The sequence below is a fragment of the Pseudomonas sp. UYIF39 genome, from assembly GCF_029963765.1.
Taxonomy (GTDB): domain Bacteria; phylum Pseudomonadota; class Gammaproteobacteria; order Pseudomonadales; family Pseudomonadaceae; genus Aquipseudomonas.
In genome coordinates, this window is the sequence record NZ_JALBYU010000029.1 from 1 (window position 1) to 57,671 (window position 57,671).

The 57,671-nt window shown below is 55.9% G+C and carries 32 protein-coding genes; 17 read left to right on the plus strand and 15 right to left on the minus strand.

Features of this window, described 5'->3' with window-relative positions; translation table 11 throughout:
• Positions 1 to 236 precede the first annotated feature (236 nt).
• The 7 genes from MO767_RS26830 to MO767_RS26865 form a co-directional block, all read right to left on the minus strand.
• A complete protein-coding gene (locus MO767_RS26830; protein WP_282483000.1) occupies positions 237 to 770 on the minus strand; it encodes a Bro-N domain-containing protein in 534 nt (177 codons plus the stop codon).
• A gap of 1,572 nt (positions 771 to 2,342) precedes the next feature.
• Positions 2,343 to 4,871 carry a TniQ family protein gene (locus MO767_RS26840; RefSeq protein WP_282483001.1) on the minus strand — a complete coding sequence of 843 codons (2,529 nt, stop codon included), beginning with the start codon at positions 4,869 to 4,871 and terminating at the stop codon, positions 2,343 to 2,345.
• Entirely contained in the window at positions 4,868 to 5,839 is a 972-nt protein-coding gene (locus tag MO767_RS26845; RefSeq protein WP_219095421.1) for an ATP-binding protein, read from the minus strand. Before MO767_RS26845 ends, MO767_RS26840 begins: the two co-directional genes overlap by 4 nt.
• 1 nt (position 5,840) lies before the next feature.
• Entirely contained in the window at positions 5,841 to 7,736 is a 1,896-nt protein-coding gene (locus MO767_RS26850) for a transposase (RefSeq protein ID WP_282483002.1), read from the minus strand.
• 1 nt (position 7,737) lies between these two features.
• Complete coding sequence (locus tag MO767_RS26855; RefSeq protein WP_219095419.1) at positions 7,738 to 8,388, minus strand: hypothetical protein; 651 nt, start codon at positions 8,386 to 8,388, stop codon at positions 7,738 to 7,740.
• Between the two features lie 128 nt (positions 8,389 to 8,516).
• On the minus strand, positions 8,517 to 9,290 hold the full coding sequence (locus tag MO767_RS26860; RefSeq protein WP_282483003.1) for a hypothetical protein: 774 nt from the start codon (positions 9,288 to 9,290) through the stop codon (positions 8,517 to 8,519).
• Positions 9,291 to 9,306: 16 nt separating this feature from the next.
• Complete coding sequence (locus MO767_RS26865) at positions 9,307 to 10,278, minus strand: hypothetical protein (protein ID WP_282483004.1); 972 nt, start codon at positions 10,276 to 10,278, stop codon at positions 9,307 to 9,309.
• Positions 10,279 to 10,592: 314 nt separating this feature from the next.
• Between MO767_RS26865 and MO767_RS26870 the strand changes: the two genes are divergently transcribed.
• Positions 10,593 to 11,663, plus strand: a complete 1,071-nt coding sequence (locus MO767_RS26870; RefSeq protein ID WP_219095417.1) for a hypothetical protein — start codon at positions 10,593 to 10,595, stop codon at positions 11,661 to 11,663.
• A gap of 231 nt (positions 11,664 to 11,894) precedes the next feature.
• Here the strand turns inward: MO767_RS26870 and MO767_RS26875 are convergent, their stop codons facing one another.
• A complete protein-coding gene (locus MO767_RS26875) occupies positions 11,895 to 12,836 on the minus strand; it encodes a DNA-binding protein (protein WP_219095416.1) in 942 nt (313 codons plus the stop codon).
• A 135-nt stretch (positions 12,837 to 12,971) separates the two neighbouring features.
• Between MO767_RS26875 and MO767_RS26880 the strand changes: the two genes are divergently transcribed.
• From MO767_RS26880 to MO767_RS26895, 4 genes are all read left to right on the plus strand, one after another.
• Complete coding sequence (locus MO767_RS26880; RefSeq protein ID WP_219095415.1) at positions 12,972 to 13,898, plus strand: site-specific integrase; 927 nt, start codon at positions 12,972 to 12,974, stop codon at positions 13,896 to 13,898.
• 319 nt (positions 13,899 to 14,217) lie between these two features.
• The gene (locus tag MO767_RS26885) at positions 14,218 to 14,598 is read left to right on the plus strand and encodes an XRE family transcriptional regulator (protein ID WP_282483005.1); all 381 of its coding nucleotides are present in this window, start codon (positions 14,218 to 14,220) and stop codon (positions 14,596 to 14,598) included.
• A gap of 362 nt (positions 14,599 to 14,960) precedes the next feature.
• Positions 14,961 to 15,551 carry a metallophosphoesterase gene (locus MO767_RS26890; protein WP_282483006.1) on the plus strand — a complete coding sequence of 197 codons (591 nt, stop codon included), beginning with the start codon at positions 14,961 to 14,963 and terminating at the stop codon, positions 15,549 to 15,551.
• A gap of 344 nt (positions 15,552 to 15,895) precedes the next feature.
• Positions 15,896 to 16,534: a hypothetical protein gene (locus MO767_RS26895; protein WP_282483007.1), complete on the plus strand. Its 639-nt coding sequence runs from the start codon at positions 15,896 to 15,898 to the stop codon at positions 16,532 to 16,534.
• A gap of 421 nt (positions 16,535 to 16,955) precedes the next feature.
• Here the strand turns inward: MO767_RS26895 and MO767_RS26900 are convergent, their stop codons facing one another.
• Entirely contained in the window at positions 16,956 to 17,444 is a 489-nt protein-coding gene (locus MO767_RS26900) for a nuclear transport factor 2 family protein (protein ID WP_282483008.1), read from the minus strand.
• Between the two features lie 651 nt (positions 17,445 to 18,095).
• Between MO767_RS26900 and MO767_RS26905 the strand changes: the two genes are divergently transcribed.
• The 5 genes from MO767_RS26905 to MO767_RS26925 all read left to right on the plus strand — a co-directional run bounded on the left by MO767_RS26905 (position 18,096) and on the right by MO767_RS26925 (position 23,511).
• Positions 18,096 to 19,022: an alpha/beta hydrolase gene (locus tag MO767_RS26905; protein ID WP_219095410.1), complete on the plus strand. Its 927-nt coding sequence runs from the start codon at positions 18,096 to 18,098 to the stop codon at positions 19,020 to 19,022.
• Between the two features lie 594 nt (positions 19,023 to 19,616).
• A complete protein-coding gene (locus MO767_RS26910) occupies positions 19,617 to 20,627 on the plus strand; it encodes an ABC transporter permease subunit (protein ID WP_131063110.1) in 1,011 nt (336 codons plus the stop codon).
• Between the two features lie 10 nt (positions 20,628 to 20,637).
• On the plus strand, positions 20,638 to 21,561 hold the full coding sequence (locus tag MO767_RS26915) for an ABC transporter permease subunit (protein WP_282483009.1): 924 nt from the start codon (positions 20,638 to 20,640) through the stop codon (positions 21,559 to 21,561).
• A gap of 10 nt (positions 21,562 to 21,571) precedes the next feature.
• The gene (locus MO767_RS26920; protein WP_282483010.1) at positions 21,572 to 22,540 is read left to right on the plus strand and encodes an ABC transporter ATP-binding protein; all 969 of its coding nucleotides are present in this window, start codon (positions 21,572 to 21,574) and stop codon (positions 22,538 to 22,540) included.
• Positions 22,540 to 23,511 carry a peptide ABC transporter ATP-binding protein gene (locus MO767_RS26925; RefSeq protein WP_282483011.1) on the plus strand — a complete coding sequence of 324 codons (972 nt, stop codon included), beginning with the start codon at positions 22,540 to 22,542 and terminating at the stop codon, positions 23,509 to 23,511. Before MO767_RS26920 ends, MO767_RS26925 begins: the two co-directional genes overlap by 1 nt.
• A 589-nt stretch (positions 23,512 to 24,100) precedes the next feature.
• Here MO767_RS26925 and MO767_RS26930 read toward each other — a convergent pair.
• Complete coding sequence (locus MO767_RS26930; protein WP_219097524.1) at positions 24,101 to 25,036, minus strand: LysR family transcriptional regulator; 936 nt, start codon at positions 25,034 to 25,036, stop codon at positions 24,101 to 24,103.
• 101 nt (positions 25,037 to 25,137) lie between these two features.
• On the opposite strand from MO767_RS26930, the gene MO767_RS26935 reads away from it, so the two are divergent.
• Positions 25,138 to 25,866, plus strand: coding sequence for an SDR family oxidoreductase (locus MO767_RS26935; protein ID WP_219097525.1), 729 nt, complete (start codon positions 25,138 to 25,140; stop codon positions 25,864 to 25,866).
• Positions 25,867 to 26,357: 491 nt separating this feature from the next.
• Here MO767_RS26935 and MO767_RS26940 read toward each other — a convergent pair whose 3' ends face one another.
• Positions 26,358 to 27,320 carry an MBL fold metallo-hydrolase gene (locus MO767_RS26940; RefSeq protein ID WP_219097526.1) on the minus strand — a complete coding sequence of 321 codons (963 nt, stop codon included), beginning with the start codon at positions 27,318 to 27,320 and terminating at the stop codon, positions 26,358 to 26,360.
• Between the two features lie 541 nt (positions 27,321 to 27,861).
• Positions 27,862 to 28,797 carry a LysR family transcriptional regulator gene (locus tag MO767_RS26945; RefSeq protein ID WP_219097527.1) on the minus strand — a complete coding sequence of 312 codons (936 nt, stop codon included), beginning with the start codon at positions 28,795 to 28,797 and terminating at the stop codon, positions 27,862 to 27,864.
• A 997-nt stretch (positions 28,798 to 29,794) separates the two neighbouring features.
• Between MO767_RS26945 and MO767_RS26950 the strand changes: the two genes are divergently transcribed.
• The 5 genes from MO767_RS26950 (at position 29,795) to MO767_RS26970 (ending at position 53,933) form a co-directional block, all read left to right on the plus strand.
• The gene (locus MO767_RS26950; RefSeq protein WP_282483012.1) at positions 29,795 to 39,508 is read left to right on the plus strand and encodes a non-ribosomal peptide synthetase; all 9,714 of its coding nucleotides are present in this window, start codon (positions 29,795 to 29,797) and stop codon (positions 39,506 to 39,508) included.
• A complete protein-coding gene (locus MO767_RS26955; RefSeq protein WP_282483013.1) occupies positions 39,505 to 43,617 on the plus strand; it encodes an amino acid adenylation domain-containing protein in 4,113 nt (1,370 codons plus the stop codon). The genes MO767_RS26950 and MO767_RS26955 overlap by 4 nt, the downstream gene beginning before the upstream one ends.
• A complete protein-coding gene (locus MO767_RS26960; protein WP_282483014.1) occupies positions 43,617 to 52,724 on the plus strand; it encodes a non-ribosomal peptide synthetase in 9,108 nt (3,035 codons plus the stop codon). The genes MO767_RS26955 and MO767_RS26960 overlap by 1 nt, the downstream gene beginning before the upstream one ends.
• Complete coding sequence (locus MO767_RS26965; RefSeq protein ID WP_219097530.1) at positions 52,717 to 52,917, plus strand: MbtH family NRPS accessory protein; 201 nt, start codon at positions 52,717 to 52,719, stop codon at positions 52,915 to 52,917. The genes MO767_RS26960 and MO767_RS26965 overlap by 8 nt, the downstream gene beginning before the upstream one ends.
• Before the next feature lie 146 nt (positions 52,918 to 53,063).
• Complete coding sequence (locus MO767_RS26970) at positions 53,064 to 53,933, plus strand: TauD/TfdA family dioxygenase (protein ID WP_219097531.1); 870 nt, start codon at positions 53,064 to 53,066, stop codon at positions 53,931 to 53,933.
• Positions 53,934 to 53,988: 55 nt separating this feature from the next.
• Here the strand turns inward: MO767_RS26970 and MO767_RS26975 are convergent, their stop codons facing one another.
• The 3 genes from MO767_RS26975 to MO767_RS26985 form a co-directional block, all read right to left on the minus strand.
• The gene (locus tag MO767_RS26975; protein ID WP_219097532.1) at positions 53,989 to 55,227 is read right to left on the minus strand and encodes an MFS transporter; all 1,239 of its coding nucleotides are present in this window, start codon (positions 55,225 to 55,227) and stop codon (positions 53,989 to 53,991) included.
• The gene (locus MO767_RS26980) at positions 55,227 to 55,742 is read right to left on the minus strand and encodes a GNAT family N-acetyltransferase (protein ID WP_219097533.1); all 516 of its coding nucleotides are present in this window, start codon (positions 55,740 to 55,742) and stop codon (positions 55,227 to 55,229) included. Before MO767_RS26980 ends, MO767_RS26975 begins: the two co-directional genes overlap by 1 nt.
• A gap of 309 nt (positions 55,743 to 56,051) precedes the next feature.
• A complete protein-coding gene (locus MO767_RS26985) occupies positions 56,052 to 56,945 on the minus strand; it encodes a LysR family transcriptional regulator (RefSeq protein WP_282483015.1) in 894 nt (297 codons plus the stop codon).
• A 325-nt stretch (positions 56,946 to 57,270) separates the two neighbouring features.
• Here MO767_RS26985 and MO767_RS26990 point away from each other — a divergent pair, with 325 nt between their 5' ends.
• Positions 57,271 to 57,648, plus strand: coding sequence for a nuclear transport factor 2 family protein (locus tag MO767_RS26990; protein ID WP_282483016.1), 378 nt, complete (start codon positions 57,271 to 57,273; stop codon positions 57,646 to 57,648).
• Positions 57,649 to 57,671 lie beyond the last annotated feature (23 nt).

Genomic DNA, 57,671 nt, shown 5'->3' on the forward strand with positions numbered 1-57,671 from the left:
CAGCTCGGGCCGAAGAAAAATTTAACGTCGTGTCCGGGATTAGTTGACCACTACACATCGACCGCAGCCTGAATCTCCACGTCACTCCAATCGCTGTTGCTCTTTTCAGTGTCCATACAATCGCCGAGGGTTGAAAACCCTCGGACGATACTGAGTGGCCATTACGACTGTCTACGAAAATTCCTACAGAAAAGACCGATGCGTCGCTCAATCGGTCCTACAAAGACACCTCCGCACTAACCCACCGATTGCTTCGAAGACTGAAACACCTCCACAACCTTCCGCCACCAAGGCTTAACTACCGGCACCCGTCGCCGTGTGCGATTGAGCAACAGATAAGGCATGTCCCGCAGCCGAATCCAGCCTTCATCCTGCCAATGCAGCAGACTCAACGACATCTCCGGCCAATCCAACAAGCTCAACATTGGCCGATCCGCGTTCTTCGACTGCCCCGCATCGCGCAAGGCTGGTACTACTTGATGGGTCAACCACTCACGCAACAACCGATTCCCCGGCGCGTAGTGATACACCAGCAACGCATACGCACCGGACTCGCTGATCATCAACCGTTTTTCTGGTTGGCCGTGGTACTCAATCAACAACGTATGTCTCTGATCCTCGTCCAGTTTGCTGACCACACGATCATTCAGATGGAAACCCATCAAACGACCCAGATCGCGGGCGCAGAACCATGGTTGGTTTTCTAGGAGGAGGGCATGGAGGGCAAGGTTGTGGCGAGTGAAGACTGTTACAGAGAAGGGATCAGTCATGACTGATCTCCAGAATGGCGAGAGTGCGGGGTAAATCGTGTTCAGGCATATCCAGTACCTCTACGTGTAGATTTAGGAGGGCCTGACCCCAACGTAGAGTGGACTTAAAAAATCCCAACGCGCAAAGCCTTCGCACATCCGAACGACAATCACCAAGGGGTGAATTGCGTGTCTGTGTGTTTGACCAAGCTTCTACGTTGGGCGTTTCTTAGGCACCTGCAATGGAGCTTAGAGGTGCTTTGAAAGTGCATCAATGCAGAAGCAGCTGTAAGTGCTGTAGGAGTTTTAGCGTCGTAGCGTAGGGGTGGAAAAAAGGATTTTCATTCCCCAATAAAAAAGCCCCGATCAGATCGGGGCTCTTGCTTTTTCGATTTGACGATTCAGATCGCAATCGTCAAATCGCGGCGAGCTCGGCCTTTTTTTTCGCTGACATCGGAACTGGTGACGTTGATTTTTAAAAAAAAATTCAACCGATATGAGACGTTTTTTTCAAAAAAGCTGGACCAGAACCCGTTGTGTCAAAAACGGCTGGACCAGGTTTCTCCGGGCTGATCATCTATCGGACTCTCGTTTGTGAGAGATTATACAATTTGGCGGTCTCGAAGGACCATTTGTGAGGGCTTGGTGGATAGCTGCCTCTCCCAAACGGCCGAGCTCTCGATCTAGCTTACGCAAACTGCATTTTCCTTTTAGGCAGCATTGATCATAAAGATTTTCTTGAGCTACCAAACAAAATCTTCATTTCTGATGATTTTTCCAACTTTTTCTTCATTTTGAGGGTGGCACGCAGATCAATTATTCCATTTTTAATGGTATGGCAGGCTTTATACGGTTGTTGAAAAGTTTGAAGGAGCGCGAAATGTGAGCGATCGAAAACCATTCCATAGCCCCCGTAAATATGGGCTGAGTTTCCATTCTTGTTACGCGACAGTAATTAAGGCAGTCGACGCGCGGTACGACATTCGCGGCTACATGCTGGCTGAGCTGGTCAAGCTGTGCCTGAAAAACCGAGCTAGGGTCCTAGACGGCCGACGTACCTTTTACGAATGCCATGTCCAGCTGGAAGCCCTCACGTACCTAGAATGCTTCACAGCCAATCTCCTATTTGGTCCGGGCGGCAGACTGTGCCCACATGAGTATCACTATGTAGCCAGCGATGAATCTCTTTTAAGAGAAAAGACCTGAGTGACTTTTCGGCGGATCTTGACCTGTAGCGCTGGGTCCGGAAACAACCCTTTGTTGTTCTTCGCGAAAGGCAAAAAGTGGCCTTTCTCTTCTGATCATGGTTGCAACGCGTGTTGGTCAAATCCGATGCAATCGCTGGTCAGGCCCAATGTAAACGGGTTGTCAAATAGAGCGCAATTTCGCAGTGCGGGTTGAATGGCCGAAGGGGGGGTAAAGCCTGTCGATGATGATCAGTCAGCAAAGGCGCTCGAAGTTTTCGTTATTTACGCCTGGGAGTCTTACTCGCATAAATGGCCATATCCGATTTCGACCAATCTTTCGTGTTCTGATCAAATCCCATCCGAAGGGCAGAGTAAATGCAAACCTGTGGTCAATGGGGCTGAGACTTCATCTTTGGGAAGCCTCGCAGGTTACCCGACGTGGAAGAGAGCCCAAGAACTCTTTCATTGATCGTCTGGTAATTAATATTTGCCCGCTCAACTCCTTTGGAAGATTACGTGCTTGGCGTAATTTTCCTTGCTTACAGAGTGCCCGAGCATACCCACGAGTATTGAGCATCTTGTCAATCATCGAAGGTGTATAGTTTTGATCAAGAATTTTTGAGACTTTTTTTGCATCGAAGGCACTGAGGTATTTCTCTGTGCCAATAGAGATCGGTGCCATAAAGCCGGTGTTGACGAATATTTTAGTAATTCCAAGCTTGGAGATATTATATTTTTTCAATATTGTTGTGAACGGGATAAGTTCGCGGAGCTGCGCAGCGATTATTTCTTGATTTCGAGTGACTTTGGAGAACGTGGGGCGGTCGGTGTGGTTCGGGACTTTCACGTCATGACCAATAAGGTCTGCCAGCCTATATAAAGTTTCAGGGCTGCCATTGATGACCGGGCCGCAGACAGGAATAATTCCAATTTTTTTTAACGAAGATTGCAGAGTCCTCATCGGGATGTTGCACAATTGCGAGACGGTAACGGAATTGGCATGAGTGGAGTAGAAATTTTTTACCTTCTCCGTGCTCGCAAATAATATTGGTTTAGCATCGTTGTCGACGGCAAGGTCGCCTATTTTGATTAAGTGTCTAACGGTAATGTCTGATAAGCCAAGTGCACATCGCGCTTCTCGTATTGGTAGTGTCGTTTTTTCCTCCGCTTTATGACCGGTTATACGCTCTTCGACTTCTTTTCGTAGAAACAGAGGCGAATGACAGCGGTTGAAACGCCATTCAGCTATAGGGCACAAACCAAATTCTATTAAGGTTTGGGTAGCCATGCATCGTGACACGCCGAGTAAGCCGGCATATTCCTCGGCGGAGATATAACTTTCGTGAAAGGTGTCAATCTCAGTATTGGGTATGAGAATGCTTTTATTGCAGCGTTTAATCGAAAAAACACCAGCCTTTACATATTCCCTGACTGTAGATGTCTGCAGCCTCAATTGCTCCGCCACAACGCTGCAAGAGCTGAAATATTTTAGGTCCTTTTTCTGAATAAATTCTAAGTGATCTGTTCTAGTTCTTTTTTGAGCATATGGTTTTACGTGAGTGTGATGGGCGAGTATTCGATCTGTATCTTCTCGCGCGAAAATGGTGGGGGTGCGAGATTTTAGTATGTCAAAAGGCCGAACATGATGACGGCTAAGAAGTACCCTGGTTGCATGGGATGATAGCCCAAGACGTTCAGCCAGTGAGTCGACTGATTCGTATTTCTTGAGGAAATCAGCCAATTCGCTATTGGGTATCAATTTGATTTGATTAGGCTTTGAAATCGGGTGAAACATTCCTGCACGGACGAGTTTTTTAAAGGTGAAAAGCTTTACGTGAACAGCCTCGCAGGCGGATTCAAGATCAGTATTGGCAGCAGTGTAAATGGAGTAGTTTCTGGCATGCAGCTTCCACGCCCATGCCTGCTCAAGTAAGGGCAGGAACTGGGCTGGGTTGAGGTCTGCTTTTCGGGAGAGCTTCGGCCATAGGATACCGTGCTCTTCCTCCAGCTTTTTCAGAACGCAAGCGCGGATGGCGGCTGCTTGCCTGACTTGTATGCGTTTGAGGGTAAAAAGTGGGGGCGGTCCTTCAAGCATCGGGATAGGCAAAGGCCATTTTGTAATTTTGTTGTAACGGGTCATCACTTTTCGGGCTAGTGGTAGGTTGACCAAAGACAGCTTTGCACTGATTACGGTGGCTGGGAGTTGCGGATGACTAGCGTGAAGGCGTGCAAGGTATTGTTCTACGCCCGCCTCATCACCGGAGATGAGGCAGATGGCGGCTTGGAGAATCTGTCGGTTTTGCAAATCATCTGGTCGAGCACCCATTTTGTATTGTAACTGTGTCAATGTTTTTTTAAATGTTTCCAAGATTGCCTGGTCTTTCTCCCGCAGGCACTTCAAAATGAAACATTCTGGTTTAGTATCTTCGTGCGAGCATGTTTCGCTGACTAGTAAATGTTTGCATGAGCATTGTCCTAGAAGCAGATCTATCCACCAAAGGTGTTTTTTGCAGTTCGGGCACTCAAAAATATAGCGGCGATTATGGTAGGGGCAGTTAAGGCTGGGTTTTAAGTCCTTAATTATATGCTCGCGCCCCTCCCTCCAACATTCTGAGCAGTATGCCGTTCCTGTAAACCTTATAAGACGACCAGGTACTCGTGTGCCATTGATCTCAAATGGCATGTTTTCTTTCAGCACCCCCATTGGTTTGTAAAAGCCTTCAAGAAAATGGATAGCGTACTTGCCGGCGCGCTGCGCGATCCATTGTGCCAGTGGGGATTCGCTACTCAATGTCGAGGCATGAAAATTTATTGGAATTGTAATGCTGCACAGCTGTTGTGGAATTTCACAGCCGTGGCGAAGTGCAAAGCGCCGCAGCATGCTTGTGGGGCTCTCCTCATCGAGCGGAAATGGAACAAATATCAAATCGTTCATTCAGGTAACCACCATTCAGCCAGTTTGGCCTTTGATGTTTGGATCAGTTCGCGAGACTGGCTCAAGTCCAACAAAAAGGGGTTGTTCGTGTGCAAGTTAAGTTTGCTGTTGAGTTGGCAGGAGGCGTATAGAAAGTCTTCGCGTCTCAGACCCGTTCCGTCATCTCGAATCAAACAGTGTTCAAGAGCTCTGTAGATCAGGATGCGAAGCCACTTCAGATTGCCTGAAGTGCCGACGTATAATCCCGCCGCAATATCGGCATCGTGGAGATGGACGGCGCTTTGCATTGGCCGAAGTTCATGCATTAATTCATCGAGTTTTTCCAAGGTTCGGTGATAATCAGAGTCAGCTCGTGGTTCGTAATTGAAGAAATTCAATACGATCATATTAGGGTAGCGGTTTGCGAAGGCATCCGAGAACTGCGTGATGTAACGGCATTCTTCGGTTCCGGCGAGCATCACTGGCTTTTGTAGACGGTTGCAAAAACTGACAATCCAACCCAAGGTCGGCATTCGGATTTTATCCGCAGAGGGGAGACACAGGCGCTGAATCTCATCAAGGAAAACGACTTCGACACCCAATGTGCCGAGTTGTGTAATCAACATGGAGGTGAGATGGGCAATGCTTCCCTTGCAAGTGCTCACTCCCACTTTATGAAGCATTTCCTCAACCAGTTGCCGAATCGTAACGGGTTCAGGTACTTCAAAGTATACGGTTGTCTTTCGGTGGAACGCCCCACCAGGGGTTTCTTCGTGATAATTTCGATCGTATTGGTCAATCAACTGTTTACACAGGGTGGTTTTTCCCGCGCCTGATGGGCCGCTAATGATTGCTGCATTGGCCGATGCAGTGTTGATCGACATCTCAATCGCGCTATGTGCGATTGAGTACGCTTTGGCGAACTTCGGAAAGTAAACAGCGGCCGCTGAAAAGTCCTTGAGCACGGCATTTTTTTCCTGAACGTTCATGTTATTTCCTAGTCACAGAAAATTCGTCGGGAGTATCCGGGTGGTACTCGTGGAAATCGGGTAGCACTTCCGCCGGCATAGAGGGGGCTGGCTGGTTAACCACAGACAACTCGCCGGGCGTGACATCACCGCGTTCCAGGGCACGATGGTGTTTCAGGCGTTCAGACTTGTTGTTGGTCTGACTGATTTCCCAGAGAAGTTGTAGCCGTGCTTCCAGCGCCGTGCTGTAGGCGTGGTTTCTGCGATTCTCCAGTTTGCGTTTGTGGATTTCCTGATGAAAATGGAGGGTCAAACCTTCCTGATAGTTTTTGTGGACAGGTCCAAGTTCTCTGATGTCATCAGGATAATCAGGATGAATAAGCCACGCTTTGGCCAAGTCGCAGGGGTCGTAATACAGTAAAAGCTTCTTCCGGAGAGGACGGCGTTTGGCTAACTCGCTGACCGCGCCCCCGGTCCAATGCACATTGGAGTACCTGACTCTATTTTGCGAGGAGGGCGTGACCATCTGCTTGCGCCAGAAGTAGCGACGCAAATCGTTCTGGGAGTGACGGCGTGGCTCTAACTCGTTTTTCAGGCACTTGGCCCATGCTTCATTCGGGGACATTCCCAGTTCGGAATGGTGATCGTTGTGGTAGCTGTCCAACCACCTTGCAAAGACTTCTCTGACCTCGTCTAGCGTGTAGGTGGCATTTTTCTCGGGCTCATATCCTTCTCTTGAAGCAATCCCGGTAAAAGTCGTTCCGCGCATGCTGTGTACAATTTGAGTCGACCAAGTTCTGAAAAAAGCTTCAATGTGCGGCTTTTGATTGGGCTCCCCCGGCTCACAAAAAGAGACTTCAGCACGCAGCATTCCGAGCGTATCGCGCAACGTCTTGGCGATGTAGTCAGGGCCATTGTCAAAGATGTAGAGATTGCCAACCCCGCCATACAGGTTGTCCGAGCAGATGGAGGCCTTTAGGGCAATGAGTGTGGTGTCGAGTGAGGGAGGATTGAACGATATATGCCACCCCATCACTCGCCGCGTTCTTATTTCCAAAAAAACCGTGACGTAGGGTCTTCCAATGACGCGCCCCAGCGTATCGGCGACAAACAGGTGGAGTAACTGCGTATCTGCTTCAACACGCTCCAATAGGTAATCCGGTTCCGGTAAGGCCGCACCCCATCGATTTTTGCGCATAGCGGCTCGGCGACCATGCTGTTTGCAGGCTGTTTCAAAGGCATTGAGTTCGTTGATGATGCGGTAGAGCGTCGAGCACGACGGTACCCGGTACTGTCGATTGGCAGGCCGCGATTCGTTCAGGTTTTTGATCGCTAGCCGGATGGATTCAATTAACGCCGACTTGGTGAGAGGTGTTGGCACCCAATGACATTCCTTTACGTAATGTCGAATCACGTCTTTGATTTCTTCAGGCTGACGTGTCAAATGCCGTTGGTGCGGACGGTAAGTGTTCGGAATGAGCACAATGCAGTTTCCACCGGCGGTGAAATACACTTTCCTCCATTCACTGAAGGTGGAGTAGCCGGGAGCCTTGTGCGCACCAATCTTGGCCTTAACAGCTTCGACCAAAGCGGGAAACTTGGGCCGCGACATCTGCCCACCAAATTCTCGCTCCTGTAAGTCTAGGTAGGCAAGACGCACTGAGAGCTTTGCGGCGTCCTTTTTTGGCAGTCGGGCGATGACTTTTTCAGGAGACACAGTAATGGGCGCTTCTTGAATTTTTACTAAGCGACCTTGATCCGCCGCGCGCCTTAACGTGGGAAGAGATTGAAAGACAATTACCGGCGGTCCATCGACCGTGCGCAGTTGTACGTTCTTGTCTGCGATATCGGAAACCTGATAGCGGCGACCGCAGTAAAAATAGTGCTCCCCCACTTTGAGCTCTATCAAGGCGTCCATTTCAATACGCGACCACGAGCGAGTTGAGGTCGATCGGTTTGTGAAGGTCAGTGCGGATATGCCGGAAGAAAATGGCGAAGGCGATGTCGTTGACGCGGAACCCACTTGCCACCAAATGTCGAATGGTGGCACGACTATTCAGTTCATCACGCAGCACCTGCCGAATGCGGGCAGCCTGCGTAGATGACGCGCCTTGGGCATGATGATAAAGATAGGTTAACGTTTCGGTTCGGGCGGACACTTGATAAAGCTCTGGAGAGAGCTGCTCGAAAATCAGACCGGCATTGCCGAAGCATTCTCGGGTCACGCACAACCGGTGTTGCTGTCGGGGATCTGTAATCTCGTGAGCCAGGCTCACTTGGTAGTACACGTGTCGGCCATCAGCCAACACTGCTGCGAAATCGGGACGCGCGGTCATTTCCGCTTCTGCAAAGTGCAGGGCAAAAGGACGCGAGGCATAGCTAATGACTTTGGGCTCGAATTCCAAGTGCACACAGAAACGGGCATGCAGTCGTGATTCGCATGCCACCATTTCCTGGTTCTTCAGGGAAGGGAAGTGGGTGACCCGCCGATGGGGCTGTCCCGACGTGAGTGATTTTCTCGGCAGTATGGACACCGTCGGTGGTAGTGACGCTGGAAAACAGATCGCCATCTCGTTCGACTCCTAATTAACGGAGGGAGAAATCGGGGTCATCAAATTTTGCTGCGCATAAATCCCTGCGCTCGGCACGCCGAGCGCAGGGATTTTATAAGGGGCAGTACGGTTACCTACGTTAGGGCTCACCGTTGCCCTTTACCGACCCGATGTGGTGCAGCTTCTGTGCGGCTTGGAACGGCCTTGATCATGCGCACTCGCCGGTTCGAGCGGCTGTCGAGTGAATGAATGCCAGCGTTTTCCCGGTTGGCCTGGCTGCGTTGAGGCCAATGGCGCGGCTGACTTGGGATGGATGTCTCGAAAAGATCCGCCTTCCAAGCGCGAGCATTGTTGCTGCGGATATCGCGCGCGATGAAGTAATCAAAGGCTTCCGCACGGCTGAGGTGTATTGACGAACAGTGGTGGTATTCGATCAGCCAGCTTCTGAATATCCGGCGCAGCGTTGCCACATTTGGTGTGAACGACGATGCTTGACTATTTAAACCGGCGAAGACCCCCATAAATTCAGTGTTAATGTTTTTGAAAAAACGCTCAACCCACACTTTTGCCATTGGATTGGCGGGCGTATACGCTTGCAATTCGTGACCGAGGCGACGGAGCGCTTGTTTGATGATCCCGAACTCCGGTGAGTCATCGATGATGAAGCTCAGTTCGGATCTACCTAAAAGTATCCGACTGTTTAACGATGCCTCGATAGTTTGCAGAGTAGTCAAATGATCAGGTACGCGCTGAGAGATGTTCCACCCCACTGCATATCCAGATGCCCTGTGAATTGCCACGGATAAATATGTAGGGAGAGCGTTAGTCTGCTCGACAGGTAGCATCATGGAGCCACATTCAATGGATTTGGCTTCGTTAGATGTTTGGTAGGAGCGGGTGTACAAATTAAAACCAGTCATGGCAGATACTCCAGGATTAGGAACGCCAAGCATCGAGTTCGCGGGTAAGGCGATACAACGTCGTCCAGGAAGGTCTCCTCATTTGCTCAGTGCTGGAGTGTGATTGGTTGAAGTGCGCAACTTCCGCGAGGATAAGCCCAGCCAGCTGACGGTAGGTGGATCGAACACTGCTACCGAGTAGGGTCTTGGCATGCCGCCTGACTAGCCTGCGAAACAATATCGGTTGGCGATCTATCCATTTGTGGCGGGAATGAAATTCTTCGGGCCACTTCACAGTCGCCGAAACTCGAGTTCGTAACACGGGGAAAGCGCTGGCCTGTGGGGTGGAGCAATACCGACGAGGACGGTGCGACGTTGTTGGGGCATCGGAGATTGTCTTCGTCTGATCGGAGCCGCCTGTCGGGCGCAACCAAACACACCCGGCACGAGCGGAGACCACCTCATAATCGATACCACGGGAACGGTAGCGTGGTTCACCGCGGGCGTGGATGGCCTCAGCGTTCGGCCGCTGTTCGAACATCGAATTCAACGCCTTAAGGGTGGCCTGGCCGAGTGTTACGCCGTGAAAAAGCCGCCACTCCAAGATGTACTGCGAGTCTGCCACCGACACCGTTGACATATAGCAGGGGATGCAGGGCCCGGAATCCGTGTCATACACATCCACGTCCAAGAGGCCGATCTCGACCTTGATCACTGCCGCGGCGAGGAAATCAGCACTCGCGCGTGAGCTGATGGCCCAGCTACATTGAGGATTGAACAGCTGCGCGATAGCACGCCTTGGGTACTTCCCCCGGACTGAGGATGTAGGCGGTGCTTTGGCGTCCGGCTGGTCTTTCTCTTGACGGTGTGCCTTCGACCAATTGTCACATCGCTTTTGCTGATCGCTCTGTACCACCCTCGCCGCAATTAACGAATACTTTTGTACTCGAGGATTCAGTGTTGGAGAGATAAAACGCTGGTTGATATGAAGGGGGCGCATGGTCTTCATTGCTGTTCTCCTGAAATCCTATATCTGGTTACCACTGCTGGGTGGCAGTGGACTGGATTATCAATTGCTCGCGGCAGTGACGGTTAGGTATGATTTTTTGAAAAAATTTCGCAATAGTCGTCGCAAGCCAGCGAACTAGACGCTTATAACTTTTGCTCTACGGAAAAAATTGGTCATTACGTAATAATATTTTCAACAAGAAAAATATTCATAACCGCTTTAAAACTTTTTAGTATTTATTAATTATGATTAGTTATTACTGATTTTTTGTGATCGGGTTTTAAATGGGCAGTAAATTTTTGTAGTGCTACTACATGAATGTCCACAGTGGAAGGTTTCGAAACAGATCTCAACTTTCGATTCGAAAGAAGATCAATCGCATTCGCGGAATTGTCTTTATAAACGCGGTGATTGCCGCTGCGGGAATTGAGCGGGAGCCATGCGCGCTTAAGCGCTTAGGCCAGCAGATCGAGCGGGATTGGGGGTTGACCAGCGACGACCAGACCGCCAAGTGGCGGCGATTCTTGCGCGGTGCGTTGGTTGGCACGGTAGTCCGGGCTGCACTGTGTCAGCGTTTTTTTTCCTTGGTATTGGTGCTGCTCAATCCTCTAATTATGGTGCTTGGGTGTCTCGAGTCGGCGGCGAGCGACTTGGACGAGCTTGATTGCAGGGTTGGGAGCCACTCCGTTTATACGAAGGTAAAACACATACGAAGTCGCCTGGAAATACTCGCCAAAAGTGTTCGGTTTAATGGTCGACCACTAACCGCGCATTCACTCCAATCCCTGCAGCAGTGCACATTTGGTAACTGGCGATGGCTAGCGTTATTGCTCGCGATCCTGGCCAGTCGCTCATCACCCTTTGAGGTTTTACGAAATTGGCTCAGCCGGCATTTTACACTGATTTTATTGTTGTCGTGTTTGACGTCCGAGTTGCAGGGAATTTCAGTCTTGTTATTTCAAGTTCTTGATCGTCAGATTGGTCGGGGTGTTCTCTGTCCAATCGATACATGGCCGAGCAGTGTGTGGCGATTTAACCGCGGGTTGAAGAATTTGCGCGAGCTGCTGTGCAACTTACAACGCCACTACGTTGGCATATCGGAAGAAGAGGCGTTGAGGGCGATTCATGCATTGCTCATCGAACCGAAAAACGAGGTAATTTGGGTCAGCATATTTGATTTGCACTCTGCAGTCACTTGTATTGATGTGAGTGCCCCGGAAGTGGAGTTGATCATCAAACGATCTCGTAAACAAAAGTATAGGAATAAACGGCACTTTTATGTTCTCGTCAATATGGCGCGCGATCCAAAGCTCGTGCAGATTGCGCCCTACATCAATAATCGACCCCCTGGAACAGACAGGAAGTCGCTCAATCCAAAAAGCTGAGAACCGGCGTTTTTATTGATCTGAAAGGAGGGCGCCCACCCTCGACCGTGTCTGCAGTTCTGAGTTTGGGTTTTCTATGCTGCACGCTTTCGCTCCACGACTGTACTGCGAGTTTGTGGTTTAGGCATGTAATTCATGGAGAGTCGACTCTTGCTAACCCGAAGGGCTTCGCTGGCCATATGTATATGCTCGCTGACACTACAAATGTCGTGGTTCCCTCCAGGTCGAGAATTAGGGGGGCAGCTGGCTCAGGAACCGTTGCAATGTCTCGAGTTGCCGCGCTTGTTCGCGTAGGTGCCGCCGGTCCTCGCGGCGCTGAAGCAGGTACGGTTTTACCCTTCCCCTTAAGATGGCGTGATCCGTGGTCAATTTCTGTAGCTGTTCATTCAACGCCTGATGGGCGAGCTGAGCATCGCGTAACATTTGGTCCTGTTGACGCAACGTCACCTGTTGAACGCGGTGTTCATTCAGTAGGCGTTCCTGGTCGCGGTACACGGCCACTAATTCCTCTTGTTTGATCAGCTGCGCGTTTTGCAGTGAGCGGAGTTCCTGACGTAGCTGCTCTGTTTGCTCGTCGTGCCTACGCAGTTCCTGTCGGCGCTGAGCCAGTTGTTCTTGCCGATAGTGCTCAAGCCCCTCTCGAGTATGTTGGTGTTTCTCCTCCAGCGACCGCACCTGGCTAGCCCGTTCCTCTAGCAGTTGCTGCTGGCCCGTCACCAGTTGTCGCAGTTGCTGACGTTCCCCCTCACTGTCTTGCAGTTGCTCACGCAGTTGTCGCTCGCACTGGCGTTGCGCTTCCCGCTCGTTCGTCAGGAGGGAGGCAGTGGCCTTCGATTGTTCAAGGCGTTCGCGCAGCTGCGCGAGTTCTTGCATATAACCCTCCTGCAGTCGTTCGAGTTGCTGCCGTTCTTCAGCCACCGCTTCCTGTCCGTGCTGAATCAGGTGCTCGGCTAGACTGTTTACCAAGGACAGGATTTGCTCATTCACCGCCCGTGGGGATGATTCATCGCCGTTGTTTGTATTGAGCTCCTTTAAATATCGTTGGATGGTGCTTTTAGATCCAGTGTTCCCTAGCTCGACCCGCACAAGGTCAATGCTGGGGTTCAATCCGCGCGCCATCAGGGCATCACGCGCGGCGAGTACCAGGGCTTTGTTAATACCACCACGGGCCATGTCAGGAGCTCCTGTAGGATTCCCGGTAGTGATGAAGTATGGCCCATAGCGGACGACTTGCCTGAACGCCATGTGGGATGGATCCGGGTTCGGCGTTGGCCTATTCACGGTTGATGTTGCGAAAAGGGCATCTGTATGACCACGAGCGCAGAGCGTTACCTTAAGGCAGCTCGCCGCGAAAGCACCACGCGGCGCTACCAGCAGGCCTTGGCCCATTACGAAGTGGGCTGGAGTGGTTTTCTCCCCGCATCCAGCGACAGCATCGTGCGTTATCTGGCCGAGAATGCTGAGCTGTCCATCAGCACCCTGCGCGGCCATTTGGCGGCCTTGGCGCGCTGGCATCAGAACCACGGATTTGCCGACCCTACCAAAGCGCCGCAAGTGCGCGATGTATTACGCGGTATCCAGGCCTTGCACCCGCGACAGGTGCGACAGGCCGAGCCCTTGCAACTGCAGGAATTGGAAAGGTGCGTGACGGCCTTGCAGTTGGAGGAGGCGTCGTCCGATCTGCCGGTGCGCCTGCGGGCTGGTCGCGATCGGGCCTTACTGCTGCTGGGATTTTGGCGAGGGTTTCGCAGTGACGATCTGTGTCGTTTGCGGATTGAAACCAACCAGTTGCTCCCCGGTGAAGGTTTAAGCCTGTTTCTCTCCAGCAGCAAAACCGACCGAGAGCATCAGGGCCGAACCGTCAGTGTGCCGGCGCTAAAACGACTGTGTCCGGTGCAGGCATATGAAGACTGGTTGGCGCTCAGTCAATTGCAGGCTGGACCGGTGTTTCGTGGTCTCGATCGCTGGGGCCATTTGGCCCCGACCGCGTTACATCCGTACAGCGTGTCCCGGGTATTACGCCGGGCATTGACGCGCGGCGGTGTCGCCGGGGAGCGCTACAGTGGCCATTCGCTGCGCCGTGGGTTTGCCACTTGGGCCACGCGCAACCAATGGAGTCCGAAAGATTTGATGGAGTATGTCGGTTGGCGCGACGTGCACACGGCGATGCGCTACGTCGACGCCAACGCGCCTTTTGGCGACTGGCGGCGCGACGTTCCGCCCGAGTCGAAATGACTCCTTGATGGACGATTTCGTACCGGGATACGGGCCATGTAATTACAGCTGTAAAACGGCAGAATTTATCTAACGAACGGACAAATTGTGAGATTTGTGAATACAAGTTTCTCAAACCTCAGCGATGTTTTGGGCGCTTCGAGGCTGCTGAGCGGTACGCCAAGGGCGACAACAGGTGATTTGCAATCGCGCAGTGCCTTTCATGAGCGAAATCGGTGAAGGTAGTGCGGGAGACTGCGGTCTGCAGTTGCGGCATCGTGTGAAATTGTTTCACTGTATTGTCTGGAATTACTGACGTAAAGTGCTAATAAGCCGATTAATGTCTAGGAAAGCAGATGCTATGCGACTTCATGTCCAAACGGATCAATTCCTCGCCGCTACCGTTGGGGTACGCCTGCAAACGCTGCGGTTGAAGAGGAATGTCAGTCTCGAAGCGGTGGCAGAAAATGCGGCGATCAGCCGTCAGACGCTGCACCTGCTGCTCAATCAAGGCAAAGGTACCTTGATCAACCTGATCGCCGTTATGCGCGCCCTCGGCGAACTGGAGCGCCTGAGTTCACTGTTGGAAGAGGTACGGCCCAGTCCACTACAAATCATTCAAATGGAAGGCAAAACACGGCGGCGCGCGTCGGGGCGACGCGGTGTCTCCAGCCAAGCCGAATCTACCAATTCAAGCAAAGGCAAAAATAGCGATTGGTGACTGAGGCATGAGGCATGAGGCATGAGGCATGAGGCATGAGGCGGCAGTTATGGCGCAATCTTACTGCCATCCTGAGTCTAATTACGCAGCGGCAGCAGCGGCACCCCCTGTTGCAATTCTGTAATGTGTTATGCACATGTAACGTTTGGCGGGGCGGCGTTAGATGCCCAGGCATTCTCTGGCCAAAAAAACGGAAGAGACGCAATGCGCTCATCTATCCTAGGGCATTGTGTGCGTATGCCATTGTCGCCTGCGGAAGCGATAGCACTGTGATATTATTTTTTTGCTTGACAGGATTTGTCACCAAGCCGTGATGCGCCTTTCGCATGCCATCTTGATCAACGTTCAGTGGAGGAACGGCATTGCCAGCTATTTTTATTCATCTGTCAGACATTCACTTTGGTCAGGAAAAGGATGGCGGCTGGGAAAAGACAAATACCGACGCCAAAGACCGTCTTATGGACGATGTTCAAGCAGAATTGTTGGCTCGGGGGGCGAGTGCGACTGGTATTATTGTAACGGGCGATATTGCTTATTCTGCTCAACCCGAGGAATACACAGCTGCTGGTCAATGGCAAGATGAGCTAGCAGCACGTACTGGTTGTGATCGACTCAGTACGCAACTGGTACCCGGTAACCATGACATTGATCGTGGGGCGATTTCCAATGCGGTCGGATGGAAAATCGAGTCAGTACGTAATGACGGTGACTCGATGCTGGATATGCTGCTAGATGACGATACTCAGCGTGAAACTTTGTTCAAACGTTTTGCGGCATACCGAGATTTTTCCACAGGGTATGGATGCGACCTGGATGCCTTCGGTAAATACTTGGCAGACTACTCGGTTGAACTGGGTCTCACCTCTGATATCTGCCGTGTTCCCTATTGTTTATGGGGAACTTGCGCAAGAAAGCCCGCCCGATTTGTTTTCAACAATATTTTCATTTGTTGATTGGGATAAGTGCAAGTTGGCGAGGCGTAGTTTGGCGCATACATTTATGCGGTCAAAATGGAGCATTGTAGATATTGCGATTGCTGCCGCTAGGGCCGGAGATACTAAGCTAGTCCTTGAGCAGGTAGCCAAAGAGCTAGGTGGGGCAAAAATACTTCAAACTCTAAATTCTGAAATTGAAAGTATTCCGCTCCAGCACAAAATGGCAGTGAAATACGCTTTGACTCAGATAGCCGGTTTTTGAAAAGGATCGGCTAAACATATTAGTTACAGCATTATCCAAAATCACATAAAAGCATGCGTAAAAAGACGCGAAGCTATCGAATCCCATTTGAGGAACTACCATGGCGGTAAGTTTTGGCATAGCAAAGATTATCAGCGAGCATCCAAGCTACAATTACGGACTCGCGTTACCATTTGTAATAGTTTTTTATCTGCTCAATTCTGCTAATACTTACGTAGTGCCTTTTTTTGAATTTGATATTGGTATTGAGCTGTCTGCAATATTAAAGATTTTTCTTGTCATAGGGTGCTATATTACATTTGTGCTTTTCTTACTGTTTTCTAGTGCCCTTTCTCTGTTTGTAAAAAACTCAAAACTTCATTTGGGTTGGCCAATATTTACAGCCGTTGCATCCTTGCTCACTTTAGTCTTTAAAGACGAGAACCCCCTGTTCGGTATGCTATTTGGTTTGACTGCCATAATTTACTTGGCAGTTTCAAGGCTTGATAATGGAAGTCTTTCTGTTGTTTTGATACAAGGAGTTTTTGGATTTTTCTCAATATTTTGTTTTGTCACGGGGATACTATGGCTCAATGAGTCTTTTGTTTTTGTCGATATTATTTCCAGTTTGTTTGGATTTGAAAGTATAGCTAAAGATTCCGTCAAGGTAGGGGCATTTATGCTAATTGTTCTAGGGTATTCTGTTTTTTATTCAGTTTTTAAGGCAGGTGAACTACTAAGTAGCGAGTCAAGCGCCTAATGATACAGACCATTGCGTCTATAGCCGACCACACGACCATCTCGAATGAAAGTATCTCTCTGGAACATTGTTCGGAGCCGTCTGGCAAATACTCCTTCCTAGCCTCATCTCCAGATATACCCAAGGTCACCGGGAGTAGCGAATGTAATGGTCAAGATTGCCCTGTTGGTAGGGGCTTAAAACTAATACGTCCAGGTTGAATCAGGAACTATGAAGCGTGACGGTAGTCGTCGGATGAGCATTTGAACTGGCTAATTCGGGTATGAGTTGGTGATCGGTTATTTCCTGATCGCTAAGCAGCGCTATCTCAACATATTAAACAAAATTGATCCTTAGCGACTTTCCTGTCTCTTTGTCGACTCCTTGGATTAGCGCTAATGTGAGCGCAGCTTTCCCCGCGCTCACGATCGCGCTTAAAAGTTCAAGAACTTTTAAATGTCGCAGCTTCAGCATCTACAAAAGGCTGAAATAACTCCGCAGGCCAATTTGGATCGATGTTGGATGTCCGTTCGATACACCGCCACTCCCCATCGCGCTTCTCGAAGACGTCAGAATATGTGCCTGTAGAGACAACACCTTTATCTTCTTCTCTCCAACTTACAATCCAGCGCCACTCAACGTTTGCTTGGCTTCCGCTTCCTGTAATGGAGAACCATCCTAGCGAGTGACTCCATTTATGAATAGGAAACACACTGTGAGCGTAATCATAAAGCTGCTTTAGTCCCTCAAATCCTTCAAAAGTGACATGCCTTAGATCATTGACAGAAAATTTTGCATCCGGCCAATATAAGCTGGTATACAGTTCCGCAGACTTGCGGCTCGCGTCATTGTCGATATAAAGCTGATGAAGATTCAGCTGCTCAAAAATTTCAAACTTGTCTTCGGTGGTTAATTTATTGCCAGCGCTCATAATAAAGTCACTCCCGTTATTAATTGTTGTTCGGCTTCAAAATATTATTTGGCTCTAGCAGTCATTTGCGGCCTCCCTCAACTCTAATTATGCTATACAGCTAATAATAAAAGAATGAGATAGGCTTTGAGATACCAGACCACTAAGATACCACAGTCGCAGTAAATCAGAGTTTCGTCAATTGGTGGTGCCTCTCAGAAAGGAGAGCCCGGTTTCTCAAGTTTGGTGAGATGAGGTGCGTCCCTGAGAATGCCCGTTAGCTGTAGTTTTTGCAAAATGTAATCTTCAATACTCGGTTAGGAACCCAAATTATGAATGAGACTTTTTTAGAAGGAGTCTTAGCGGTAGCGCAATAATATTAGCGCTCTATCATCTCCAAATCAAAAATGAGAATTGGTATTCTCAAATACTGTAGGTTCATTCGTTGACTCATGGTTTTTTTTTTGAAACTATCCATAGTTGCTTGTGCTAAGAGTAGTTCAATCAATTTTAGGTGAGTTGCCGAATTTAGTTTGTATAAGAAGATTCTGTTGTTCTTATGAATTTGGATGGCGATTTGTTTTTTGCCTGGTATTGCTTGAGCATTTAGGCCTTTAAACGAAACGATCGAACTGAGGTGGCAAAGTGATCCTACGCTACGCAAGATGCCTAATGGCTGGTTTGGCTCTGAGCTTTTCAGCTCATAGCCTAGCTGAAAGTGAATTTCCAGTGCCGGACGGGTTCATAAGTGAGATTAAGGTGGTCGATGGAATTAAGTTGCATTATGTCAAAGGAGGGAAGGGGCCGCTGGTTGTTTTAGTTCATGGGTTTGGTCAGACTTGGTACGAATGGCATCAGCTAATGCCACAACTTTCAAAAAAATTTACTGTGGTGGCGCTAGATCTACCAGGTTTAGGTATGTCAGATCCACCCGCAACCGGTTATAGTGGCAAAGATGTATCTGGCTACATTTATAAACTTGCGAAAACTTTTAGTCCTAGCCAGCCTTTCAATCTTGTGGCTCATGATATAGGAATTTGGAACACATACCCTTTGGTCGTTCAGCATCAGGAAGATATCGCTAGGTTGATATACATGGAGGCTCCGATTCCTGACAGTAAGATATATGAGTTTCCTGCTTTCACGCGCGATGGAGAGTCATTAGTCTGGCATTTCAGTTTTTTTGCTGCTGGGGATAATCTTCCCGAAAAACTAATTGCTGGAAATGAAAAGTTTTTTTTCTCACACTTTATAAAAGAACATGCATCAAAATCCGAAGTTTTTGATGACTCGCTGCTCAATTTGTATGCGGCATCTTATGCGAAACCACGCAGCCTTCATGCTGCTTTTGAGTATTATCGTGCTTTAAATACATCTGTAATGCAGAACACGGAATTATCAAAAACTAAATTGACCATTCCGGTAATGGCAATTGGGGGCGGCGGGCACGGAGGACTAGGGACATTTGGTGCGAATCAGTTGAAAGAATATGCTACAAATGTCGAAGGCCATGTCTTACCTGGTTGCGGTCATTGGTTGCCCGAAGAGTGCGCAGAAAGCCTCAACCCGTTAATTTTAGAATTTCTCAGCCGTCCTTGATGCTTTAAGCTGGAACGTGCGGGTAAATTTATACCCGCCTTTTTAACGAAGGAAGATTTCTGCTTAAACAATTGCGAAGTATTTGGTACGGAGATTTTCTTCTAGTTGTTCGCAAAATATGATGGGTATATAAAAATTCTTCATAGGGCGGCGTCAACGGAAATTCCTGGTTATAAACATCCAGTTTCTTTTGGATGTGTTGCGGCGCCCCTATATTGCACATGGGAATCAGTTGAGTATTTCGAGTTAATGCGGAGTTCCAATACGGTCGTCGCGAGTCACATGAATTGGTAAAGTAGTTAGTCATTTTGTTTTTCATTAAAGCATCTCGGGTGCGCCGATGGAATTTTGCTTAGGGATGTTATTTTAGTGCGATGCGGCCGAACATGGTGGTGGAGTAGTCGGATCAAGCAGTTAAGCATGGCGCGCACCCGCATGTTTACCGCAATGCGCAAGAATGTAGAGGGCTATCACATTAGCCCCCTCACCACTAATAACTTCGCCACCACCCAGGTGAAGTAGATAAGAAACTACCGGCATTCCTGACCCAGGAATGCCGGGCACGCCTAACCGGCTGATGAGGTACCACACAAGATGTTTAGTTTTATTGCCCGCCGATTGGGGTTATTGATCCCCACATTCTTCGGCATCACCTTGCTGACTTTCGCGTTGATTCGCATGATTCCAGGCGACCCCGTGGAAGTAATGATGGGCGAACGTCGAGTCGACCCCGAAATGCACGCTCAGGCAATGGAACGCCTTGGCCTGAACAAACCGCTGTATGCCCAGTACCTGGACTACATCGGCAAGTTGGCCCACGGCGACCTTGGCGAATCCCTGCGTACCCGTGAAAGTGTCTGGAGCGAGTTCAGCTCTCTATTCCCTGCGACCCTGGAACTGTCCATGGCCGCGCTGTTGTTCGCCGGCATCCTGGGCCTCCTGGCCGGGGTGATTGCGGCACTCAAGCGAGGATCCCTGTTCGACCATGGGGTGATGGGCATCTCCCTGGCGGGATATTCGATGCCGATCTTCTGGTGGGGCCTGATCCTGATCATGTTCTTCTCGGTATCCCTGGGCTGGACCCCGGTGTCCGGGCGGATCGACCTGCTCTATGACATCGAGCCGCGGACCGGCTTCATGCTCATCGACACGCTGCTGGCCGATGACGTCGGTGCGTTCTTCGATGCCCTGCATCACCTGATCCTGCCGGCCATCGTGCTCGGCACCATCCCGCTGGCGGTTATTGCGCGGATGACCCGTTCGTCGATGCTCGAAGTGCTGCGCGAAGACTACATCCGTACCGCCCGTGCCAAAGGCCTGTCGCCGTCGCGCGTGGTCTTTGTTCACGGCCTGCGCAACGCGCTGATTCCGGTACTGACCGTGGTTGGCCTGCAAGTCGGCACATTGCTGGCCGGTGCGGTCCTGACCGAAACCATCTTCTCCTGGCCCGGCATCGGCAAATGGCTGATCGAAGCCATTGGCGCACGGGACTATCCCGTGGTGCAGAACGGCATCCTGTTAATCGCCTGCCTGGTGATTCTGGTCAACTTCGTAGTGGACATCCTCTACGGCTTTGCCAACCCACGCATTCGTCACCAGCGCTGAGATCATGACCATGACCACTCCAGCTTCAACTTCAAATCAAGCGGTAACAGTCGATCAAAGCCTGCTGTACCCGTCCCCGTACAAAGAATTCTGGCAAGCGTTTTCCAAGAACAAAGGCGCCGTTGCCGGCCTGATGTTCATGCTGCTGGTGATTTTCTGCGCGATTTTCGCGCCATGGGTTGCCCCGCATAACCCGAGCGAGCAATACCGTGACTTCCTGCTGACCCCGCCGTCCTGGCTGGAGGGTGGACAGATCCAGTTCCTGCTGGGCACCGATGAACTGGGTCGCGACCTGTTGTCGCGCCTGATCAACGGTTCGCGCCTGTCCCTGCTGATCGGTTTGTCGTCGGTGGTGATGTCGCTGATTCCGGGGATCCTGTTGGGTCTGTTCGCCGGTTTCTTCCCGAAACTGCTCGGCCCGACCATCATGCGCCTGATGGACATCATGCTGGCCCTGCCGTCCCTGCTGCTGGCGGTGGCGATTGTCGCCATCCTCGGCCCTGGCCTGATCAACACCATTATTGCCATCGCCGTGGTTTCGTTGCCGTCCTATGTTCGTCTGACCCGCGCCGCGGTGATGGGCGAATTGAACCGCGACTATGTGACCGCCGCGCGCCTGGCCGGTGCCGGTCTGCCACGCCTGATGTTCGTCACCGTGCTGCCCAACTGCATGGCACCGTTGATCGTTCAGGCCACCCTGAGTTTCTCTTCGGCGATTCTCGATGCCGCGGCCCTGGGCTTCCTCGGCCTTGGCGTACAACCGCCAACCCCTGAGTGGGGCACCATGCTGGCTTCGGCTCGCGACTACATCGAACGCGCCTGGTGGGTGGTAAGTCTGCCTGGTTTGACCATTTTGCTCAGCGTGCTGGCAATCAACTTGATGGGCGACGGTCTGCGCGATGCGCTGGACCCGAAACTCAAGAACGCCGCCTGAGGAGATTCAAATGTCACTGTTAGAAATCAAGAATCTCAACGTTCGCTTTGGCGACAAGAACGCCGTACCGGTGGTCGATGGCCTCGACATTACCGTGGACAAAGGCGAAGTCCTGGCCATCGTTGGCGAGTCGGGTTCCGGCAAGTCCGTGACCATGATGGCGCTGATGGGCCTGATCGAGCATCCGGGGATCGTCACCGCTGACGCGCTGAATTTCGACGGCAAGAACATGCTCAAGCTCAGCAACCGTCAGCGTCGGCAAATCGTCGGCAAAGACCTGGCCATGGTCTTCCAGGACCCGATGACCGCGCTGAACCCGAGCTACACCGTCGGCTTCCAGATTGAAGAAGTGCTGCGCCTGCACCTGAAAATGTCGGGCAAGCAGGCCCGCGCACGCGCCATCGAACTGCTGGAAAAAGTGGAAATCCCGGGCGCAGCCAGTCGTATGGACGCTTACCCGCATCAGCTTTCCGGCGGTATGAGCCAGCGTGTTGCAATTGCCATGGCGATTGCCGGCGAACCGAAACTGTTGATCGCCGACGAACCGACCACCGCACTCGACGTGACGATTCAGGCGCAGATCATGGACCTGCTGCTGGCGTTGCAGAAAGAGCAGAACATGGGCCTGGTGCTGATCACGCACGACCTCGCGGTGGTGGCCGAAACCGCTCAGCGTGTGTGCGTGATGTACGCCGGCCAAGCGGTAGAAGTGGGACAAGTGCCTCAACTATTCGACATTCCGGCACACCCTTACAGCGAAGCCCTGCTCAAGGCGATTCCGGAACACAGCCTCGGCGCCACACGCCTGGCTACATTGCCGGGCATCGTTCCGGGTCGTTATGACCGTCCGCAGGGTTGCCTGCTGTCGCCGCGCTGCCCGTACGTGCAAGACAACTGCCGCACGCAGCGTCCGACCCTCGATCCGAAAAGCAACAGCCTCGCCCGCTGCTTCTACCCGCTGAACCAGGAGGTGGCGTAATGGCCGTCGTACTTACCGCCCGCGACCTGACCCGTCACTACGAAGTGTCCCGTGGCCTGTTCAAGGGCCATGCGACCGTGCGCGCCCTGAACGGTGTGTCGTTCGAACTGGAAGCCGGCAAGACCCTCGCCGTCGTAGGCGAATCGGGCTGCGGCAAATCCACCCTGGCCCGCGCCCTGACACTGATCGAAGAGCCGTCCTCCGGTTCCTTGAAAATCGCCGGCCAGGAAGTTGCCGGTGCCGACAAGGCTCAGCGCAAGCAATTGCGCAAAGACGTGCAGATGGTGTTCCAGAGCCCGTACGCGTCGTTGAACCCACGGCAGAAAGTCGGTGATCAACTGGCCGAGCCATTGCTGATCAACACCAGCCTGAGCGCGGCCGAACGTCGCGAGAAAGTCCAGGCAATGATGAAGCAGGTGGGCTTGCGTCCTGAGCACTATCAGCGTTATCCGCACATGTTCTCCGGCGGTCAGCGCCAGCGGATCGCCCTCGCTCGCGCGATGATGCTGCAACCGAAAGTGCTGGTCGCGGACGAACCGACCTCGGCGCTGGACGTGTCGATCCAGGCCCAGGTGCTGAACCTGTTCATGGATCTGCAGCAAGAGTTCAATACCGCCTACGTGTTCATCTCCCACAACTTGGCGGTGGTGCAACACGTCGCCGATGACGTGATGGTGATGTACCTCGGCCGCCCAGTGGAAATGGGTCCGAAAAACGACATCTACGAGCGTCCGCTGCACCCGTACACCCAGGCGTTGCTGTCGGCGACCCCGACCATCCACCCGGACCCGAACAAGCCGAAGATCAAAATTGTCGGCGAGTTGCCCAACCCGTTGAACCCGCCGTCGGGTTGCGCTTTCCACAAGCGCTGCCCGTATGCGACCGAACGCTGCAGCACCGAAGAGCCAGCCTTGCGCCTGCTCGACAGCCGCCAGGTGGCTTGCCACTACGCCGAGCAGTTTTATATGTAACTCACGTTTACTAGCAATGAGAGTAAAGTATCGTCCTCCGTTGCGCAGTTATGTAAATAATTGCTTTATAACGTTTGCGTTTTAGCCCTTCTTGTCATATTACGCATCAATTTAACAAGCAGGGCTCTTATTATAATAATCAGATGTGGATGTGCTCACTACCAATGCTAATGCCGAAATTAATGAGAAGTTGGGTAGTGAAGTCTTGTTTGGCAATCGTCATTTGAGCATCTTCGAGAGTTTGGTCAGCGTCTGAAGCAGATTCCACACGAAGGAAACTTTTATACTTTTGCCACTGCAAGCCTGTGTCTGACGTGAGACGCCGTAATCGCTCGACAGGCGGCCCTCACTTTTTATCGCTTAAGGTAATGATGTCCTCTTGAACTGAACAGACTGTAAAGGTTGTACGAATTTATCTGCGTCAGGAGGGATTGGGTTTAATTTAGGACTCTGACAAGCCGCGCATGATTCTAGGCTCACAGCGTTAGGTACCGAGCTTATCGCAATTTTGATCACGCGCATGAAGATAGCGGAAGCCTCGCCGCTTAGGTTAATACGTAACTCGCTTAAATTACAGCGCGTATGATTTCTATTCCACCAATTTCGCATCCACTGGTGTTTGTATTCCAGCGGGTTGGTCGCGAGACTTCCGTATATGCTCAATGAGCGCGCGTAACTTGGGCGCAAGATTGTGACGACTCGGGTAGTAAAGAAAAAAACCGGGGAAGGGGGACAGGTAGTTATCCAACACAGTCACCAGTTCACCGCGATCCAGGTAGGTACGAAACGTATCTTCAATGCCAAAAGTAATCCCGCCTCCGGCCAAAGCGGTACGCACCATAAGCGTCATGTCATTGGTTGTGATTTGCGGCGCGACCGCCACCGCGAACGTTTGCCCGTTGTCTGTAAACTCCCAGCGATGAGGTGCGCTGCCAGGGCTCGGACGCCAGCCAATACAACGGTGATTGGTAAGATCGCTAGGGTGAAGTGGTGTGCCATAGCTAGCGAAATAGGCGGGTGTCGCGACAGCGACCTCTCGCTGATCACCCGTTAATGAAATCGCGATCATATCCTGCTCAATCACTTCACCTAGCCGAACGCCAGCATCAAAACCACGCTCAACAATATCAAATTCTTCATCGGTCACCGTGATATCGAGCGTGATCAGGGGAAAAGCATGGGCAAACTCCGCGATTAAGCGCCCATCTAAAAAGCGTTCAGCAATAGATGTCACGGCCAATTTCAACCGACCTCTCGGCGGTCCTTTCATCGTTGCTTCGTCAAGGGCGCCCAATAACGCAGCAATCAGACCTGCAGTTTGGCGGTGCAGTGTTTCGCCGGCTTCAGTCAGGCGGACGCTTCGCGTGGTGCGATATACGAGTGCAATGCCCAACGCGTCCTCCAACCTCCGAATGCTCTGGCTGATAGCGGAGCGAGTAACGTCTAATTTTTCGGCGGCCCCACGGAAGCTCTGCACCTGCGCGACCGCTGCGAAGACCTTCAAAAGGTTCAGATCAAAGTTCATTGTAAAGTCCTGCTAACCTATTTGGTTACCTAAAGGGGTGTTCTCTCGAAAATGCGGTACAGCTATCGTGTGCGTCAACTTCCTGTACCGAGAACTGAAATATGAGCATTAATAAAATCGTTCTGATCACCGGCGCTTCCAGCGGCATTGGCGAGGGTATTGCTCGCGAACTCGCCGCAGCTGGCGCAACCCTCCTACTTGGCGCTCGTCGCGTCGATCGACTTGAAGTTCTTATAAACGAAATCAATAATTCCGGCGGACAGGCAGAGTTCCGAAAGCTAGATGTTACTGACAAAGCTGACGTGGAAGCATTCACGCAATATGCTCGCGAGCGCTGGGGCAGGGTAGACGTAATTATCAACAATGCCGGTATCATGCCGTTGTCTCCACTCGCCGCGATGAAGACCGATGATTGGAACAGGATGATCGACGTTAATATCAAAGGCGTCCTGCATGGAATCGCGGCTGTGTTACCCGAATTCATTTTGCGAGGTACGGGACATGTGATAAATATTGCGTCGGTTGGAGCGTTGACCGTATCACCGACAGCGGCTATTTACTGCGCTACCAAATATGCGGTGCGGGCCATTTCCGATGGTTTGCGTCAGGAGCGATCGGATATTCGCGTTACCTGCGTACACCCTGGGGTAGTGGAAAGTGAATTGGCATCGACCATTACCGATTCGGCCACTATCCAAGCAATGGCAAGTTATCGAGCAATCGCTTTACAACCGGACGCCATTGGCCGCGCAGTACGGTTTGCGATTGAGCAACCGGATGACGTAGACGTAAATGAAATTGTCATCCGCCCAACACGAGCTTTTCACTGAGGATGGTCAGCGAAGGCACCGTAATACGAGCAAGATAAAACCATCTAGTTAAAGCCACTTCTTTCAATAAATTCATCATATGAAAACGGAAGAGTATTTAAGAGGTTCGACTCGGGTAGTCGGTCGCCGAGGAATAAACCTCGGCGAACGTTCTCGATCTGATCTTCCAGATTGTTTGGGTTTTAGATGTTTGTTAAGCCTATTAATGAAATACAAAAAGCATTCTTTAGTGAGGCGCGTTGCAGTGAGGTGTACTATCATGTGCTCCGAAATTAGTGACAAGTGTATTTGATAGTTTAAAAATTTTTTAAATGATTATAATATCTGTCGCCGTTTTCAATTGAACGTTAAGTTCGCTAATCGCTTTGTCGCTTGACCGTCCTTGGTCCATAGATGCTGAGCTACTCAATCAATCTACTACAGCCCAATCAAAGCATATTGGAAAGCATCCAATAGTCGTGTGTTCAGGTGGCAGATGTTGTAACTGCCAATTACCATTCACCTCGCCGATGATTGCTAACCCAGCGATACATCCCTAAGATATTCAGTTTGTTCATCACATCGAAAGCAATCCAGTGCTTCACTTCGTCGCTGAACTTGACGTTACGATAGAGTTCATCCCATGACTGCCCAGCCCTAACCAGGCTCAATACTTGCTGGTGCAAGTCGATGAGATACGCGCGAAGGGCAGCCTGATCTGCTTTAGTCGACGGGGTGTAATGTCCAACGTCGATAATGTCCACATCTTGTTGAGCAACCCAATCCAGCGTTTCGATCCAGCCATCATAATAGAAGTCTAAAAAGTCGTTGTAGGGCATCGATTTGTTTTCACATACATCCGTGCACTGCAATGCCTTATATTCTGGAAATAACACCATAATCATGCTGTCGGAATGACTGGAGGCAACTCGGTGCAATAGCACTGTTTCTGTCCCCAGTGTAATCTTCATATCTTCATCAAATACTCGATCGGGCACAGCCGTGGGTAACTTCTCACCGACAATCGGTTCTACGGCGCGCTGATTAGCTACAACAATCGCACCATCCTCCTGGAAAATCTGCGCACCACTGATGTGGTCGGCGTGACCATGAGTGTAGACCACGTACTTAACCTTTGCGCTGAAACGCTTCATAATTTCGTCACGAAGCCAACTCGCGGTGCAAGTCATTGCTGGATCTATCACCAGTGCGCCGTTTTTAGTGATCAGGACCAGGCCACTGTGAACGGCTAATCCAGCGCCTGTTGTGTGACGGTAGAGATTTCCCTTAATTTGCTCAAGGTTTCGTGGAGTGTCTGGACAGGCTGCAGCCGTAAAGTCAGGGAGCTTCGAGCGATTTTCATACGGCGCGTGGTCAAGTGTGATTCCGTTATCCTCTGCCCATACGTTAGACGACAATGCCGCCAAAACTGTCATCGAAAACGCAAGATGTTTAATACGAATTGTCTTTTTCATAACCCACCCTTTGTTTGTTATTAGTAACGCGGTAGATCGCTGAGAGAAGTTTCTGATTGTAGCGAAAATCATCAAAGTTTAAATAAATCAGATTGGATATTTTTGCATGGATCGTAGAAAGCTCAGTTTGGAAAGTATTGCTGTTTGAGTATCTAGTTAAGAGTATACATTTTTTGAGGATTTTAATTACTGAAAGGGCGTCAGCTGCTATTTTGTCTGAATAAATGAAAATCAACTTTTAGTAATGCTGGCCAGCCCAACAACAGTTACAGCAAAACGATTTTTTCGTCAATACCTTGAGCCTTTCAAATAAGGGAAGGTCGACTCTCAATGTTGGGAGCGATAAATAAGACTCTTGATTAACCGCCCAGATTTCGAGACGGCAAATGCTCGAGTGCCAGTTGACCGTTGATTTCTAGGCTAAAATAATCAGTGGGGCCTTGTTGTAAAAATAAAATTAGCTGCACCTGTCGTTATGTATCGGTCTTCTCGCCAGGTTATTTAAATTATTTAATATCCCACCTGCTGCTTAATCCGAAATTCAGGCTCCTGTATTTTTGGGACCATGATCATCTTTGGATTTTGAAGTTTCTACCTCGGCTTCGGTGAAGAAGTTACAAGTGTACCGTGAGCAAAATTCCAAATATGCTCGAACAATGGGCGACGGATGGCGACTGGAGGGATACAACAGATTCACTTCCTGCTCTGGTAAAGGGAAGTTGGGAAGGATCACCACCAATTCTTCACTCGTTAGAGCCTTCGACGCTAAGAACGGAGGCAGCTCGGTAATAAGTTCTCCCCGTAACGCCCGACTTCTAAGATGTAAATAATCATTCGTAGAAAGTAAGGGGTCGGTTATAAACTTTTGATTCCCAAGGTGCCAGGTACTGTTGGTTCCACTGCCATGTCCCCATACTCCACAAGGAAAGCGACTGAGGTCAGCGGGGCATTCAGGTATGCCAAGTTTTTCAAGCAATTCTGGACTGGCAACGAGATGGTGTCTATATGTCACTTGGTGTCGAGCCACCATCGTGTCGTGAATGATTGCTCCGACTCGTACCGCTACGTCAATTCCGTCCTCAATTAAATTAACTCGTCGCTCGGTAGTGAGTACACTTACCTTTACACCCGGATACAGTTTCTGGAAAGCGCTAAGTAGCTCCCACCAAGGCTTAAATACTGGAGGCATCGACAGTCGCAATTTACCCCGCAAAACAGGTCTATTGGATACAACCGCCTGCTCAGCTTCGATCATGCAATCTAGACCCCTCGTTGCATGTTCGTATAAACGGCTACCCGCCTCAGTTAACTGGATGCCGTGCGATGAACGCTCCAGCAACTGGGTATCCAATTCTCGCTCGAGTTCTCGAATGTGCCGACTGAGTGTCGCTAACGGAATATTATTGGATTGCGCTGCGGCCGAAAGGCTCCCGCATTCTGCCGATTGTACAAACATTCTCACCGAATTGAGATTCATTCGTATATACCTATCCAAGCTTAGACAACGCGTATTTTTATTGGTTTGACAGTGCTGAGTCCGGTAGGTGCCCACTGGGGGGCGTCTACAATTTGCAACTACGATGGCAGTTAATCAAATATATCGGAGGACTTAAGGGATGAAAAGCTCTTAAAGATCGTTTCAAAATAGAGAGGGTGATCTATCATTTTTAGATATTGTGAGGTTATGGGTAAGCCGGTATCGTATAAAGGACTCTTAGATTAATATTGGTAATCGTGTAGCCTGTATTCATAAACAATTTCTCGTCGATTGGTTGCGAGCAGCGGTTTACATCGTCAGGCATTGCGATAGCTTTCGGTCTTCAATGGCTCGCTCGCTCGTTCATCCATCTAAATGATATCATTTCAATAATGAATGTAAGGGTATAGATTTTATAGTGCCTTTTTTAGGTTGCCTGATAATTAGTTAACTTAGTCTCTCTTATCTTTTCAATGAGAAGGGGGGATGTGCAGAAGATTTTCATATTTGTAACTTTTTGTTTGCTTCGTTGCCGACAATCATGCTTATCATTCAACTTCGTCAGGGCCAATAGCCGGGCGTCAAAGGATTGTCATCGGGTCAAAAGCCCGGCAATCGCAGCCGATCGGGTCCACCCTAACGCTGTCACCCCAGCGCAGGCCGGTCCCCGTCGTTGACCCTCAAACGAATGGTGAGGTTTCAATTGGTCAAGCGGTATGCATTCGTCGGTGTAATGGGTAGGACGACCGAAGTCGCCACTCTCGCCGGCCGTTCCCCAGCTGTTTGCGATTCATGCCTTGCTGCAATGTTCGCCAGCGAATTCCCCTGCAACCTTCTGCACGCCTCTGCGTCTATCAACGACGTGGATCCGCGAGTACGAGCCGCACTATCCCCCTGATTTCAAATGACCGACCCGGCACGCAGTGTCGGCCTGACTGGCGGGAGATGAACGTCCCAGCCAACACACAAAAATAATGTAGTCATGGACGGTAGCCTGATGTTCGACAAATCTTCCTTGCGTGGGACGACCTCTGCGCAGCCCAACGCTTTACCCGAAAATCCATCCAGCCCTTCGACACTGACCGGACTGCTCCCCTACTGGCGCGACCGCTTGGCCGATGCCCCGGCGTTGCTGGAGTTGCCCACCGACCGGCCACGGCCGGCGGTGCAGGGCGATCAAACCGCTTCGCATCCGCTGAAACTGGATGCGCCGCTGACCCAAGGGCTCAAGGCGCTGAGCGCGCGTCACGGCAACTGCCTGTTCATGACGTTGCTCGCGGGTTGGGCCGTGGTGCTGGCGCGGTTGTCTGGACAGCACGAAGTGATGATCGGTGTGCGCACTGGAGATCTCGGCAACACGCTGCCACTGCGTCTGTCTCTAGCAGAGGCGCCCACCACGGGCCAACTGCTCGATCAGACCCGCGAGGTGCTGCTCGGCGCCGAGGAACATCAGGACCTGCCGTTCGAGCAATTGCTCGCGCAACTCAACCCCGAACAAAGTCCCGCTTACCATCCGCTGATCCAGGTGTTATTCGCCTGGGAGCATTCGCAGCCGCTGCCTGCAGGATTCGACCTGACGCTGGTGCTGGCCGAATCGGAAGGGCGCATCAGCGGCCACCTGCATTACGCCTCGGCGTTGTTCGACGCCGCGACCATCGAGCGTTTTGCCGGATACCTGAACACGGTTCTGCAGCAAATGATCGCGCAACCAGCTTGTTCGGTGATGGCGCTGGAAATGCTCGACGCCGCCGAACGCCAACAACTTCTGCACGACTGGAACAACGCAGTGCAGCCGTTCGACGCCAACCAATACGTACACGGTTTGTTCGAAGCCCAAGTCCAGCGCAACCCCGACGCCATCGCCGCACGATTGAACGATGAGGCGCTGAGCTACGCCGAACTGAACACCCGCGCCAACCGCCTGGCCCACCACTTGCGCAGCCTCGGTGTCGGCCCGGACGTGCGTGTCGGTTTGTGCCTGGAGCGCTCGCTGGACATGCTGGTCGGCGTACTGGCGGTGCTCAAGGCTGGCGGCGCTTATGTGCCGCTGGACCCTGCGTATCCGCCAGCGCGGCTGGCGCACATGCTCGCCGACAGTGCGCCCGTCGTGGTGCTCAGCCAAGGGCAAGACAAGCCCGCCCTTCAGCATTCGACCGTGCTGGACATCACCGACACCCGTCCATGGGCGTCGCAATCACCGGACAATCCCGATCCTCACTCCATCGGGCTAACGCCTCGGCATCTGGCCTACGTAATCTACACCTCGGGCTCCACCGGCACCCCGAAAGGCGTGATGGTCGAGCACCGTGGGCTGATCGCCGTCAGCGCCGCGTGGGAAAAACTCTACGCTTTGGGCGAACCCCTCAATCACCTGCAAATGGCCGGTTTTTCCTTCGACGTGTTCAGCGCCGACCTGATCCGTGCGCTGGGTTTTGGCGGCACCTTGGTGCTGTGCCCGCGTGAAACCTTGATGGACCCGCCAGCGCTGTATCGCCTGCTGAGCGAAACCGACATCGGTTTCGCCGACTTCGTGCCGGCGGTGCTCAACCCGTTGCTGGCCTGGGTCGAAGAAAGCGGCCACGACCTGTCGTTCATGCGCACCGTGGTCTGCGGCTCGGACATCTGGACCGCCCACAGCGCCCGGCAATTGCGCCGGCTGTGTGGCGATCGCGTGCAAATCGTCCAGGCCTATGGCGTCACCGAAGCGAGCATCGACAGCACCTGTTTTGAATTCAATGCCGACAGCGTGGCCGACGGCGTGTTGCCGATTGGGCGAGCGCTGGCCAACACGCGGATTTACCTGCTCGACGCTTTGGGCGCGCCGGTTCCCGTGGGTGTCGCAGGCGAGTTGCACATCGGTGGTGTCGGCGTTGCCCGGGGTTACCTGAACCTGCCACAACTGAGCGCTGAACGTTTTATCGACAGCCCATTCGTGGCGGGCGAGCGTCTGTATCGCAGCGGCGATCTGGCGCGCTATCGGGCGGACGGCAATCTGGAATTCCTCGGCCGCAACGACTTCCAGGCCAAGCTGCGTGGCTTGCGTCTGGAACTGGGCGAAATCGAGGCGCGTCTGGCGGACATCACCGGGGTCCGCGAAAGCCTGGTGCTGTTGCGCCAGGACACGCTCGGCGAATCGCGACTGGTCGCTTATTACTGCGAAAGCCAAGGCGCGGCACTCAACCCGCGCTCGCTGCGTGAGCAACTTCAAGTCAGCCTGCCGGATTACATGGTGCCCACGGCATACGTGCGTCTAGATTCGCTGCCGCTGACCGCCAACGGCAAACTGGATCGCACTGCATTGCCGATGCCGGAAGCCGAGGCCTTCGATCAGCGCGACTACCAGCCACCCCAAGGTCCGCTGGAAATCGGGCTCGCCAACATCTGGGCCGAAGTGCTCGGTGTCGAGCGGGTCGGGCGTCAGGATCAGTTCTTCGCGCTCGGCGGCCACTCGTTGCTGGTGATGCGCGTATTGGCTCAGGTTCGCCAGCAACTCGGTCTGGAAGTGGCCCCTTCGGCGCTGTTTGCCGCACCGGTGCTGGAACAGTTCGCCGAACGCCTGAAACTCAATCAGGACAAGGCTCGCGTGGCGATAGCGACTGTTGAACGGTCGGGCGCGCAAACGTTGTCGTCTGCCCAGCAGCGCCTGTGGTTTCTCGCACAAATGGAGGGTGGCAACGCGGCGTATCACATGCCGTTGAACCTGCGCTTGCGCGGTCCGTTGCAAATCGCAGCCCTGGAACGCGCCTTCAATCAACTGGTGGCGCGGCATGAAGCGCTGCGCACCACGTTCATCGCGGTTGAAGGGGAAGGGCGGCAACTGGTCGCGGCGCTCTGGCAGTTCATCAAGCTGTCGGTGGTTGACCTGCAAGGCCAACCCGAAGCGCGTCTTACGCAATTGATCGACGAAGAAGGCGCGAAACCCTTCGACCTGAGCCGTGGACCGCTGATGCGCGTCAGTCTGGTGCGGTTGTCGGAGGACGAGCATGTGTTGCTGCTGACCCAGCACCACATCATCTCCGATGGCTGGTCGATGGGCGTGCTCACCCGTGAACTCGGCCTGTTGTACGAAGCGGCCATTCAGGATCGCGACGATCCGTTGCCGCCACTGCCCGTGCAGTATGTGGATTACGCCGTATGGCAACGCCAGTGGCTGACCGGCGAGGTGCTGGCCGAGCAGAGCCGCTACTGGCGCGACACCCTCAGCGGCGCGCCGGTATTGCTGGAGCTGCCGGCCGATCACAAACGGCCGCTGGTGCAGGATTACCTCGGCGGTTTCGTGCCGCTGGTGTTCGACCCGGCATTGACCGCGCAGTTGAAAGCTTTGTGCATGCAACAGGGCACCACGCTGTTCATGACTTTGCTCGCGGCGTGGTCGCTGGTGCTGTCGCGCCTGTCCGGGCAAGCCGATGTGGTGATCGGCGTGCCGTCGGCCAACCGCACGCAGCAGGAACTGGAAGGGCTGATCGGTTTCTTCGTCAACACCCTGGCACTGCGCATGACCCGCTCGGGTTCGCCGTCAGTGGCGCAGTGGTTGCAACAGGCGCGCCGTGTGGCGCTGGGGGCCCAGGAACATCAGGACCTGCCGTTCGAGCAAGTCGTCGAATTGCTCAACCCGCCTCGCAGCCTGGCCCACAGTCCGCTGTTCCAGGTGTTGTTTGCCTGGGAGCAGGATCAGGATTCGGATCTGGTGTTGTCGGGGCTTGAGGTCAGCCCGATCGAGAGCAGCCATCACGTGGCCAAGTTTGATCTGCAACTGGCGCTGCACGAGCGTGACGGGCAGATTGTCGGCGGTCTGGAATACGCCTCGGGCCTGTTCGAACCGGCCACGGTGGCGCAATTCGGCGAGTATCTGCGCCGGGTGTTGACCCAGATGGTCGAGAACCCCGAGCAGCCGTTGAGCACGGTTGATTTGCTCAGCGAAGAACAGCATCAACAGATCGTCCACGACTGGAACCGCACCGAGCGCGACACCTCGGCCATGCCCGATTGCGTCTCGCGGTTTGAAGCCGTTGCCCGGCAAAAACCAGAGGCGGTGGCGTTGCTCGCGAATGACCGGCAACTGAGTTATGGCGCACTGAATCAGGCCGTCAATCGCCTTGCGCACTACCTGATCGAACAAGGCGTGCGTCCCGAGCACCGGGTCGGTCTGTGCCTGGAACGTTCGCCGGAAATGGTCATCGGTCTGCTGGCAATCCTCAAGGCCGGCGCGGCGTATGTGCCGTTCGACCCGGCGTACCCGAGCGAGCGTCTGGCCTTTATGTTCAGCGACGCGGCACCGACTTTGCTGCTGACTCAATCCGCATTGCGCGACGCTCTGCCCACGGACACAAACACCTGCTGTCTGGATACCGACGCGCAGCGTTGGGCGCACTGTCCGGACACCGATCCGCGAGTGGCCGTCAGCCCCGATAATCTGGGCTACGTGCTCTACACCTCAGGCTCCACCGGGCGCCCGAAAGGCGTGGCGCACAACCGCCGCGCCCTGGATAACCTGATCGCCTGGCAGCTTGATCAAGCGCAGGCACCGGGCCGGGTCTTGCAATTCGCTTCGCTGAATTTCGACGTGTCGTTCCAGGAAATCTGCAGCACCTTGTGTTCGGGCGGCAGCTTGTTGCTGATGACCGAAGACAGCCGCAAGGACCTCGCCGCGCTGCGTCCGACCCTGGTGGCCGAAGGCGTGCAGCGCGCATTCCTGCCGTTTGCCGTGCTGCAGCAACTCGCCGGACTGACCGAGGCCGACGCGCCGATGCCGGCCGGTGGCTGTGAAATCGTCACGGCGGGTGAAGCTCTGCAAATCAACGATGAACTGCGCGACTTTGTGCGAGGCCTCGGCGGCGTGCAGTTGCATAACCAGTACGGCCCGACCGAAACCCATGTGGTCAGCCAGTTCAGCCTCTCGTGCAGCGACGCCGAACACTGGCCGGACGCGCCACCGATCGGCCGACCGATCGCCAACGCGCGGCTGTATGTGCTCGACGTCGATATGAACCCGGTGCGGGTCGGCGTGGCAGGTGAGTTGTACATCGCCGGCGCGTGCCTGGCCCGGGGGTATCTGAATCGTCCGGACCTGACTGCCGAACGCTTCGTGCCGGACCCGTTCAGCGCCAAACCCGGCGCGCGCATGTACCGCAGCGGAGACCTGGCGAAGTTCCAGGCCGACGGCAACGTGCAGTACCTGGGGCGTATCGACCAACAGGTCAAGCTGCGCGGTTTCCGCATCGAACTCGGTGAGATCGACAGCTTGTTGCAACAGCATCCGGGCGTACAGGAGGCCGTGGTGTTGTTGCGCGAAGACGTGGCGGGGGACAAGCGTCTGGTGGCCTACGTGGTCGGCCCGGCGTCCAGCGAAACACTGCGCGCCGAACTGCAACGGCACTTGCCGGAGCACATGATTCCCTCCGCTTGGGTGTCAATGGCGCAGTTGCCGTTGACCCGCAACGGCAAGCTCGACCGTCAGGCATTGCCCGCGCCGGAACGCAACGCCGGGGCCACTTACGTGGCGCCGCGCAACCATACCGAACAGCAGATGACCGAGATCTGGGCCGAGGTGCTCAAGTGCGAGCGGGTCGGGATTCACGACAACTTTTTCGAACTCGGCGGCCACTCGCTGCTGGCGACCCGGATGATCTACGCGATCAACCAGCGCATGGGCGCGCAGTTGTCCTTGAGCAGTCTGTTCAAGACTCCGGTGCTGATGGATCTGGCGGCGCAAGTGCAGGCTGGGCGCAGCGATGACGCGCAAATCGTCCCGGCCTTCCTGGAGATCGAGGCAGATCGCGGCGCCCGGCATGCGCCGTTCCCCTTGACCGATATTCAACAAGCCTACTGGTTCGGTCGCGAAGCCACCGTCAGCCTCGGCGGGGTGAGTGCCCACGGCTACGAAGAACTGCGCATTCCTGACTTCGACGCCGCGCGTTTCGAGCAGGCGCTGAACCGCATGATCCAGCGCCACGACATGCTGCGCGTGGTGTTTCTCAGCGACGGCACGCAACAGGTATTGGAGCAGGTGCCGACCTACTGCATGCCCCGCAGCGATTTGCGCGGCGTGCCTGCCGAGGTCGCGCAACAGACCCTGCAAGCGACCCGCGAGCGCCAGTCCCACCAAGTGCTGGACGCCAGTTGCTGGCCGCTGTTCGAATTCAGCCTGTCGTTGCTCGATGACGACATCACCCATCTGCACATCAGCCTGGATGCGCTGATTGTCGATGCGGCGAGTACGCAGATTCTTGCCCGGGAGCTGATGGCGTTTTACGTCGATCCGAACCTGATCCTGCCCGAACCAGGCCTGACCTTCCGCGATTACGTGCTGGCCGAACATCAACTGCGCAGCGGCATTCGTTACGAGCAGGCGTTGAGCTACTGGCGCGAACGGGTCACCAGCCTGGCGCCGGCGCCGGACCTGCCGCTAGTGCGCCAACCGGAGAGCATCAGCAATCCGCACTTCACCCGCCGCGACCGCGACATGCCAGCGGCGCAGTGGGCGCAGCTCAAAGCCGTGGCCAAACAGTTTGCGGTCACGCCGTCGGTGATGCTCCTGACCGCGTTCAGCGAAGTGCTGGCGCTGTGGAGCCGACAGCCGCGATTCACCCTGAGCCTGCCGCTGTTCAATCGCTTGCCTTTGCACCCGGACGTCGATGAAATCATCGGTGACTTCACTTCCTTGGTGCTGCTGGAAGTCAGCATTGCCGGGGCTGCGAGTTTCACCGACAAGGCCCGGGCGGTGCAGGCGCAGTTGTGGCAAGACATCGATCACTCGGTGGTCAGCGGTGTGCGGGTACTTCGGGAATTGTCCCAGGCCCGTGGCGTGCAGCAGACGGCGATGCCGATTGTGTTCAACAGCACGTTGTCGGAAGCGGCGCCTGAGCTGGCGGAGTTCAACCTCGCGGACGCGTTGAACGCCAAGCATATGCACAGCATCACCCAGACCCCGCAAGTGTGGCTCGACCATACCTTGCTGGAGCTGGAAGGACGCTTGCTGTTCAACTGGGACAGCATCGATGAGCTGTTCCCGGAAGGCATGATCGAAGAAATGTTCGTCGCCTATAACGCATTGCTGGATCGTCTGCTGGAACCGGCGGCCTGGGAAGCGAACACGCCACAGTTGTTGCCGATGGCATGTTTGCCGGCACCCCTCGACACTCAAGAAGCGTTGCCGTTGATGCACGAGTTGTTTGAGCGTCAGGCGCTCATCACGCCGGACGCTGTGGCGGTGATCGCTGCGCAGCGGCAACTCACCTACGGGCAATTGCGCACGGAGGCACGGTCCCTGGGGGCGCGGCTTCAGGCCGAGGGTGTGGTGCCCAATCGGCTGGTCGCCGTGATGATGGAGCGCGGCTGGGAACAAGTGGTGGCGACCCTGGCGATTCTGTACGCCGGTGGCACTTACCTGCCGATTGACCCGACGCTGCCAGCGGAGCGGGTGCGGCACATTCTTGAGCGGGCCGAAGTCAGCCTGGTGCTGACCCAACCGGCGCTGCTCGGCGTGATCGAGTGGCCTGTGCAGGTCAGCGCCATCGCCGTGACCGATGACGTCATGGTCGAACACGCGCCGTTGCAACCGGTCAACGTTGCACCGACCGATCTGGCCTACGTGATCTACACCTCCGGTTCCACTGGCCAACCGAAAGGCGTGGTCATCGACCATCGCGGCGCGGTCAACACTTTGCTCGACATCAACCGACGCTTTGCCGTCGGCCCGGCGGATCGGGTGCTGGCGATTTCGTCGCTGAGTTTCGACCTCTCGGTGTATGACTTCTTCGGCACCCTGGCCGTCGGCGCGGCGGTGGTGGTGCTTGAGCCGCAACTGGCCCTCGATCCGGCGCACTGGCGGGACTTGATCGAGCGTCATCAGGTGAACCTGTGGAACTCGGTGCCGGCGTTGCTTGGCATGCTGCTTGAATACGTCGAGGGCGAGGGCGGCACGCTGCCGGCCAGTCTGCGGGTGGCGATGCTTTCCGGCGACTGGATTCCCCTGACCCTGCCGCAACGACTGTGGGCGTTGCAGCCGTCGGCGCAACTGTTCAGCCTCGGCGGCGCCACCGAAGCCTCGATCTGGTCGATCTGCTACCCGGTGCAACACGTCGACCCGGCGTGGCGCAGCATTCCTTACGGCAAGGCCCTCGATCACCAGCGTTTTTACGTGCTGGACGAAGCGCTGCAAGTGCGCCCGACCTGGGTTGCGGGGCAGTTGTATATCGGTGGCATCGGCCTGGCTCAGGGCTACTGGCGCGATGAAAAACTCAGCGCTGGCAGTTTCTTCCCGCACCCGCTGACCGGCGAACGCCTGTACCGCACCGGCGACCTCGGGCGTTTGCTCCCGGACGGCAACATTGAATTCCTCGGCCGCGAAGACAATCAGGTCAAGGTCCAGGGTTATCGCATCGAGTTGGGCGAGATCGAAGCCGCGCTCAATCGCCACCCCGGCGTACAAGGTGCCGTAGTGCAAATCCTCGGCAGCACGCTCGGCGAAAAACGCCTGGCCGGCTATGTGCTCAAGGCCGATCCGGCGTTGCAGGCCAGTGACTTCGCCCAGTACCTGGCGGACAAACTGCCGGCGTACATGGTGCCGTCGTCGTTCACCTTCGTGGACGCTTGGCCGTTGTCGTCCAACGGCAAGGTCGACAAAAAACGTCTGCCGGAGCCCTCGCAACAGCAAGAATCCGGCCCGGCGCTGGAAGTCGATGGCGCGCAGGAACAACGGCTGGTGGCGATTGTGCAAGGCGTGCTCAAGTGCGACGCCATCGCCGGCAACGCCAACCTGCTGAACCTCGGCGCGACGTCGATCGACATCGTGCGCATCAGTAATGCGTTGTCCAGCGAACTGCGTTTCCGTCCGCACGTGGCGCAACTGTTGGCGCAACCGACCTTGCTGCACCTGATAGGCATGTACCGCCAGAGCCTGGCGCGCCAGGAACTGGTGAGTAATGCGCAACAGCGTCCGAACAGTCCCGAGGAAGTCATCGAGGATCCGCAACAGCGCGTGCTGTTCAAGGCTGATCAGCGTGGGCGTCGGACCTTTGCCCAGGCGACGCCGAGTGTGGCGCTGACGTTGCCGCAATCCCCGGCATTCGCCCAGCGTTTCAGCGATTACCGCTCGGTGCGTCAATACGCCGCGCTACCGATTGAAACCCGCGCCTTTGCCGAACTATTGGCGGCACTTGCTCAGGGTCAACTCGACGGCGAGGTGAAATACCAGTTCCCGTCGGCCGGCGGTTTGTACCCGATCCAGGCGTACCTGTACGTCAAGCCGGACCGGGTGCTCGGCGTGCCCGGCGGCGCGTATTACTACGACCCGCGCGAGCACCGGTTGCTGGCCCTCGACAGTGGGGTGCTCGACCCGGACACCTATGACTATTTCGTCAATCGACCGGTATACGAAAACGCCGCGTTCTCGCTGTTTTTCATCGCCGACATGGCCGCGATCCGTCCGCTGTACGGCGAGCGCAGTCGCGACTTCTGCCACATCGAAACCGGCGCCATCGCGCAATTGCTGAGCATGACCGCCGTTGAACAAGGCCTGGGCCTGTGCGGCGTGGGCTCGATCGAGGAGGCGCAGTTGCCGACGCTGTTCGACCTCGGGCCGAGCCATCAATTGATCTACTCGATGGTCGGTGGCCTGCGTACCACGGATGAGCAACACCGCGCCCCAGTCGAGGCTTTTGCGCCCGACCAGCCCAGTGACTACAGCGACATGGAGGAATTTGAGGTATGAACGCCTATCAATTGCTGGAGCTGTTCGCGCGTCACGCCGTGGTCCTTGAAGTGGACGGCGACAAGCTACGCTGCAAGGCGCCTCGCGGGTTTCTGACAGAAGAGATGTTGCAAGCGCTCAAGCTGCACAAGCCTGAACTGATTGCGCTGCTTGGTGGCCATGACGCCGCTGCGATTCCTTCAAGGGCCGGCGGCGAAGCGCACTGGCCGCTGTCGTTTTCACAACGGCAACTGTGGTTTCTCGATCAACTGGAACCGGGCAACGCGTTCTACAACGTGCCCACGGCGGTGACCCTCAAGGGGGCGCTGGAAGTTCCGCTGCTGGAGCGGGCGCTGAACGAACTGATCCAGCGCCACGAAATCCTGCGCACGACGTTTTGCAGTGTAGATGGCGAACCGCGTCAAGTGGTCCATCCGGCGATGCCGCTCGCGCTGCATGTGACCGATCTACGCGACCTGCCAGCCGCCGAACGCGAGCAGCAGGTGCGAATGGCAGTTGATCACGACGCCCGCGCGCCATTCGATCTGGCCGCCGGCCCACTGTTCCGAGCTTCGTTGCTACGCCTGGCCGACGACGAATATCTATGGCTATACAGCGTGCACCACATCATCGCCGATGGCTGGTCGATGGGCGTGATCCTGCACGAAGTCGCCACCCTGTACGGCGAATACCTGCGCGGCGAACCGTCGAGCCTCGCGCCGTTGCCGGTGCAATACGCCGACTACGCCTGTTGGCAGCAGCAACGTCTCGGGGGGGATGCGTTAACCGCGCAACTCGATTACTGGCGGCGCACGCTGGCCGACGCGCCGGCACTTTCGACCATCCCCACCGACCGGCCTCGGCCACTGGTGCAGCGTTATGCCGGCGCCACGTTCAGCTCATCCCTCGACGGCAACACGCTGCGCGAACTCAATGGGCTGGCCCGGCAAACCCAGGGCACTTTGTTCAATGTGTTGATGGGTGCGCTGGCCGTGTTGCTGTGGCGGCATAGCGGTCAGCAGGATCTGTGTATCGGCACGCCATTCGCCAACCGCAGCAGCCCGGAAATCGAGCCGCTAATCGGGCACTTCGTCAACACGTTGGTGGTCCGCCAACACCTGGATCCGCAGCAAACCTTCGCCGAACTGCTGCGTGACGTGCGCGGGCAGACGCTCGACGTTCACGCCCAACAGGACGTGCCGTTCGATCGGGTGGTCGAGGCCGTCAACCCGCGGCGCGATACCGCTCATTCGCCGTTGTTCCAGGTCATGCTGGTGTTGCAGAACACTCCCGGTGGCAACCTGGAAATGCCCGGTTTGAGCCTGTCGCCCTACAGCACCAGCAGCGCCACGGCCAAGTTCGACCTGGCGTTTGAGTGGGTCGAACGGGAAGGGCGCCTGAACCTGTTGGTGGAATACAACACCGACCTGTTCGACGTGGCGAGCATTGAACGCCTGAGCGGGCATTACCGGCAGTTGCTCGAGCACATCGCCCAAGACCCCAAGCAGCCAATCGGCGCGTTATCGCTATTACCCGAGTCTGAGCGCGAACAAATCCTGGTGGAGTGGAACCGTGCCGCACCGCTGACGCAATCGGCCGATTGCGTGCATCGATTGTTCGAAGCCCAAGTCGCGCGCAACCCGCAAGCCTGTGCAGTGGCGTTCGAAGCGGAAACCCTGAGCTACCGGGAGTTGAATTCCCAGGCCAATCGACTGGCGCAGCACTTGCGCAGCCTCGGTGTCGGCCCGGACGTGCGGGTGGCGGTGTGTGTCGAGCGCTCACTGGAATTACCGGTGGCGTTGCTGGCGGTGCTCAAGGCCGGCGGTGCCTATGTGCCGCTGGACCCCAATTACCCGGTCGGGCGCCTGAGCCACATGCTGGGCGACAGCACGCCGGCGGTGCTGCTGACCCACGGGTCGGCGCTCGCGGTATTGCGCCAGGCGCAGCAGGGCGCAACCTGGGAAGCGCCGATCATCGACCTCAAGGCCGATGCCGCGCTTTGGGCCGGGCTGTCGCCGGACAACCCCGACCCGCGCAGTGTCGGTGTCACGCCCGATCACCTCGCCTATGTGATTTACACCTCGGGCACCACCGGGCTGCCCAAGGGCGCGATGGTTGCCCATCGTGGCCTGAGCAATCTGCTGTTGTGGTGCTCCCAGGTCTGCGGCGAAACCGGGGTGATGCTGCACAAGATTCCCTTCGGTTTCGACGCCTCGGCCTGGGAAACCTTCTGGCCGCTGACCACGGGCGGGCGTCTGGTTGTCGCGCGTCCCGGTGGTCATCTGGAGCCGGGTTATATGGCGAAAGTTGTGCGCGAGCAGCGGGTCACGACGCTGGTGTTTGTGCCGGCGATGCTGCAACTGTTTCTTGAGGTCGATGAGGTCAGCCTGTGCACCGAGCTGACCGACGTCTTCAGCGGCGGCGGTGAGCTGTCGCCGGCCCTGGCCCGGCGCTTTCAGGAACGACTGCCGCATGCCCGTTTGCACAATGTTTACGGACCGACTGAAACCACGGTGATCAACAGCGTCTGGACCCTGGAGCCCGGCGCCGAAGTGCCGGCCCTGAAAGTGCCGATTGGCCGGCCGATCGCCAACAACCGTTTCTACGTGCTGGACGAGCGCGATGCGCCGGTGCCGGTGGGCGTGACCGGGCAATTGCACATCGGTGGCGTCGGTGTTGCGCGTGGTTATCTGGGACTGGCGCAACTTACGGCTGAGCGTTTTATCGATAACCCGTTCGTGCCGGGTGACCGGCTCTATCGCAGCGGCGATCTGGCGCGTTATCGCCCGGATGGCCAGCTGGAATTCCTCGGTCGCAACGACTTCCAGGTCAAGTTGCGCGGCGTACGCCTGGAACTGGGCGAGATTGAAGCGCGGCTGGAAGCCTTCGCCGACATCCGCGCCGCCGTGGTGCTGATGGTCGGCGACACGGCGCAGAACCAACGGCTGGTGGCCTGTTGTGCGGTGATGGAAACCCCAGATGAGGCGACGGTGCACGCGCACTTGGCGGCCACGTTGCCGAGTGCGGTATTGCCGAGCGCCTATCTGTGGCTCGACACACTGCCGCTGACCGCCAATGGCAAAGTCGATCGCGTGGCCCTGACAACCTTGGCCGATCAAGACCTGGCCAATCGTCAGGTCAACCTCAGCAGCCCACGGGACCACATCGAACTGACCCTGTACCAAATCTGGAAAGGTTTGTTGCTGGCGACCCAGATCGGCATTCGCGACAACTTTTTCAATGTTGGCGGGACGTCCATTGCGGCGATCAAAATGGCCCACCAGATCGGCCAGGCGTTCGCCGTCGAAGTGCCGGTGCGCGTGGTGCTCGGCTACCCGACCATCGAAGCCCTGGGCGGCTGGTTGCGCGCCGGGGCCAGTCCGGCGGCGGTGCAGAGCAACCTGATCGAATTCCGTCGCGGTGCAGGCCAGCGCAATGTGGTGTGCATTCACCCGGCGGGCGGCACTGCGTTTTGTTACTTGTCCCTGGCCAAAGTGCTGCCGGAAGAGGTCGGTGTCTACGGCGTGCAATCTCCGGGATTGAACCCGGGGGAGGCTACCGAGCCGACGGTCGAAGCCATGGCCGAGGCCTATTTACGTCTGATCGAACCCTTGGCGACGCAACCGCTGGTGCTCACTGGGCTGTCCTTCGGTGGTCTGGTCGCTTATGAGATGGCCCGGCGCCTGACAGCAGCCGGAAATCGCCAAGTGACCGTGGTATTGCTCGATACACAAGGCTCGGATGATCCGGGTTTCCGGCAACAGATCGGCACCGTCGATATGGCCGAGTTCCGCGACAAACTGGTGCGCTTCAACGGCATGTACCCCGGCATCGAAGACGCGCAGGTCGAGCGTTATTTCCTCCTCTACAACCACAACCGTCTGGCCATGGCCGGCTACGAATGCGCGCCGCGCGCCGGTCGCGTGGTGCTGATCCAGGCCCGGGAAGGTTTCAGTCGCCAGCAGTTGCATGAGCTGCGCGGCTTCTGGCGTCGGCGTGCCGGCGACGGCTATCTGGCGAAACTGGTGAACGGCGGTCACTGGGACATGCTCGAAACCGCTGAAGTGCACCGGGTCTCGCAGACCCTCAAGCAGGAGCTGCAAAGCTTCGACGCGCAGGAGGCGAAATGATGAATTCGCAGAAACCACAGATGCTCACAGTGCTCGCTCAATTTGCCGGGCAAGTGCGCCGCGATCCCCAAGCCCTGGCGGTGATCGACCAGCACGTACGGCTGACCTACGCCGAACTGGCCAGCGCCAGCGAGCGCATTGCCCGTGGTTTACAGGCGCGTGGCGTGCAACCGGGGCAATCCCTTGCGCTGTGCCTACCGCGTTCTTGGCAATGGCTCGCGGCGATACTCGGCGCATTGAAAGTCGGCGCCGTGGTGGTGCCGCTGGACCGTGCCAGCCCGACCAAGCGCCGGGACTTGATGCTCGCCGATGCCGCGTGCGTGGGGCTGATTACCCTGGATGAGGAATGGACCCCGACACCCTCGCTTTGGCAGACGAGCGTCGAGGCGCTGCTGGACCACCCGGACCATCCGCCGCAACCGTTGGCTGACACTTTCTCCGACGTGAGTTTCCTGTTCTACACCTCGGGCACCACCGGCAAACCGAAAGCGGTGGAGGTCGGCGAACGGGGCCTGCTGCGCCTGACCCAAACCGAGGGCTATATCGAGATTCGTCCAGCGGACCGTTTTGCCTGCCTGTCGAATCCGGCCTTCGATGCGTGCTGTTTCGAACTGTGGGCGCCGCTGCTCAATGGCGGTTGCTGCGTGATCATCGCCGATCACGACGTGCTGGATGCGCAACGTCTGGCCCGGGTGTTGGAAGAGCAGCGGGTCGATAACCTGTTCATGACCGTTTCTCTGTTCAACACCTTGAGCGCGGAGTTTCCTTCGTGCTTCGCCAGCCTGCGTCAGGTGCTGATCGGTGGCGAGCAAATCAGCGCGGTTGCCGTGCGCGCCTGGTATCGGGCGAATCCTGACAGTGATTGCCAGATCTTCAACGTCTACGGCCCCACCGAATGCACCACGTTTGCGGTGTGTTTCCCGATTACGCGGGACTTCAACGGCCTCGCGGTACCGATTGGTCGGCCATTGCCGGACACTGGCGTGCAAGTGCTGGATGAGCAACAACGGCCGGTGGCGGTTGGTGAAGTCGGCGAGTTGTACCTGAGTGGCAGCGGTGTCGCCCGTGGCTATCGCAACAGAGCCGAGGACACTGCCCGCAGCTTTGTACGCCTGGCCGAACTCGACGGAGGCGCCCAGGTGCATTACCGAACCGGTGATCGGGTGCGGGTCAATGCCGAAGGGCTGGTCGAGTACATCGGCCGGGTTGATCGGCAGGTAAAAGTACGCGGTTTTCGCATCGAACCGGGCGAGGTGGAGTTGCAGATTCTGGAGCACCCGCAAGTGGCGCAGGCGTATGTCTGCACCCGGCGTCAGGCTGCCGAAGATCATCAGTTGCTGGCGTTTATCGTGCCGCGCGACGGTTTGGACTACGTAGAATTCGACGCCCATTTGCGGGCGAGACTGGCGTCGTACATGCGTCCGCACCGTTTGTTTTTGCTGGAACGCCTGCCCCTGACGGCCAATGGAAAAATCGACCGCGACGCCTTGCTGGCACAGCCGTTGACGCCGTGGCGGCCTGCGGTCGAGGCGAGTGATGGCGATGCTTCGCCGGCCCTCAATTGGCTGCTGGAGCAAGTTCGAACTTTGCTTGGCCAACCGACATTGGGCGCGCACGACGACTGGCTCGGCAGTGGCGGCGATTCGCTCAAAGCTATGCGCCTGCGTTCGGCGATTCGCTCGCACTGGCAGCGCGAAATTGCCATCGCTACGCTGTTGAGCGAGCCGTTCGTGGCACTGGCTGAACAGCTAAGCGGCGAGCAGCTCAACGCGCCAGTCTATCCTCCCGCGCCGCCCATCAGCCGCGCACGCCGACTGCCGGCCACCGCGGAGCAACGCCGCTTGTGGTTGATGCAACAACGCACACCTGCTTCGACGGCCTATAACGTGCCGCTGATTCTGCATCTAGCTGCCGGTGTCGATGTATCGGCGCTGGCGCAGGCCGTGGGGCAACTGGCGGCGCGTCATCCGGCATTGCGCACGGCATTCGTGTCTGGCGCCGATGGCCTCGACCAAGTATTCGCCGAGCAAGGTCCGGTTTGTCGCAGCTTCGAGCCGGGGCATTTCAATGAAGACACCTGGCAAGCCTTCGCCGCGCTGGTATTTGGTACGCCGTTCGATCTGGCCACACCGACGCTGTTCCAGGCCTGGGTGTTGCCGTTCGCCGATGGCAGTTGCCGGTTGCTGCTGAATCTGCACCACATCATCGTCGATGGCTGGTCGATGAACCTGTTGTTCGACGACCTGACGCAGCTATATGAAAACGCCGTGCACGGGCACATCAGTGCCGAACCGGCGCCACAGCTGACCACGCTGGAGTTTGGCCTGTGGCAGGGTCAATGGAGCGTCGACGCGCATTATCGCGGCCAGCGTCGGGCCCTGGCGCAATTGCACCGCCAGCAGGAAGCTCCGTCACCCTCGCTGCTGCCGATGGGTGCCGTCAGCCCGGACGCCAGGCTCTATCGCCAGCCATTGGGTGACCAGCGTAGCGCCGCTCTTGAGCGTTTTTGCAGCCAACAACGCTTGACTCGTTTTGAAGTGCTGTTCAGTGTCTTCGCCTGGAGCCTGTACGCCCTGACCGGGTGTGAACGGCCAAGGATCGCCAGCCCGGTTTCGAACCGGCCGTTGGCGGAATTCGAAGCGACGTTGGGCATGTTTGCCAACACCGTGCTGATCCCGACCGCTGTCGACAATGCACTGGCGCTGGACGAGCAATTGCGTCGCCAGACCGCCACCGTGCGCGAGGTGCTGGCGTTGCAGGACGTCGCGTTGGCGGATGTGGTGGAAGACCTGCGGTTGTCGTCGGGCACGGCGTTGTTCGATTTTATGTTCGTGCTGGAAAACACCGATTACGCCGCGCTGGCGGGCTCCAATTTGCACGCGACGCTGGAGTTCAGCGAGCTGTTACAGGCCAAATGCCCGCTGACCTTGCTTGTCGTGGGGGCTGAATGCTGGTGGGAATATCAGTGCAGCTACTTCGATGAAGCGCAGATGCACGCGGTGAATGACCTGTTCTGCCGTGGCCTCGACCTGTTGCTGGAATCCCCGGCAGCGACCCTCGACGATCTGCTCAGTCCTTATCGCCGTCACCTGCCGGTGGCCAGCGAAGGCGCCAACGGTACGCCGCCGTTCAACACCTTGGCCGACTGGCTCGAGCATCAGGTGCTTTGCACTCCGGACGCCACCGCATTGGTTGCCGGCCAGCAGCGCGTGAGCTATGCCGAACTGAATGGGTTGGCCGACACCTTGGCGGCGACCTTGATCGAGCGTCATCCGCTGCCGACTCAGGACAACACGCCGCTGCATGTGGTGTTGTTTCTCGAAGCCTCGGTCGAGCACATCGTTGCCTTGCTGGCCCTGGCCAAACTCAACCTGACCGCCGTGCCGCTCGATCCCGGTTATCCACTGGCCGTACAGCGTCAGGTGCTGGAGCAGGCGAATCCGCATTGCCTGTTGTTCAGCTCCGCGACCGAGGCGGCGCTGGAAAACCTCGCTGCCACGCGTTTTGCTCGGCATCGGGTGGACCTGAGCGACCAAGCCCAAGCGTTCGAACGTCCGCGTCATGCCGGTGAACGCGCGTTGTACACGCTGTTTACCTCCGGCTCCACTGGCACGCCCAAGGGTGTGCAAGTGCCGGATCGGACCCTGTGCAACCTGTTGCAATGGCAGCGCGCCGAAGGCCAGTTGCCGGCGAAATCGGTGACCTTGCAGTTTTCCATGTTGTCGTTCGATGTGTCATTTCAGGAGATCTTCGGCACCTTGTGTGGCGGTGGCACCTATCACCTGATCACGCCGCGCTGGCGCCAGGATGCCCAGGCGTTGTTGGCGTATCTGGTTGAAGCGCGGATCGAACGCCTGTTCCTGCCGTGCGTGGCGTTGCAGCACCTGGCGCAAACCGCCGTCGCCCAAGGCGTGTACCCGCCGGCACTGCGCGAAGTGGTCACGGCGGGGGAGCAACTGCTGTGCACCGACGCGCTGAAAACCTGGTTCGGCGGTTTGCCGCTGGCGACGCTGTTCAATCACTACGGCCCCACGGAGACCCACGTGGTCAGCGCGTATCGCTTGCCGCCGACCGCCCGTGACTGGCCGCTGCGGGCACCGATTGGCCACGCCGTCAGCAATGCCCGATTGTTGTTGGTGGACGCGCACGACCGCCCGGTGCCGAACGGCAGCCGTGGCTACCTGCTGGTGGCCGGGCCGATGATTTCCCGCTGCTACCTCGCCGATCCGGCGCTGAACACGGCGCGGTTTATCGAACTGCCGCAAGCTGAAGGTGACACTCGACTGTTTTATCGCACCGGCGATCTGGCCTGGTCTGACCCTGACGGTTGCCTGCATTATTTGGGGCGTGACGACCAGCAGATCAAACTCAGCGGTCATCGCCTGGAACTGGGGCAGATCGAAGCGGCGCTGATGCAGGTGCCGCAAGTGATCAACGCGGTGGTGACGGTCCAGGCCGATCCGCCGAGCCTGATCGCGTACCTGCAACTGGATGGCGAACCGGCGACGGCACAGACGCTGGATCGTCAGGTCGCCCGGCAACTGCCGGCCCACGTACGCATCGACGAATACCGACGGATTGACGCCTGGCCGCGTACGCCCAGTGGCAAAATCGACCGCAAGGCCTTGAGCGGTTTGGGCGAGGCGTTGGAGCGGCGTCGTTCGACAACTCTGGCCACTGCGTTGAGCCCGCTGGAGCAGCAACTGAGCGAGTTGTTCAACGCTGTGATCGGCCGGGAAATCGAGCCCGATCAAACCTTCTTCGAAGCTGGCGCCACCAGCCTCGGCCTGATGCGCCTGCACGCCCGCTACAACCAGGAATTGCCGCACACAGTGGCGATGGCCGACCTGTTCGAGCAGGTGACAGTGCGACGGCTCGCGGCGCATTTGTCCAGCGCGCCATCGGCCCCGTTTGAGCGTGTTCGCCAAGCGGATCTCGGCCAGCAGCCGATGGCAATCATCGGCATGGCGGTCAATGTCGCCGGAGCGCAAAACCTCGATGAGTTCTGGGCGATGGTGCAGGGCGGCGAGTTGGGTATCGAGCATTTCGAGGCGGCTGAAGGGCGCGTCGGTGCCCGCAGTCAACTCGCTGGAATGCTCGATTTCGACCCCGAATATTTCGGCATCAGTCGTCAGGAAGCGCGCCTGATGGACCCGCAACAGCGGCATTTGTTGATGGCCTGTGTGCAGGCGTTGCAACACGCGGCGATCACGCCGTCCGCCGAAGGTCCGCGCATCGGCCTGATCGCCAGTTGTGGCGAAACCACTTACTTCCAGCAGATGTTGCGCGAGACCGCCGACGGTGATTTGCCGGACGGTTTCCAGATGGCGCTGCACCACGACAAGGATTTCCTGGCGACCAAAGCCGCCTACCACCTTAACCTCACCGGCCCGGCCATGAGCGTGCAGGCAGCGTGCGGCAGTTCGCTGATTGGCGTGCACCTGGCCAGTGCGATGCTGCGCCAGGGTGACAGTGATGTGATGCTGGCGGCCGGTGTGCTGATCGACCCGACTCTGACCGAGGGTTATCGCCATCGCTCGCAGCACATCTTTTCCAGTGATGGCCTGTGCCGGCCGTTCAGCGATGACGCCAGCGGCACTATCGGCGCCAGTGGTTATGGCGTGGTGGTGCTCAAACCCCTGGCCCGGGCCCGCGCCGATGGCGACCGGATTTATGCGCTGGTCGAAGCCTCGGCGCTGAACAACGATGGCCGCGACAAGATGAGTTACACCGCACCGTCGGCGGCCGGGCAGAGCGCGGTGATCCGCGAAGCGTTGGCCAAGGCCGGGTTGACCGGCGCCGACATTGGCTACATCGAAGCCCACGGCACTGGCACTTTACTCGGTGACCCGATCGAGGTCGCGGCGTTGAGCAAGGCCTTCGGCGATGCCCCGGCCGGCAACTGCGCCCTGGCGTCGGTGAAAAGCCAGATCGGCCATTTGGGCGCGGCGGCCGGGGTGGTCGGGCTGATTCGTGCGAGCCTCGCGGTGTTCCATGGCGTGGTGCCGCCGAACCTCGGTTTTGGCCGGATTAATCCGCAAATCGACCTCGCGAATTCGCCGTTTTACATACCGACCACGTCGCGGCCATGGCCAGAAGGTCGGCGGCGTTTGGCGGGGGTCAGCAGTTTTGGCATTGGTGGGACTAATGCGCATGTGATTGTCGGTGCGGCGCAGCAGGATGAAGTGTTGGCTGAGGACGTGTTGCCGTGTCTGATGATCTCGGCCCACAGCCGTTCGGCGTTGCTGCGCGATGTGGCGGCGATTCAAGGGTATTTGAACGCTTTCCCAAAGCGTCACGATGCGCTGCTGAGTCACCTGCAATCCGGTCGTCGTCAATTGCGCTGGCGCTTGGCGATGGTGTATCGGCCGGGGGAGGTGTTGCACACTTCGTCGATCAAGGAAGTGAGCGTGTCGGGCGTGCGATTGAAAGCCGATGGGCATTCAACCGAGGCACTGATAGACGCGTGGTATGACGGTGCAACCATCGACTGGCTGCAGCGCTCGGCGCCACCACCGTGGGATCTGCCGCCGTCGTCTTTCGATCTGGAGACCTTCCGGTTCCAGACTGTCGCTGTGGCTGAGCCTGAAAGCGCAATGCTCATTGAGCGACAACCCTTGGCCGACTGGTTCTACCAACGGCAGTGGGTGCGCGTGCGGCGCTTGAACACGGTTGCGATTACCGAACGGCGTGAAGCGCTGATCATCTGCAGCAACGATGCACCCGACGCGACGTTGCTGGAAGGCCTGAATGGCGTTTATCAGCGGGTGATTCAGGTGCGCGCCGGCAATGGCTTCAAGCAACTCGGCCCGGATCGTTTCGAGCTAGATCCGCTGGACGTCCCGGCCCTGAGCCGCTTGGTCGACGAAGTGATTGGGGGCGCCTTGGGCGAGCTGGATTGGCTGCATGCCTTGCCGCTGTCGGTGACAGGCCCGGTGAATGAGCAAAGCCTCGCGGCAGCGCAGTGGGCCGGTCTGGACACGATCAGCGCCTTGATGCAGGCCTGGGGAGAAACCCCACGGACGACGAGGTTGAGGCTGTGGCTGATGTCGTGGCAGGCGTGTTCGGTGGACGGTGAAGTGGCGCGCCCTGAACTGGCAGCGCTGGCCGGCATCACCGAAGTGGTGCCTCAGGAATACCCGGTGCAGTGTCACTGGCTGGATTGGCCGACGTCCCGATTGGCTGCACAGGAACTCGCGACGTTGCTGGCTGACCCGGCGGTATTGCCACGGCGCATGGCGGTTCGCGACGGTTACCTGTGGCAGCCACGATTGCTTGCCAGCCCATTGCCGGCCACGGATTCACTGTCGAACAGGTTGCCCATGGACGGCACGTTCCTGGTGCTGGGCGGCACGGGCGGTATCGGTCGCACGCTGGCCGAACACCTGTTGCAGGCGCCGCAACGGCGGGTGGTCGTGCTCTCGCGTAGCGGTGAATTGCCGACGGCGTTGGCGGCGTATGGTGCGCGGGTGGATTGCGTGCAGGCCGACATCGCCGACCTGGCCAACTGGCCCAACGTGCTCGACCGACTGTCCCGGCGTTACCCGCGTTTTGCCGGGGTGATCCACGCCGCCGGTGTCGGTGCGGGCAGCCTGATTCGCCAGCGTGACGCCCGCCAATTGGGCGAGGCGATGGCGGCCAAAACTCGTGGCATGCTCGCGGTCGAGGCCTTGATCGCCGAAATGAAACCGGGATTCGTGCTGTATTGCTCGTCGATGTCGGCGTTGTTCGGAGGCGCCGGGCATCTGGATTACTGCGCCGCCAGCGCGGTGCTCGACGGCTTCACCCATTACCGCCCGGACGCCACCCGCGATTGCGTGCGCCTGGGCATCAACTGGGACATCTGGCGCGACATCGGCATGGGCACCACCAGCGGGGCTGGCGATGCCGTGCATCAGCAACACCTCACGGTCGGTTTGTCGGCGCAAGAGGGCTGTCGGGTGTTCGACCTGGCCATGGCGGCCCAACTGCCGCAACTGCTGATCTCGACCACAGGAATCGACAGCGCACGGCGTTTTTATCCAGTGCGCCATGGTGCTGTGACTGCGCCGGTCAATGTGCCTGAAGTGTTGGATCTGCATCGTCATCTGCACGACTGTGTGTGCAAATGGCTGGGCGTGACCACCCTCGAAGACGACGATTCGCTGTACGAACTGGGGGCGGATTCCCTGACGTTGCTGGACCTGATCGATGAACTGCAAGCGGCGACGGGCGAAGTGTTCCAGCTCTCGCAATTCAGTCACAAGGTCAGCCTGCAAGAGATCCTGGCACTGGTGGATGCGGCGGCGATCTGTATGGCGACCACTGCGCCAGACACCTGGGCCGATGCAGTGCAGATTGATCAATGGCACGCGGGGGCCGGCCGTGAGTGGCTGTACCTGATTCACCCGGTGGGCGGCGATGTGCAGGCTTATCGGGAACTGGTGTCGGCGCTGCATCCTGATTTGGGCGTGTGTGTAATTGCCGATCCGGCGTTGCGCTTGCCGGATTTGCCGAACATCAGCCTCGCCGAACGCGCCGCGCTTTATCTGAAAGCGCTGCAGGCCCGGGAGCCGAACGGCGGCGCTTGGCGTCTGGCCGGTTGGTCGTTCGGCGCCTGGGTCGCGCAGTCGATGTGCAGCTTGGCGCAGACGTCGGGAGTCAGGCAACCGCTGCTGTACCTGATCGACCCGCCTGCGCCCGATGCCGGAGCGGAACTGGCGAGCATTGATGATCAGGCGATCGAACAGGTGTTCCAGCTCGAGTTTGCCCAGCGTTGGCCAGACGCTGTCGGTCGGGCCTTTCCGGAAGAGCGGCAGGTCTATTTGCAGCGCCTGACCCGTTGCTGCAACCACAACATTGCGAGCATGGCGGCGTTTCAGCCACCCGCGTTGCCGACCACGTCCGTGCGTCTGTTCATCGCGGCACAGGCCAATCCCTATGGCGTGGGCACTGCGCGGAACACCGAAGACCTGAAACACACCTGGCAGGGTTTGCTCCCTCGGTTGCTAAGCTGGCAACGGCTGGACACCGATCACTACGGCATCGTGGCCGGCCAGTGGGCGCGGGTGCTCGCCGACATCATCAGCACCGATTCGCAACCCGAGGAGGGCGAACAGCATGAGTGAAACCAACCCGCAATTCGAGGTGGTCCGCAACGAGGAAGGGCAGTACGCCTTGTGGCCGGCGGGCAAGCCGATGGCCAGCGGCTGGACTGAAGCGGGGCAGCGCGGCGAGCGCCAGGTTTGCCTGGATTACATCGCGGAACACTGGACTGATATGCGGCCACGGTCGCTTAAGGATCTGCCAGTTCAAGATTGAACACAGCACCCCCATTGTGGGAGCGAGCTTGCTCGCGATAGCGGTCAGACATTCAACATCGGTATTGCCTGGACCGCCGCTATCGCGAGCAAGCTCGCTCCCACAGGGTTTGGTGATCAGCCATACAAATAATAAGGTGAGGGAACATGGATCAATTGGCATTGAAGGCTATCGAGCGCATTGCGGGGCAATCCCGGGCGCCCCACAACCGCATCACCGTGGACCGTCTGACACCGATCATCGGTGCCGAGGTCAGCGGTGTTGACCTGTCGCAACCGTTGAGCGAAGAACAGCTCGCCGAGGTGCGCCGGGCCTTCCTGGAGAATCATGTCCTGGTCTTTCGTGACCAGCACCTGACGGTGGAGCAGCACAAAGCCTTTTGCCGACTGTTCGGCGAACTGCGGGCGCTGCCGGTGGAGGACATCGATGGCGATGACCCGGAACTGGTGGTGATCCGTGCCAACGCGCAGTCGCGCTTCGTTGCAGGGGAAACCTGGCACACCGACGGCACCGCAGACCTGGAACCGTCCATGGGCTCGATGCTGTACGTCAAGGAAACCCCGGCCATCGGCACGGGCGGCGATACGCTGTTCGCCAACATGCATTTGGCGATTGAAATGCTGTCGCCGGCGCTGCAGCAGTTTCTCGGCGAATTGACCGCGATCCATGATGGCGAGATTCCGTGGAAAGGCTTCACGCCACCGGCCAACCTGCCCAAGACCGAACACCCGATGGTGGTGCGGCACCCGGAAACCGGGCGCAAGACGCTGTTCGTCAATTCGGGTTTTACCTCGCACATCGTCCAGTTGTCCGGTGGCGAGAGTCAGATGCTGTTGAGCATGCTGTTCGACCTGATCGCACGGGAACCGATCCTTAGCTGCCGCGTGCGCTGGGCGCCGAACACCCTGGTGTTTTGGGACAACCGCTGCACCCAGCATCACGCGGTCTGGGATTACTTCCCGCACTCGCGCTATGGCGAACGCGTGACCATTCTCGGCAAACAGCCTAAGGCCTGAAACCCCCATAGCCCCATGTGGGAGCGAGCAAGCTCGCTCCCACATGGGGCAAATGTCACACCGTGGAGGTTGCTGGCACCACCGCAGGCTGACTCACTCGCAACACCCGATACCCCAACAACCCGATCGGAACGCAGGCCAGCGCCAACCCCCAGAACAACACCGCACCACCAAAATGCGCAATCACCACCGCTCCCAGCAACGGCGCCAACGCCGAACCAAACCCCGCCAGCATCGAGATGCCGATGAAACTGCCGCGCATGCCCGGCGGCGCCAAGCGATCAATCAGGGTGCCGAACAGCGGCATCACAATGATTTCGGCAAACGTGGCGAAGACAACCGCGAACAGCCAACCAGCCCACCACGCCCCGGTGTTCAAGGCAATGATCGCGTGGGCAACCATTAGGCAACCCAGCGCCATCAAGTAAGCGGTTTTGTCCGCCAGCGCAATGAGCCAACTCATCAGGAACAGGTGCACCACCAGCACCACTGCGGCGTTGGTAAAATTCATCATCGCGATGATGTGGTTGATGTCGTCGACGCTCAATTGCAGTAGGTAAAAGGTCAGTGGTTCATCGATCTGCGCGTAGACCAGCACCAGGAAAAAATTGGCGACGATGATCGACAGGAACAACTTGCTGCCAAGGATTGCGCGAAAAATCTCCCGCAGTGGCGGGTAGGCGGTTTTCGCCAGGTGCGGGTTGCGCAAGCGTGCGCGGGCGGCGTTGAGAATGGTCAGCGTCAGCACCGCGTAGACGCACACGGCAATGCCGAACACGCCGTCGCTCTGGTGGTTGGCAAACCACAGGCCGATCAGCGGGCCGATGGCCGCCGCGCAATTGACCACGTAATAACGGATATGGAACAGGAACGTGCGCTGGGCGTCATCGACTGCCGTGTCACTCAACAGCATGCGCAACAGCGGCTCGAGAATGCTCTGGGACAACGCCATGCCTATGATCGCCACGAAATAGCTGGTATGCCCTGGCAGCAGGCCCATCAGCAGGTAACAACTGGCGCATAGGGCGCAGCCGAATAGCATCAGGTTGCGCGAGTTGAAGCGATCGCCCAGCAGGCCACTGAGCGGCGACAAGGCAATCGAGATCAACGCGCCGAGTGCCAGTTGCGCGCCAATCTCGGTGATCGGCGTACCGAAGCGTTTGTTCATCGCCACGGCTATGAACGGCCAGATCATGAACGACGCAACGCGGGCCAACCCGATCCCGAACAACAGCCAACGGGTCGGACGGGGCAGGGCACGCAGAGAGGCCAAGGTATTCGGGCGTTGACTCATCAGGTGAGCCGGCGCTGGTAGATCAGGTCATCAAACCATTGCTCGCCAATCTGATAGGCCTGTGGCACGCGGCGCTCAAACACGAAACCGCATTTCTCCAGGACCTTGCACGAAGCAATATTGCCATCGGTGACGGTCGATTCCAGGGAGTCGAGGCCAATGGCGATGGCGTAGTCGATGATCGCTTGCCGCGACTGGGTGCCGAAACCCCTGCCCTGAAATTCCGGCAGCAGCAGCGTGCCCACCTCGGCGTGCCCCGGCGACAGAATGCGAAAACCGCTGACCCCCAGTTCCTGCTCACTGGCCTTGTCGATCACCACCAGGCACAGCCAATGATCAGACTGCGGCGTCCATTCCGGCAGCCGGTGATCAAAGCCTTTGCGAATCTGTTCTTCGGCAATCTCGCCGAACACAAATTGCATGGTCTGGGGTTCGGAATGAAGCCGGAGAAACAGTGGCCAGTCGCACTCGACCATGGTCCGGAAATACAGCTTCTCGGTGTGTAACGCCAGCATCTAATGCTCCTTGCGTGATCGAAAAGGTACAGACTATTTTGCGTGGCAGAACTGAATTTATATCACGGTGTTGATATTCAACACCGTTCACTGCTGCCTTATCAACTTGAATAACTGCGCGAACAGGAAATATTCTAAATTTCCTAGCAAGGTTGATGCGTTAGCGTTTAAACAAATTAACCTGTTTCATTCGTTGATATTTAAGTACCCCAGCGCGGCTGGTAGGAAGAAAATTGGGGGGAAAGGTCATTGCAAGAAAGTTAAATTAAACTGGATAAAATGGTTTCTAAATCTTCTTCTGCTATGTATTTAATCGCCAGTTTTCTGTGGCGTAAAATTTAAATTGCTGATGTACCGTGAGCAAAAATCAATATAGGTCCTCACAATAGTAGAGGGGTGGCGAGAAGGGTACAACAGGTTCACCTCCTGTTCAGGGAGAGGGTAATCTGGCAAAACATGCACAAGAGACTTATTCATCAACCCCTGAGATGCTAAAAAAGGAGGTAATTCCGTTACAAGGTCCCCTCGCAACGCTTGGCTGCGCAAGTGAAGATAATCATTTGTCGTTAAAATGGGATCAGTCATAAATGATTCCTCTCCTAAATGCCAAATATTGTTTAATCCACTTCCATGCCCCCATATACCGCAGGGATACCGATTGAGATCAGCCGGTCGGGTGGGTACATCGAATCGTTTCAGGAGAACTGGGCTGGCAACCAACAAATGTCGATAAGTGATTTGATGTCGAGCAATCATCATTTCGTGGACAATTGCCCCTACTCTTAAAGCAACATCAATGCCGTCTTCCGTCAGGTTGACCCTACGTTCGGTCGTCAAAACGCTAACTTTCACAAACGGATAATCATTCTGAAACGCACTGATTAACTCCCACCAAGGTTCAAATACTGGTGGTAGGGAAAGTCGAAGCTTGCCTCTTAGTTCCAAATGATTGACGACTACGGCCTGCCTGGCTTTAGCCATCCACTCCAAGCCTTGAGAAGCATGTTCATAGAGATTGGCACCGGCCTCCGTTAACTGAATACCCTGAGACGAACGCTCCAACAGCTGCGTATCCAAATCGCGCTCGAGTTCCTTAATGTGCCTACTCAGCGTGGCTAGCGGTATCCCACTAGACAACGCGGCTGCGGAAAGGCTCCCAGATATCACCGCATGGACGAACATTTCAACTGAATTGAGGTTCATATTGCACGGCGCCTGCCAGTGTAGGGGGGCTAGCAGCAATCTTCGCATATTCGCCCGTGAAATTGAAGGTTGGGAGAATGCAATTAAAATATAATTGCAATTTCGCATATAACTTAATGTTTGAATTTAGCCTTTTTTTATACGAATAAGCTTATCGCTTTGTGTGCCTTGGCGAGCTGATTGATGCTGTCGGGGTTGGCTGATTATGAATTCCTCCCAAAATGAAGAGTTCGACTTCTCAGTTTTGCGTGTTCCGAGCTAAATTTATAAGCCTACACTCAAGAGGATCGGAAATTTCCAATCAGCTCATTATTAAGGTAATAACATGTCTATCGAAATGGTCCTTAAGTCGTACGAGACTGCTCTAAATAATAACGACATCGAATCGATTCTTTCGTTGTTTGGTAGCGAACCTGTGTTCATGCCGCAGAACGCTCCGGCATTGGAAGGGCGTGAAGCAGTGCGCGCTGGCTATGAGCAGGTTTTTGATATCTTGAAGTTGACGGTGCAGTTCACTATTCATGATGTGGAAATAGCTGGCGAATGGGCGTGGGCGCGCACTACTTCATCAGGAGTTACGAAGATTCTTGAGGCTGGTATTGAAGTTTCTGAAGGTAATAACGAGCTTTTCATTCTGCGGAAAGAGTCGGGTGACTGGAAAATCCACCGTTATCTGTTCGCGACCAGTCAACCTCGGGCTTAACTTAATCAGTCTATTATCAGATC

Excerpts from the sequence above, each read along its gene's own strand:
- MO767_RS26830 (WP_282483000.1), bottom strand. The coding sequence starts at position 770 with ATGACTGATCCCTTCTCTGTAACAGTCTTCACTCGCCACAACCTTGCC.
- MO767_RS26840 (WP_282483001.1), bottom strand. The coding sequence starts at position 4,871 with ATGAACGATTTGATATTTGTTCCATTTCCGCTCGATGAGGAGAGCCCC.
- MO767_RS26845 (WP_219095421.1), bottom strand. The coding sequence starts at position 5,839 with ATGAACGTTCAGGAAAAAAATGCCGTGCTCAAGGACTTTTCAGCGGCC.
- MO767_RS26850 (WP_282483002.1), bottom strand. The coding sequence starts at position 7,736 with ATGGACGCCTTGATAGAGCTCAAAGTGGGGGAGCACTATTTTTACTGC.
- MO767_RS26855 (WP_219095419.1), bottom strand. The coding sequence starts at position 8,388 with ATGGCGATCTGTTTTCCAGCGTCACTACCACCGACGGTGTCCATACTG.
- MO767_RS26860 (WP_282483003.1), bottom strand. The coding sequence starts at position 9,290 with ATGACTGGTTTTAATTTGTACACCCGCTCCTACCAAACATCTAACGAA.
- MO767_RS26865 (WP_282483004.1), bottom strand. The coding sequence starts at position 10,278 with ATGAAGACCATGCGCCCCCTTCATATCAACCAGCGTTTTATCTCTCCA.
- MO767_RS26870 (WP_219095417.1), top strand. The coding sequence starts at position 10,593 with ATGAATGTCCACAGTGGAAGGTTTCGAAACAGATCTCAACTTTCGATT.
- MO767_RS26875 (WP_219095416.1), bottom strand. The coding sequence starts at position 12,836 with ATGGCCCGTGGTGGTATTAACAAAGCCCTGGTACTCGCCGCGCGTGAT.
- MO767_RS26880 (WP_219095415.1), top strand. The coding sequence starts at position 12,972 with ATGACCACGAGCGCAGAGCGTTACCTTAAGGCAGCTCGCCGCGAAAGC.
- MO767_RS26885 (WP_282483005.1), top strand. The coding sequence starts at position 14,218 with ATGTCTAGGAAAGCAGATGCTATGCGACTTCATGTCCAAACGGATCAA.
- MO767_RS26895 (WP_282483007.1), top strand. The coding sequence starts at position 15,896 with ATGGCGGTAAGTTTTGGCATAGCAAAGATTATCAGCGAGCATCCAAGC.
- MO767_RS26900 (WP_282483008.1), bottom strand. The coding sequence starts at position 17,444 with ATGAGCGCTGGCAATAAATTAACCACCGAAGACAAGTTTGAAATTTTT.
- MO767_RS26905 (WP_219095410.1), top strand. The coding sequence starts at position 18,096 with ATGGCTGGTTTGGCTCTGAGCTTTTCAGCTCATAGCCTAGCTGAAAGT.
- MO767_RS26910 (WP_131063110.1), top strand. The coding sequence starts at position 19,617 with ATGTTTAGTTTTATTGCCCGCCGATTGGGGTTATTGATCCCCACATTC.
- MO767_RS26915 (WP_282483009.1), top strand. The coding sequence starts at position 20,638 with ATGACCACTCCAGCTTCAACTTCAAATCAAGCGGTAACAGTCGATCAA.
- MO767_RS26920 (WP_282483010.1), top strand. The coding sequence starts at position 21,572 with ATGTCACTGTTAGAAATCAAGAATCTCAACGTTCGCTTTGGCGACAAG.
- MO767_RS26925 (WP_282483011.1), top strand. The coding sequence starts at position 22,540 with ATGGCCGTCGTACTTACCGCCCGCGACCTGACCCGTCACTACGAAGTG.
- MO767_RS26930 (WP_219097524.1), bottom strand. The coding sequence starts at position 25,036 with ATGAACTTTGATCTGAACCTTTTGAAGGTCTTCGCAGCGGTCGCGCAG.
- MO767_RS26935 (WP_219097525.1), top strand. The coding sequence starts at position 25,138 with ATGAGCATTAATAAAATCGTTCTGATCACCGGCGCTTCCAGCGGCATT.
- MO767_RS26940 (WP_219097526.1), bottom strand. The coding sequence starts at position 27,320 with ATGAAAAAGACAATTCGTATTAAACATCTTGCGTTTTCGATGACAGTT.
- MO767_RS26945 (WP_219097527.1), bottom strand. The coding sequence starts at position 28,797 with ATGAATCTCAATTCGGTGAGAATGTTTGTACAATCGGCAGAATGCGGG.
- MO767_RS26950 (WP_282483012.1), top strand. The coding sequence starts at position 29,795 with ATGTTCGACAAATCTTCCTTGCGTGGGACGACCTCTGCGCAGCCCAAC.
- MO767_RS26955 (WP_282483013.1), top strand. The coding sequence starts at position 39,505 with ATGAACGCCTATCAATTGCTGGAGCTGTTCGCGCGTCACGCCGTGGTC.
- MO767_RS26960 (WP_282483014.1), top strand. The coding sequence starts at position 43,617 with ATGAATTCGCAGAAACCACAGATGCTCACAGTGCTCGCTCAATTTGCC.
- MO767_RS26965 (WP_219097530.1), top strand. The coding sequence starts at position 52,717 with ATGAGTGAAACCAACCCGCAATTCGAGGTGGTCCGCAACGAGGAAGGG.
- MO767_RS26970 (WP_219097531.1), top strand. The coding sequence starts at position 53,064 with ATGGATCAATTGGCATTGAAGGCTATCGAGCGCATTGCGGGGCAATCC.
- MO767_RS26975 (WP_219097532.1), bottom strand. The coding sequence starts at position 55,227 with ATGAGTCAACGCCCGAATACCTTGGCCTCTCTGCGTGCCCTGCCCCGT.
- MO767_RS26980 (WP_219097533.1), bottom strand. The coding sequence starts at position 55,742 with ATGCTGGCGTTACACACCGAGAAGCTGTATTTCCGGACCATGGTCGAG.
- MO767_RS26985 (WP_282483015.1), bottom strand. The coding sequence starts at position 56,945 with ATGAACCTCAATTCAGTTGAAATGTTCGTCCATGCGGTGATATCTGGG.
- MO767_RS26990 (WP_282483016.1), top strand. The coding sequence starts at position 57,271 with ATGTCTATCGAAATGGTCCTTAAGTCGTACGAGACTGCTCTAAATAAT.